General features: G+C 38.3%; 59 protein-coding genes and 1 pseudogene (1 of these 60 only partly in view). 41 read left to right on the top strand and 19 right to left on the bottom strand.

The genetic code is table 11. The features are described 5' to 3' along the window. The first annotated feature begins 123 nt into the window (after positions 1-123). The 5 genes from LQV35_RS05755 to LQV35_RS05735 are packed head-to-tail and all read left to right on the top strand — an operon-like array spanning position 124 to position 5156. On the top strand, positions 124-1146 hold the full coding sequence (locus tag LQV35_RS05755) for a ribonucleotide-diphosphate reductase subunit beta (protein ID WP_230056919.1): 1023 nt from the start codon (positions 124-126) through the stop codon (positions 1144-1146). Continuing rightward, positions 1133-1699 (top strand): gamma-glutamylcyclotransferase family protein, encoded by a 567-nt coding sequence (locus LQV35_RS05750; RefSeq protein ID WP_230056918.1) that lies wholly within the window; start codon positions 1133-1135, stop codon positions 1697-1699. Before LQV35_RS05755 ends, LQV35_RS05750 begins: the two co-directional genes overlap by 14 nt. Next, positions 1696-3771, top strand: coding sequence for a hypothetical protein (locus LQV35_RS05745; RefSeq protein WP_230056917.1), 2076 nt, complete (start codon positions 1696-1698; stop codon positions 3769-3771). The genes LQV35_RS05750 and LQV35_RS05745 overlap by 4 nt, the downstream gene beginning before the upstream one ends. Beyond that, positions 3768-4523, top strand: a complete 756-nt coding sequence (locus LQV35_RS05740) for a carbon-nitrogen hydrolase family protein (RefSeq protein WP_230056916.1) — start codon at positions 3768-3770, stop codon at positions 4521-4523. The genes LQV35_RS05745 and LQV35_RS05740 overlap by 4 nt, the downstream gene beginning before the upstream one ends. Further along, positions 4524-5156 (top strand): protein-L-isoaspartate(D-aspartate) O-methyltransferase, encoded by a 633-nt coding sequence (locus LQV35_RS05735; protein ID WP_230056915.1) that lies wholly within the window; start codon positions 4524-4526, stop codon positions 5154-5156. It abuts the gene before it with no gap. 4 nt (positions 5157-5160) lie between these two features. Here LQV35_RS05735 and LQV35_RS05730 read toward each other — a convergent pair whose 3' ends face one another. The 7 genes from LQV35_RS05730 to thrS all read right to left on the bottom strand — a co-directional run bounded on the left by LQV35_RS05730 (position 5161) and on the right by thrS (position 14902). Next, entirely contained in the window at positions 5161-5565 is a 405-nt protein-coding gene (locus tag LQV35_RS05730) for a hypothetical protein (protein ID WP_230056914.1), read from the bottom strand. 61 nt (positions 5566-5626) lie between these two features. Continuing rightward, on the bottom strand, positions 5627-8086 hold the full coding sequence (flgE, locus tag LQV35_RS05725) for a flagellar hook protein FlgE (RefSeq protein WP_230056913.1): 2460 nt from the start codon (positions 8084-8086) through the stop codon (positions 5627-5629). Positions 8087-8300: 214 nt separating this feature from the next. Further along, the gene (locus tag LQV35_RS05720; RefSeq protein ID WP_230056912.1) at positions 8301-9905 is read right to left on the bottom strand and encodes a flagellar hook-basal body complex protein; all 1605 of its coding nucleotides are present in this window, start codon (positions 9903-9905) and stop codon (positions 8301-8303) included. An 8-nt stretch (positions 9906-9913) separates the two neighbouring features. Next, a complete protein-coding gene (locus LQV35_RS05715) occupies positions 9914-10777 on the bottom strand; it encodes a flagellar basal body rod modification protein (protein ID WP_230056911.1) in 864 nt (287 codons plus the stop codon). An 18-nt stretch (positions 10778-10795) separates the two neighbouring features. Further along, entirely contained in the window at positions 10796-12187 is a 1392-nt protein-coding gene (locus tag LQV35_RS05710) for a flagellar hook-length control protein FliK (protein WP_230056910.1), read from the bottom strand. A gap of 202 nt (positions 12188-12389) precedes the next feature. Further along, on the bottom strand, positions 12390-12908 hold the full coding sequence (gene infC, locus LQV35_RS05705; RefSeq protein ID WP_230056909.1) for a translation initiation factor IF-3: 519 nt from the start codon (positions 12906-12908) through the stop codon (positions 12390-12392). Positions 12909-13081: 173 nt separating this feature from the next. After that, the gene (thrS, locus tag LQV35_RS05700; RefSeq protein WP_230056908.1) at positions 13082-14902 is read right to left on the bottom strand and encodes a threonine--tRNA ligase; all 1821 of its coding nucleotides are present in this window, start codon (positions 14900-14902) and stop codon (positions 13082-13084) included. Positions 14903-15277: 375 nt separating this feature from the next. Here thrS and LQV35_RS05695 point away from each other — a divergent pair, with 375 nt between their 5' ends. Next, positions 15278-16357 carry a hypothetical protein gene (locus LQV35_RS05695; RefSeq protein ID WP_230056907.1) on the top strand — a complete coding sequence of 360 codons (1080 nt, stop codon included), beginning with the start codon at positions 15278-15280 and terminating at the stop codon, positions 16355-16357. A gap of 24 nt (positions 16358-16381) precedes the next feature. Further along, the gene (locus LQV35_RS05690) at positions 16382-17617 is read left to right on the top strand and encodes a hypothetical protein (RefSeq protein WP_230056906.1); all 1236 of its coding nucleotides are present in this window, start codon (positions 16382-16384) and stop codon (positions 17615-17617) included. 75 nt (positions 17618-17692) lie between these two features. Here LQV35_RS05690 and LQV35_RS05685 read toward each other — a convergent pair whose 3' ends face one another. Together LQV35_RS05685 and purB are read right to left on the bottom strand one after the other, a co-directional pair. Beyond that, positions 17693-20065, bottom strand: a complete 2373-nt coding sequence (locus LQV35_RS05685; RefSeq protein WP_230056905.1) for a ribonucleoside-diphosphate reductase subunit alpha — start codon at positions 20063-20065, stop codon at positions 17693-17695. A gap of 208 nt (positions 20066-20273) precedes the next feature. Then, positions 20274-21605, bottom strand: coding sequence for an adenylosuccinate lyase (purB, locus tag LQV35_RS05680; protein WP_230056904.1), 1332 nt, complete (start codon positions 21603-21605; stop codon positions 20274-20276). A 99-nt stretch (positions 21606-21704) separates the two neighbouring features. On the opposite strand from purB, the gene LQV35_RS05675 reads away from it, so the two are divergent. Next, on the top strand, positions 21705-22832 hold the full coding sequence (locus LQV35_RS05675) for an RluA family pseudouridine synthase (RefSeq protein ID WP_230056903.1): 1128 nt from the start codon (positions 21705-21707) through the stop codon (positions 22830-22832). Between the two features lie 3 nt (positions 22833-22835). Here the strand turns inward: LQV35_RS05675 and LQV35_RS05670 are convergent, their stop codons facing one another. Further along, positions 22836-23039 (bottom strand): transcriptional regulator, encoded by a 204-nt coding sequence (locus tag LQV35_RS05670; RefSeq protein WP_229933218.1) that lies wholly within the window; start codon positions 23037-23039, stop codon positions 22836-22838. Positions 23040-23206: 167 nt separating this feature from the next. On the opposite strand from LQV35_RS05670, the gene LQV35_RS05665 reads away from it, so the two are divergent. From LQV35_RS05665 to LQV35_RS05655, 3 genes are all read left to right on the top strand, one after another. Next, on the top strand, positions 23207-23479 hold the full coding sequence (locus LQV35_RS05665) for a hypothetical protein (RefSeq protein WP_230056902.1): 273 nt from the start codon (positions 23207-23209) through the stop codon (positions 23477-23479). Positions 23480-23488: 9 nt separating this feature from the next. Then, a complete protein-coding gene (locus LQV35_RS05660) occupies positions 23489-23965 on the top strand; it encodes a hypothetical protein (protein ID WP_230056901.1) in 477 nt (158 codons plus the stop codon). Between the two features lie 271 nt (positions 23966-24236). Further along, complete coding sequence (locus LQV35_RS05655) at positions 24237-24929, top strand: ion transporter (protein ID WP_230056900.1); 693 nt, start codon at positions 24237-24239, stop codon at positions 24927-24929. 542 nt (positions 24930-25471) lie between these two features. Here LQV35_RS05655 and rlmN read toward each other — a convergent pair. The 4 genes and pseudogenes from rlmN to hisF form a co-directional block, all read right to left on the bottom strand. Further along, positions 25472-26584: pseudogene (gene rlmN, locus LQV35_RS05650) on the bottom strand (dual-specificity RNA methyltransferase RlmN); the annotation flags it as partial. Continuing rightward, positions 26581-27246, bottom strand: a complete 666-nt coding sequence (locus tag LQV35_RS05645) for a purine-nucleoside phosphorylase (RefSeq protein ID WP_230056899.1) — start codon at positions 27244-27246, stop codon at positions 26581-26583. The pseudogene rlmN and the gene LQV35_RS05645, both read right to left, overlap by 4 nt. A 711-nt stretch (positions 27247-27957) precedes the next feature. Beyond that, positions 27958-28644, bottom strand: a complete 687-nt coding sequence (locus tag LQV35_RS05640) for an aspartate/glutamate racemase family protein (RefSeq protein WP_230056898.1) — start codon at positions 28642-28644, stop codon at positions 27958-27960. A gap of 65 nt (positions 28645-28709) precedes the next feature. Beyond that, entirely contained in the window at positions 28710-29468 is a 759-nt protein-coding gene (gene hisF / locus LQV35_RS05635) for an imidazole glycerol phosphate synthase subunit HisF (RefSeq protein WP_230056897.1), read from the bottom strand. A 124-nt stretch (positions 29469-29592) separates the two neighbouring features. On the opposite strand from hisF, the gene rsmA reads away from it, so the two are divergent. Genes rsmA through LQV35_RS05615 form a run of 4 tightly spaced genes read left to right on the top strand, consistent with a single transcriptional unit; the run spans position 29593 to position 34259 of the window. After that, positions 29593-30435 (top strand): 16S rRNA (adenine(1518)-N(6)/adenine(1519)-N(6))-dimethyltransferase RsmA, encoded by an 843-nt coding sequence (rsmA, locus tag LQV35_RS05630; RefSeq protein WP_230056896.1) that lies wholly within the window; start codon positions 29593-29595, stop codon positions 30433-30435. Next, on the top strand, positions 30419-32515 hold the full coding sequence (locus tag LQV35_RS05625) for a ribonuclease J (protein ID WP_230056895.1): 2097 nt from the start codon (positions 30419-30421) through the stop codon (positions 32513-32515). Before rsmA ends, LQV35_RS05625 begins: the two co-directional genes overlap by 17 nt. Before the next feature lie 8 nt (positions 32516-32523). Next, positions 32524-33486, top strand: coding sequence for a KpsF/GutQ family sugar-phosphate isomerase (locus LQV35_RS05620; RefSeq protein WP_230056894.1), 963 nt, complete (start codon positions 32524-32526; stop codon positions 33484-33486). An 8-nt stretch (positions 33487-33494) separates the two neighbouring features. Continuing rightward, positions 33495-34259, top strand: coding sequence for a pseudouridine synthase (locus LQV35_RS05615; protein ID WP_230057011.1), 765 nt, complete (start codon positions 33495-33497; stop codon positions 34257-34259). A 53-nt stretch (positions 34260-34312) separates the two neighbouring features. Here the strand turns inward: LQV35_RS05615 and LQV35_RS05610 are convergent, their stop codons facing one another. Then, positions 34313-35659: an FAD-dependent oxidoreductase gene (locus LQV35_RS05610; protein ID WP_230056893.1), complete on the bottom strand. Its 1347-nt coding sequence runs from the start codon at positions 35657-35659 to the stop codon at positions 34313-34315. Positions 35660-36060: 401 nt separating this feature from the next. Between LQV35_RS05610 and metE the strand changes: the two genes are divergently transcribed. From metE to LQV35_RS05595, 3 genes are read left to right on the top strand one after another with little or no spacing between them, the layout of a single operon-like run. Beyond that, positions 36061-38331 (top strand): 5-methyltetrahydropteroyltriglutamate--homocysteine S-methyltransferase, encoded by a 2271-nt coding sequence (gene metE / locus LQV35_RS05605; protein WP_230056892.1) that lies wholly within the window; start codon positions 36061-36063, stop codon positions 38329-38331. A 60-nt stretch (positions 38332-38391) separates the two neighbouring features. Then, positions 38392-39273 carry a methylenetetrahydrofolate reductase gene (locus LQV35_RS05600; protein ID WP_230056891.1) on the top strand — a complete coding sequence of 294 codons (882 nt, stop codon included), beginning with the start codon at positions 38392-38394 and terminating at the stop codon, positions 39271-39273. Between the two features lie 44 nt (positions 39274-39317). Continuing rightward, positions 39318-39821, top strand: a complete 504-nt coding sequence (locus tag LQV35_RS05595) for a hypothetical protein (RefSeq protein ID WP_230056890.1) — start codon at positions 39318-39320, stop codon at positions 39819-39821. A gap of 85 nt (positions 39822-39906) precedes the next feature. Here LQV35_RS05595 and LQV35_RS09175 read toward each other — a convergent pair whose 3' ends face one another. After that, positions 39907-40122 carry a YnfA family protein gene (locus LQV35_RS09175; protein WP_230057010.1) on the bottom strand — a complete coding sequence of 72 codons (216 nt, stop codon included), beginning with the start codon at positions 40120-40122 and terminating at the stop codon, positions 39907-39909. Positions 40123-40238: 116 nt separating this feature from the next. After that, on the bottom strand, positions 40239-40937 hold the full coding sequence (gene ung, locus LQV35_RS05585; protein WP_230056889.1) for a uracil-DNA glycosylase: 699 nt from the start codon (positions 40935-40937) through the stop codon (positions 40239-40241). 204 nt (positions 40938-41141) lie between these two features. On the opposite strand from ung, the gene LQV35_RS05580 reads away from it, so the two are divergent. From LQV35_RS05580 to cuyB, 3 genes are all read left to right on the top strand, one after another. Beyond that, positions 41142-42542: an aspartate ammonia-lyase gene (locus LQV35_RS05580; RefSeq protein ID WP_230056888.1), complete on the top strand. Its 1401-nt coding sequence runs from the start codon at positions 41142-41144 to the stop codon at positions 42540-42542. Between the two features lie 84 nt (positions 42543-42626). After that, complete coding sequence (locus LQV35_RS05575; protein WP_230056887.1) at positions 42627-43970, top strand: anaerobic C4-dicarboxylate transporter; 1344 nt, start codon at positions 42627-42629, stop codon at positions 43968-43970. Positions 43971-44020: 50 nt separating this feature from the next. Beyond that, positions 44021-44701, top strand: a complete 681-nt coding sequence (gene cuyB, locus LQV35_RS05570) for a cysteate racemase (protein ID WP_230056886.1) — start codon at positions 44021-44023, stop codon at positions 44699-44701. Between the two features lie 40 nt (positions 44702-44741). Here the strand turns inward: cuyB and LQV35_RS05565 are convergent, their stop codons facing one another. Beyond that, positions 44742-45752 (bottom strand): AI-2E family transporter, encoded by a 1011-nt coding sequence (locus LQV35_RS05565; RefSeq protein ID WP_230056885.1) that lies wholly within the window; start codon positions 45750-45752, stop codon positions 44742-44744. A gap of 191 nt (positions 45753-45943) precedes the next feature. On the opposite strand from LQV35_RS05565, the gene LQV35_RS05560 reads away from it, so the two are divergent. Then, complete coding sequence (locus LQV35_RS05560) at positions 45944-46588, top strand: ferritin family protein (protein WP_230056884.1); 645 nt, start codon at positions 45944-45946, stop codon at positions 46586-46588. A 64-nt stretch (positions 46589-46652) separates the two neighbouring features. Beyond that, positions 46653-47207, top strand: coding sequence for a YbaK/EbsC family protein (locus LQV35_RS05555; RefSeq protein ID WP_230056883.1), 555 nt, complete (start codon positions 46653-46655; stop codon positions 47205-47207). Between the two features lie 45 nt (positions 47208-47252). On the opposite strand, the gene LQV35_RS05550 is transcribed toward LQV35_RS05555, so the two are convergent. Beyond that, positions 47253-48344, bottom strand: a complete 1092-nt coding sequence (locus LQV35_RS05550) for an ATP-binding protein (RefSeq protein ID WP_230056882.1) — start codon at positions 48342-48344, stop codon at positions 47253-47255. A 318-nt stretch (positions 48345-48662) separates the two neighbouring features. Here LQV35_RS05550 and LQV35_RS05545 point away from each other — a divergent pair, with 318 nt between their 5' ends. The 18 genes from LQV35_RS05545 to rplF form a co-directional block, all read left to right on the top strand. Beyond that, positions 48663-49040, top strand: coding sequence for a tetratricopeptide repeat protein (locus LQV35_RS05545; RefSeq protein WP_268250091.1), 378 nt, complete (start codon positions 48663-48665; stop codon positions 49038-49040). 301 nt (positions 49041-49341) lie between these two features. Then, positions 49342-49650, top strand: a complete 309-nt coding sequence (gene rpsJ / locus LQV35_RS05540) for a 30S ribosomal protein S10 (RefSeq protein WP_230056880.1) — start codon at positions 49342-49344, stop codon at positions 49648-49650. Between the two features lie 20 nt (positions 49651-49670). Next, entirely contained in the window at positions 49671-50249 is a 579-nt protein-coding gene (gene rplC / locus LQV35_RS05535; protein WP_230056879.1) for a 50S ribosomal protein L3, read from the top strand. Further along, complete coding sequence (gene rplD / locus LQV35_RS05530; protein ID WP_230056878.1) at positions 50246-50860, top strand: 50S ribosomal protein L4; 615 nt, start codon at positions 50246-50248, stop codon at positions 50858-50860. The genes rplC and rplD overlap by 4 nt, the downstream gene beginning before the upstream one ends. Position 50861: 1 nt before the next feature. Continuing rightward, positions 50862-51143, top strand: a complete 282-nt coding sequence (locus LQV35_RS05525; RefSeq protein ID WP_230056877.1) for a 50S ribosomal protein L23 — start codon at positions 50862-50864, stop codon at positions 51141-51143. 1 nt (position 51144) lies between these two features. Further along, complete coding sequence (rplB, locus tag LQV35_RS05520) at positions 51145-51978, top strand: 50S ribosomal protein L2 (RefSeq protein WP_230056876.1); 834 nt, start codon at positions 51145-51147, stop codon at positions 51976-51978. A gap of 2 nt (positions 51979-51980) precedes the next feature. Then, complete coding sequence (gene rpsS, locus LQV35_RS05515; protein WP_229932812.1) at positions 51981-52262, top strand: 30S ribosomal protein S19; 282 nt, start codon at positions 51981-51983, stop codon at positions 52260-52262. Between the two features lie 11 nt (positions 52263-52273). Further along, positions 52274-52606: a 50S ribosomal protein L22 gene (gene rplV, locus LQV35_RS05510; RefSeq protein WP_230056875.1), complete on the top strand. Its 333-nt coding sequence runs from the start codon at positions 52274-52276 to the stop codon at positions 52604-52606. 1 nt (position 52607) lies between these two features. Further along, positions 52608-53309, top strand: coding sequence for a 30S ribosomal protein S3 (rpsC, locus tag LQV35_RS05505; protein ID WP_230056874.1), 702 nt, complete (start codon positions 52608-52610; stop codon positions 53307-53309). 2 nt (positions 53310-53311) lie between these two features. Then, positions 53312-53737 carry a 50S ribosomal protein L16 gene (rplP, locus tag LQV35_RS05500; RefSeq protein ID WP_230056873.1) on the top strand — a complete coding sequence of 142 codons (426 nt, stop codon included), beginning with the start codon at positions 53312-53314 and terminating at the stop codon, positions 53735-53737. Further along, on the top strand, positions 53724-53909 hold the full coding sequence (gene rpmC / locus LQV35_RS05495; RefSeq protein ID WP_230056872.1) for a 50S ribosomal protein L29: 186 nt from the start codon (positions 53724-53726) through the stop codon (positions 53907-53909). The genes rplP and rpmC overlap by 14 nt, the downstream gene beginning before the upstream one ends. Before the next feature lie 10 nt (positions 53910-53919). Further along, positions 53920-54171 carry a 30S ribosomal protein S17 gene (gene rpsQ / locus LQV35_RS05490; RefSeq protein WP_230056871.1) on the top strand — a complete coding sequence of 84 codons (252 nt, stop codon included), beginning with the start codon at positions 53920-53922 and terminating at the stop codon, positions 54169-54171. Beyond that, positions 54171-54539, top strand: coding sequence for a 50S ribosomal protein L14 (gene rplN, locus LQV35_RS05485; protein WP_229932806.1), 369 nt, complete (start codon positions 54171-54173; stop codon positions 54537-54539). Before rpsQ ends, rplN begins: the two co-directional genes overlap by 1 nt. After that, positions 54539-54775: a 50S ribosomal protein L24 gene (gene rplX, locus LQV35_RS05480; RefSeq protein WP_230056870.1), complete on the top strand. Its 237-nt coding sequence runs from the start codon at positions 54539-54541 to the stop codon at positions 54773-54775. Before rplN ends, rplX begins: the two co-directional genes overlap by 1 nt. Before the next feature lie 4 nt (positions 54776-54779). Then, the gene (gene rplE / locus LQV35_RS05475; protein WP_230056869.1) at positions 54780-55325 is read left to right on the top strand and encodes a 50S ribosomal protein L5; all 546 of its coding nucleotides are present in this window, start codon (positions 54780-54782) and stop codon (positions 55323-55325) included. A gap of 1 nt (position 55326) precedes the next feature. Continuing rightward, a complete protein-coding gene (locus tag LQV35_RS05470) occupies positions 55327-55512 on the top strand; it encodes a type Z 30S ribosomal protein S14 (RefSeq protein WP_034970020.1) in 186 nt (61 codons plus the stop codon). Positions 55513-55521: 9 nt separating this feature from the next. Continuing rightward, on the top strand, positions 55522-55917 hold the full coding sequence (gene rpsH, locus LQV35_RS05465) for a 30S ribosomal protein S8 (RefSeq protein WP_230056868.1): 396 nt from the start codon (positions 55522-55524) through the stop codon (positions 55915-55917). 130 nt (positions 55918-56047) lie between these two features. Then, positions 56048-56561 carry the 5' portion of a 50S ribosomal protein L6 gene (rplF, locus tag LQV35_RS05460; RefSeq protein WP_230056867.1) on the top strand. It continues 23 nt past the right edge of the window, so the window shows 514 of its 537 coding nt (coding positions 1-514); it begins with the start codon at positions 56048-56050; its stop codon lies off the right edge, out of view.

Genomic DNA, 56561 nt, shown 5'->3' with positions numbered 1-56561 from the left:
AAAATATATACTTTCAGATTATATTTTGCTTTTTTAAAACAAAGGATCAAAACTTAAGCTGTGTCATTAAAATTTAACCATATTTTTGCTAAAATCGCTAAAATTTATTTTAAGGCAAAAAAGATGGATAGAAAAAGAATTTACAACCCTAGCTCAAACGAAAGTTTGACCGATCGACGAGTTTTTAACGGCAATCCACATGGGATTTTAAACTTTACAAAAGCAAAATATCAGTGGGCTTTGAAACTTTGGGATTTGATGGAGGCAAACACTTGGTTTCCAAAAGAGGTCGATACCACCGATGATGTTCGCTGTTATGCGCACGAGCTTACACAGGCTGAAAAACGCATGTATGATCTAGTTTGGAGCCAGCTTATTTCTATGGATAGCTTTCAGACAAACAACCTAGCCGATAACATAAACCCCTACATAACAGCCCCTGAGATAAATGCTGTGCTAAGCCGCCAAGCTTATGAGGAGGCAAATCACTCAAAGTCTTATGCGGTAATGGTTGAGGCGATCTGTGATAACACCGATCTTATCTATGAGATGGAAAAGCACGATGATGTTTTACGCGAGAAAAACGACTACATTTCAAGCGTTTATGCCGAGCTTGCGGGAGAGGTAACAGATGAGAAGTTGCTTCTTGCTATGGTTGCAAATCAAATTTTAGAAGGTGTTTATTTTTATAGCGGATTTACGGCGATTTACTCGCTTGCAAGGGCTGGGAAGATGCTTGGTTCAGCTCAGATGATACGCTTTATCCAGCGTGATGAGATAACACATTTATTGCTATTTCAAAACATGATAAACTCTGTTCGCACCGAGAGACCTGATTTATTTACGCCTGAAATGGAAGCAAAAATTTATGATATGTTTGAAAAGGCTGGGGCTTTGGAGATAAAATGGGGAAAATACATAACTCAAAACCAAATAATGGGCTTTACAGATGATATAATCGAACAATACATCCACTACCTTATCGACCAACGCCTTGTTGCCATCGGTCTAAAACGCCGATATAATGTCGCCCATCCGATAAAATGGGTCGATGACTTTTCTAAATTTAATGATCAAAAAAGCAACTTTTTTGAAGCCAAAGTTACAAACTACTCAAAAGGTAGCATAAGTTTTGATGACTTTTAAAATTTTCACTTATGGCTCGCTTTTAAATCTTGCGAGCCTTTCACGCACACTTGCTAGAAATATCGACAAAAGTGAGCTTATGCCAGTCAAGCTTAAAGGATATGCTGTTTCTTGGGGTTATCTTGCTGCGTTAAGTTTTGATGAGCAAAGCTTAAATGGAGTGTTTTTAACCCTAAGTCTAGATCAAGATAAAAGTGCTTTGGGTGCGATATTTTGCGTAAATGAAAGCGAGTTTGAAAATTTAAAAAAACGAGAGAGTGGATATGATATTTTAAAAATTTCTGCAAAAAATTTCACACCACTTGATACAAATCTAAACCTAAATCAAAACGATGAAGTTTTTGCGTTTGGCACGCTTACTCCGCGTGAAATCTCAGGCGTAATCCCACAAAAATACCTAGATATGCTAAAAACAGCCATACAAAGCTTTGATGAAAATTTTAAAACACAATACATTAAAAATGTGCTTTGCGATCTGCCATTTGAGGTAAAACAGGGCGAGTATAGCTTTCAAAACTCAACGCAAAACGCCTATGCAAAAGGCAAATTTTGATAACGCTTCATACTCATAGTTTAAGTAGCTACAAACGCGATAGTAACGAGGTTTTTGCCGAGTTTGATGATAGGTTTGAGATTGTATTTTTTAGTGCAGAAAGGCTTGAAAACTTAGAGGAAAGCCTTTATAAAAAACTCACTTTTTATCGCTCGCTTGGGCTTGTTTATGGTGTTCTTAGCGGACTTGGAGTGTTTTTAGTTTTATTTGCTATAGGTGCTATAAATATCTATGAAGGTTTTTTTGAAGATATTTTACTGAAACGAGAATTTTCACTTGATTACGAAGGTATGATAGGGCTTTTGGCAACCGCTTTTTTGCTTATCGTAGTTACGCTTTTGCCATCTTTAAGCGGGGGCGAAAGTAACGCTGTCGCAAATGTATTAAAATCTTGGTTTAACGCCGAGGCAAGGCGTAAAAACCGCCTAAAATACGCCCTTAGCAAACTTCACACAAAACCACTTCATATTTATAGCCCAGATACCTTATCCTATGAAGAGATGGGGCTACTTTTTGGGGCGTTAAACAGCCTAAAACAAACAAAATTTAATGTCATACTACACATTAGAAACGAAGGGCTGGGGGCGCTCAAGCAGATACTAAACTATAACGGCGAAGTTGTGCGTGAAAACAGCGAACTAAACGCAGAAAAAATAGTAAAACTACTTGATAAAAGCGAGCTTGCTATGCTTGAGCTAGCTAGTTTTGCAAGTGTAAAAAATGAAAAAACCAATATCCTAGCCATAGATTTGCTTGAAATTTTAGCTACAAATTTACTCTCTCATAGTGATCAGATCGGGGCATTTTTACATCGCGGCTTTAATGAGTATGCATTGCTAAAAAATAAATTTCAAGGTTACAGCGAGCTTGTTTTTAGTGTAAAAGTTGATGAGAGATTAAGGGGTAAGGCTGAGTTTTTTATCCGTGCAAATTTAGAAAATATCGTCTCAAAACTACATGAACCGCTTGGAATTTACTGGCTTTTAGAGCGTGCGATAGATTATGAAATGCTTCATAAACGCCAAATTTGGCTACTAAAAACTCTCATAAACACTGCTTTAAATGCAAATAGTTTTCGCGTTTTTGCATTGCCGATCTTAAAAGATGGACTAAAATTTGAGAGTCTAAATAGCGAGTTTTCAACAAGTATGCTAAAAAGTCTTGATATTTTGGCGTTACAATCTCTTTTAGAGTGTCTAAAAAGGGCTGGGCGGTTTGAGGACGCTTTGATAATAAACAAATATCTATCGCCGATAAATCCTTGCAAATACGCACTTTTAGAGGCTATCTTGCTTGAACGGATGGGGAAATTTGATAATGCTTTAAATACTATGAAAGGCATTGAGATTATAAAACTAAACGCGGCAGATGAGGCTTTGTTTTATGAGCGTTTTGCTTGGCTGTTCGTTTCTGCTAGGTTTGATTTAGAGCAAGAAAACGGACTAAAAGCACTTGAAAAACTAAAAGAAATTTTAGATAAAAATAATGAACTTGCCACGCCTTGTAGAATTTGGAACTTAAATAACATAATCGCAAACTATCACGAATGGATGAATGATCTTGAAAATGCACTAAAATTTCACGAAAAAGCGATGAAATTTCCGGCTATCAGCGAGAGTGAGTATGCGGCTAGTTTGCTTAACTACTCTATTGTTTTACGGCTTATATTTTTGCGTGATGGAGACGCTAAAAACTTACACAATGCCCTAAAATACGCCCAAAATGCCCAAAACTTTAAGCAAAATTTAGGCGATCTTGATGAAAGCCCTATCGTGCTACACAACATAGCCTTGCATATATTTTATGGCATAGTAAGTGGTGTATTTGAAACGCATATGGCAGAGCAAATGCAAAGCTACGCAAAAAGAGCTCTTGCCGTGATTGAGGCTACAAATTCTAGTAAAAAACTAGCTGTCATTTTGGCTGAAAATATAGCCGCTAAAAAGCTTTTAAATATAGATACCACAGAGCTTGAAAAACGCCTCAAAATGCTAGATACCACGAGTGATCTTGCTATAATAGATGATATGAAAATGCGTTTTAAGAAATTTGCTAAAAAGGAGCTTTTATGAATCTAATCCCAATAACACTAAGCTCGCCAACAACGCAAACCAGAAAAGCCGAGCTTTTGCAAAAAATTTCAGCCGCACCAAATGACTCGCTTATCTTAGCTAGTGAGCTTTGTGTTAGCGGATATGATTTTGATGGATTTTTTGCCAATCAAAATCAAGCAATGATGAGCGGTGCTATCGGGTCATTTGATGCAGTTATGATAGAAAATATCCAAGATGCGCTAAGCACGGATAAATTTTTAGGTTTTACTCACCTAAGCAGTCAAAATCCTGCAAACGGACTTGCAAATATCACAATACTGCAAAATAATAAGATAGAAATTTATAATGAATTTATATTGCTAAATAGCGAAAATATCGTTTATTCTCAAAAAAAATCAAAGCTTTTTACACCAAATTTTGAGCAAGATAAATTCCTAGCAGGAGAGAGTGCGGATATAAAAGCATTTGATTTTTTGGGCTTAAAAGTTGGAGTTTTGATTTGCTTTGAGATTAGATTTAGCGAGCTATGGGCAAGGCTAAAAGGCTGTGATGTCGTGCTAGTGCCTGCTATGTGGGGTGGTAGTAGAGCTGATGATTTTAAGGCACTTTGCAAGGCCTTAGCTATCATAAATAACTGCTATGTTGTTGCTTCAAGTTCGCTTGATTTGGAGTTTGCTGGGGTATTTTTGCCAGATGCAGAGTTTAAAAAAGAGACAAAGTTTGAGATAGAAAAGATAAAAGATATAAAGAAAAAGTTAGGATTAATATAAATGACACAATCAGAGCAGATAAAATGCCAAAATTTGGCTGATGAGATAGCTGATGAGGTTCAAATTTCACAGGCTTTGTATAATGCTATAGCCACAACGGAGCGTGAAATTTTTGTTCCCATAAGCGCGCACGCGTATTCAGTAAATGCCCATCCTATTGAGGGCGGACAGTGGATAAGCTCCCCTTTAAGCGTTGCAAAGATGACAAAGGCTTTGGAGTGTGAGGATGTTGATAATGTCCTTGAAGTTGGTTGCGGAAGCGGATATCAAGCGGCTATATTATCAAAGCTTGCGCACCGTGTTTTTAGTGTCGAGCGTATTCAAAAGCTAGCTACGGAGGCAAAAAAACGCTTTGAGAGTTTGGGTGTAAAAAATGTTCATGTGAGATTTGACGATGGAAATTTGGGCTGGGCTAAATATGCACCATACGAGCGTATTATCCTTAGTTGTGGGTGTGAAAGTGTGCCAGATAGACTTTTTTCACAGCTTAAGGTGGGCGGAATTTTGGTTGCTCCAGTAGGCAAGGCAAACCAGCAAAATATCGTAAAATTTACAAAGCTAGCAGACGGTGATATAAAAGAAGAGATCTTTGATGAGTGCCTTTTTGTGCCGTTATTGGCTGGGACTGAGTGAGCGGCTAAAGACCACTTTTGCACTCAGTAAAATCTATAGCTATTTTTGTAAAAAACCTACCATCTTCTAAATTATATCTAAAAACTATCCTATCTACATAATTTCTAAGCTCGGTTACTTCTGGGTCGGTACAGATAAAATTTCTCATTAACTGCCTTTGTTTGGCGTTAAATTCTGCTATCATTTCATCTGTAAATTTATGAAATGGCACCTCATCGTTTGTAAGTAGTGAGTATGCGTAAGTTAGCTCTTTATTAGTACAACTTGTGTTTGTTATCAGAGTGACTTTATCAACTTGCTGTGGGTAGTTTTTGTTTAGTTCATTTAGCATATTTTGTATATCAGGGTGTGAGCAGTCATTAGCGGCTGCAAAGCCTAAAAACAAACAAAGAAAGAGAAAATTTTTCATTTTAAACCTTTAAAATTTGGGCTAGCCCACATATTGCGGGCTAGAAAGAAGTAGCTAAATATTAGTTCTTTAGCTGAAGTAGAGTGTTTAGCATCTCATCACTTGTGGTGATGGTTTTTGAGTTTGCTTGATAACCACGCTGGATAACGATAAGCTGGGTTAGTGCACGGCTTAAGTCGACATTGCTTTGCTCAAGCTTTGCGGCTGCTATACTACCCTTGCTTCCCATGCTTGCCGCACCTACGACCGGTTCGCCTGAGTTTGCGCTTGCTGAGAACATATTACCACCTTCAGAAACAAGACCCTCATTGTTTGTAAATGTCGCAAGTGCAACCTTTGCTAAACCAAAGCTCTTGCCGTTACTAAATGCACCTATGATAGTACCCGTTTCATCTATTTTTACATCTTGTAAGATTCCACCTTCGTAGCCATCTTGTGTTACATATTCGGTAGATGAGTCTCTGTCAAAGCTTGTTAAGCCACCGTTTTCATTATTTAGGCCAAAGTCAAGACGCACGCTTTGTCCTGATGCTGAACCATTGTTTGCAGTAAATGTAAAGCTTGCGGGATTATAACTAGATAGCGTACCTTTTGAATCAAATCGTAGTGAACCAGTGATAACATTTGCTGGACCCTCACCTGAGAAATTTATCTCTGCTGGCTCTGGTACTTGAATAACCATATTCCACTCAGTTCCACCATCTAAAGTAGTCCCTATTTTTGCCCATTTTACGCTTACGGTATGTTTTGAGCCAAGAGAGTCAAAAATTTCTATCGTAGAGCCATGACTTGACATAACCATTTCCGCACTAGTACGGATCGCATTGCTCGGGCTTAAAGAGCCTTCAAGAGGCGCCATTAAAGTTGTTAAGCGAACATTTTCATTTACAGCTTGATCGGTTCCAGTAGCTTGGCTGGTAAGACCTGTAATGCTCATATAAAGTGCTTTATCTGCTACTCCATCAGCTGGATTTTCTAGTTGAAACTGACCTTGCTTATTAACTGTAAAAGTTGCACCGTCGTTTGCATCGACAGAAAGTGCGTTAAGAGCTTTTACGCCAGCTAAGTGCCGTTGGGTCTCTGTTAGTACTATGCCAGCTGCTGTTGCTGCATTATTTGCCGCGGTTATAGCGTTATCATATGTAGTTTGTAGAGCAGGATTTGCTGCTGCTAAGACTGCTCTTGCTGCGGCCAAGCCACCAGTAGCAAGCGCTTCAGTTGCATTCGAAGCTGCTATAGCAGCTGAGTTATCGATAGTGCCATTACCATCATAATCAACATAGTATCTGGCATCTTTTTGCATAGCTGCACGAAGATCTTCTGTTGTATTTACTTTTCTTGCAACGCTATCGTTAGTGTCATGAATAGGTGTTGTTGATGTAGATGTGTAGACATATTGATATGCTGTTATAACATCAATGTTGCTTAATCCTGTACCATCGCCAGCATTTACAACCATATGTATATTTTTTGATTGGGCCGTTGTGCCTGAATTGTTGCGGTTTATTAGCGTTAGCTGATTTCCAGCTGAAATTTCAGCTTTAACGCCAGTTGTATTATATTGTGCATTTATTAGATTTGCTACATCGCTTATTGAGGTTATAGCATTACTTTTTATTGATACACCATTTAGTGTTATATCAAGTGCCGTTCCTGCTGGAAGCTTACCTATATCTGCTGCATTTGGGCTACCAATAGAGTAAGGCTGAGTAGTTGCATTTGCGTAACTTACCCAGAGACCTTGACCCTCGCGAAGTGATACCGCATTTCCATCTTTGTTAAACAGCACAGCTAGATCTACGCCACGCTCTGTTAAAATTTGCTCATTTCTGGCATTTGTATAAAATTGATTTGAATTTAGATCATTTTCGTTATGAACTTCGGTTCCAAAAATCGCTCCATCTCCGTTTGAGTCTCGACCTAATCCATAAGAATCTAGCGAGTAGATAGGTATCGAGCGTGCGCCTATGGAGTTGCCACTGTCAAGATTTGCCTTGATATTCATCGTGGTTGTTGCTCTTGCTGGTGTTGTAAGTCCTTGCTTGATTACGATATTGCTAATAGGTCCAGTCGAGTCTATTGCACCAGTTTCTTCGTCTCTTGTCCAGCCTTGAACGATGTAGCCACTGCTATTTACATAGTTACCAGCCCTATCAAATAAAAACTCACCATTTCTTGTATACATATCTGTTTTGCCGCCATCTGGGCTTACTATGAAAAAGCCATTACCTTGTATAGCTAGGTCCTTGTTGTTATCAGTAGTTTTTAATGTGCCTTGTGAAAAAATTCTAGTTGTTGAGTCTATCGTAGTTCCAAGACCAATTTGTGTAGCATTTTGACCGCCTAACTCACCTTGTGGAGCCGTGGCAATGCTTGGAGTTTGGCTTAGCATATCAGCAAAATTTGCACGAGAGTATTTAAAGCCAGTTGTATTGACATTGGCAATGTTATTACCTTCGACATCCATAGCTATCTGGTGGGCTTGCATGCCAGAAACACCAGACCAAAGTGATCTCATCATAGTTTTATCCTTTTAAAATGTTATTTTATCTTTTGGTAAGCAATAAGTGTTCCAAATTTTACTTTTAAAAATGTAAAATTTTGTAGTTGTTTGAGTGATAAAATTTAAAATTTGTATTATAAATCCTGTAAAAAGCTAATACTAAGTAAAAACCAGCCCTTTGGTTAAAGGCTGGTAAAATATCTATAAAATTTCAGACTATCAGTCAAGATGTTTATTTTTTCATCTGGATAGCTGTTTGGATCATCTCATCGCTTGTTGTGATACTTTTTGAACTTGCGTCATAGGCTTTTTGTGTTACGATGACTTCAGTTAGTGCGGTACCTAAATCGACATTGCTCATCTCAAGCATACTTGAGCGAAGTTTTACGCCATATACATACTCGCCAGCGGCATTGGTATGAAAGTAGGGATTGCCAGAATTTACCGTTCTTGTAAATGTGTTGTCGCCTATTTTTGCTAGACCTTGATCGTTGATGAAGTGATAAATCCCAAGCTTTGCAACCTCAAAGGTGTTACCATTACTCATTTGTGCTACGATGGTTGAGTTGGCATCCATCGCATACTCTTTCAAAATTCCCTCCAGATACCCATCTGTTTTTACATTTGTCATGCCAGATGAGACCGAGCTTCTAAGACCATCATAAACACTGCCGTCGCCAGTTCCGCCAAAGTCAAGCGCTACGCCACCAATACTTGATAGTGTGGTCGAGACTAGATGTGAATTTTCATCAAATACCAGCGTGCCAGCTTGAGTTGCTATGACGCTACCGCTTTGATCGGTTATCGTAGCTATAGCATCCCAAGATGTTGCGTTTGATACTTGTGGAAGTTGCTTGGTGAAATTTATATTTAGCATATTTCGTTCGCCATTTGCTCCTACAAGCTCAGCTGAAATTTTTTGCTTATTTGCAACTTCCTGAGATGTTGCCAGAGTTGCAGAAGCGACCTTAACGCTTGCCATATCCATATAGTCCAAAGAGTAGTCGTTTATGCTCCAGTCGCCATTTTCATCTGGCCATGCGGTAATATCTATAAATTTGCCATTAGCATCTCCTACCTTAACAGCTACAGCATCGCCTTTTTTAAAATTTAGGACATTTGGACTGTTTTTGGCATTTCCACTTATGCTGATAGTCTTTTTTGTGTCATCTGTTGTGGCTGTGTAGCTTACTGGATCAAGCGTAAGGCTTAAATTTTCACTTTTTCTTTGAGAATTTAAATTTCCTTGTATGATAGCTTTTGTTGTTGGGCTCGCTGCTTGGTATAAAAAACTTGGTAGCTTTATGTTTGTTTGTGCATCGGTGCCAGCCATCTTAAGCGGAGATAGGTCAGTTACAGTATAAGCTGGAGTGGTTGCACCTGTTGAGCCGTATTGTTTCATAGCAGCAGCACTTGGGGTTATAGGAGCTAAAGTGTTCATAGTGCCTTGAACAAAATTTCCATAGTTATCCACCAAATTTCCAGCCGCATCTACATCAAAATTTCCAGCCCTTGTATAATAGGTGTCTCCATGTCGGTCATTAACACCAAAAAAGCCGTCCCCTTGTATGGCAAAGTCAAATTTGTTTTCAGTAGCTTGAAAGCTACCTGTGTTCATATTTAACGCTGTTGTTTGTACTGTTGCACCAAGACCTACTTGGTCTGTTGTTGGGTTGTTACCAGCCGCATAGACCGTTTGGTCAAAAACTGTTTTATATTCCGGCCTTGAGGCACGAAAGCCTGCGTTGTTGATGTTTGATATATTATTTGACCAAACATCCATACCAACGCTTTGGGTTTTTATACCCAAGACACCGTTATAAAATCCCCGCATCATGGCTTTTGTTATCCTCTATTTAGTAGCGAGTTATAGGCGGCTTCAGCAGCATCGGCAAGTGCATTTTCAGCATCACTAGCTAGGGTTGCTGGTGAAGGCGTTGTAGATGGTGCTGGCTGTGGCTGGTTTGGAGTGCTAGAGCTTGCCTTGCTTTCTATGCTCGGCGCGTTGTAATACTCAGCTATAGCATCCGTTGAGATGTATTCGCCTGCTATCTTAACTTGCGCCTTGCCATCAACAAATTTTACAGACTCAACTGGGTATGTGCCGTAGTTTGCACTTTGAGCCCTACCCTCAGTGTCTGTGTATCGAATTCTAGCCCTATAGCTACCAGGTGCAGCCGTAGTGCCATCATTTTTAGAAATATTCCAGTCAAAGGTATTTGTACCAGCTCTTAGATCTTCTACTTTTATACTTTTTATGACATTGCCACTTGCGCTATTATCCATGATCTCAACTACGCCAGACTTCAGGTCGTTTGGTATATAAATAGGCACTTTTATGTTTGTTTCGCCCTCTTTTACGCTAATAGAATCACTTCCAAGTGTAGCCATCTTACCAAGCGAACTTAGCGCATACATGCTTGAGTTTGATTTTAGCTGACTTACAAGCTCTTTCATCGTTGAGTTTGTATTTTCTTGCATTTCTAGCGTGGCTAGCTGACTGGTTTGTGTTAGCATCTTTTCAGTATCCATGGGTGCTGTTGGGTCTTGATATTTTAACTCGGTAAGTAAAAGCGTCATAAACGCATCTTTATCAAGCTGTGCTGACGGGTTTGTGCCGTCCGCTTTAGCTAGCTTTTCAGCATCCTTTTTTGCTTTTAGTTTTTCAGATGTAAACTGTCCTGATATATCAGAAATGCTTGTTGACATGGTTTCTCCTTTTATTTTTTATACATATCTTGGTATGACAAGCTCTAGCGAAGCTACATTTTGCTCATCTTCACCATCAAATTCGCTATTGTCTAAATTTTTATAAGTTCTTTTGCCCTGCTCTTGTTGCTTTTGGTTTTGATCACTAAAGTTCATCTGTAGCTCTGTAAAGCCCATATTTACCATATTTGCCTTAAATTCCGCTTGGTGCTGCAAAAAGAGATTCATGGTTGCGGTAGTTGAGTTAAAATTTACATGTAGATTATTACCGCGATTTACCATTAATACCTCTACTTCACCTAAATTTAGCGGATTAAGAGTGATATTTACCCTAGTAAAAGGCGACTTGTAGTTTTCTATCTGCTCGGCTAAATTTTGACTAAAGTTGCTAAGTGTTTGTGATGTTAGTCTGCCTTGTATTTGTGACTGCGCGTTTTTGGCTATGTCGCGCACCATGGCATTTAGCTCACTGTTATCGCTCGTTTGTTCAAAGGCTCCCTCGCTGGCTTGCTCTTCTGTGCCACTTTGTCGCTCAGGGAAAAGCAGGCTTTGTAAATTTACCTTTTGCTCTTTTGCACCATCTTTTGGTATAGATTTTAAAGCTTCGTTTAGTGTGTCAGTTGCCACTGTTTTTGGGGCTTCTTTAACTAGCTCATCGCTTGTCTCATCTAGTTGAACTTCAGGTGTTGGAGCTTGTGTTTTAGCGGGTTCAGCGACTTTAGTAACTTGCGTTAAAAGCTCGTTTAGTTTTGGTGCTTGCTCTGGCTTACTCTTTTGTATCGTATGCTCAACTTGGTTTTTAAGCTCGGTATTTATTGTATTTGCAGGCATGGCAGGTGTAAAAAAGTCATTTTTGCCAAGATTTTTGAACATCTCACCAAGTTTGGTTACATCCTCTTTTGTTATCTTGATATTTTCAAGTCCAAGGTCAAATTTCTTAGCCAGATCAAGAAGCTCGTTGATACTTTTAACATTGCTAAGCTCTTCAACATTTTCAGGAACACTAAGAAAGCTCGCTATCTTTGAGCTAAAGTCTGGAAATTTGCTTATCTTTTCATTGCCATTTAGTATCTCTAAAACTTGTAAAAGCTGCATAAAATTTGCATTTTCATAAAGCTCTGTTTTTGTAGCATCATCAAGCTTGTTTGTGATCTCTTCGCTGATTTTGCTCATAGCTTCAGCTGTTGCTTGCTCTTGCTGCTGAGTTTGCATGGCAACGGATTTGACAATCTCTTTAACATCTTTTTCGCTAAGTGCCGCACCTTTGTTTGTCTTGTTGGCTGCTGCATCCATAACCATCGATAAAAACTCGCCACTACCACCACTTTTTTTGTTAGTAGGAGAGCTTTTTTTACTGTTGCTTGTAGCTAGCAGATCGATAGCATTTTTTGCACCACTAAAAGCTTGCATATTTATCCTTTAAATTTTTCTAAGCTTATACAAGCAATATCTGTTCCAAAAATATTAAATCTTTGCCAAAGTAGTTTTTATTGGGTAAATCTTAGCTTTTAAAAGGTTATGTTATATTTAGTTAAATTTGACACTAATAGCTTTATGTGTGCAGGTTTATTTTGGAGAAATTTGATGAGCAAAAGGGGCAAAGCCCCTAAATTTACGCCTTTTTAGGCACTACTAGCATATTTACATATCTGCCTTCGATATTTGGCTCTTTATCTCTTTCGGCATGATCTTTTACCATTTCCCAGACTTTGTTTAGCATGACTACGCCAGCTTCTGGCTGTGCCATCTCGCGACCTTTTAAAAATACACGAAATTTAACATGCTTACCTTCGCTTAGAAATTCAAGTGCGTGTTTGACTTTAAAATTTATATCATTTTGTGCGATTTTGACTGAGAGTTTAAGCTCTTTGACCTCGATAACTTTTTGTTTTTTCTTGGCCTCTTTTTGCTTTTTTTCTTGCTGATAGCGGAATTTGCCGTAGTCCATTATTTTACAAACTGGTGGCTTTGCATCAGGTGCGATAAGCACCAAGTCAAGCCCCATTTTCTCGGCTATCTTTAAAGCTTCATTTCTTGATATGACACCATAAGCTGTGCCATCATCGCCCACACACCTAACCTCGCTCGCTCTTATGTCTTCGTTGAGCAACACTTCTTGTTCTTTACTCAATTAATATTTTCCTTTAAAATGAAATTTCTTGATTATATCCTAATTTTGTTTTAAATTTGTTGTTATTTGCGTAAAATTTTATTTTATTATAAGTTCTTTGCATTTTTTGTAGCAAAACTAGGTCTAGCATGCAGCCAAACCTAGTTTAAATTTCATAGCTTTTAGCCAAAATATCAAAATTTAACCTCAGCCACTTTTGCTTCAAGCTCTTTTACAAACTCCGTTAAGCCAAGCTCTCTTTGCTCTCTTGCATGACGGTCTCTTAGTGCGATGCTTTCATTTGCCACTTCGCTATCACCAAGCACAACTATCATAGGCACCCTTTGCTTTTCAGCCGTTCGTATTCTTTTATTTAAGCTTTCATTTTTACTTGCTATTTCGCTATCTACATTTATCTTTCTTAGCTCTTTTGCTACCTTTTTAGCGTAGTCTAAGTGGGCATCAGAGATAGGCACGATCACAACTTGTGTAGGTGCGATGAAAAATGGAAGTTCGCCAGCAGTGTGTTCTAGTAAAATTCCTATAAATCGCTCAAAGCTTCCAAGAAGTGCGCGGTGCAACATAACTGGGCGTTGGCGCTCGTTGTTGCTATCTATATATCCTAGGTCAAATCTTTCTGGCAGGTTAAAATCAACCTGTATAGTTCCGCACTGCCACTTTCGCTTTAAAGCGTCAGTTATCTTAATGTCTATCTTTGGCCCATAAAATGCACCACCACCTTCGTCTATGCCGTATTTAAAGCCATTTTCATCGAGTGCTTCTTTGAGTGCTTTTGTAGCTGTTTCCCAAATTTCATCATCTCCGATGGCTTTTTCTGGCTTGGTTGAAATTTCCATCTCATACTCAAAGCCAAAATTCTCCATAATCTTTCCAGCAAAACTTAAAATTTCAAGGATATTTTCCTTGATCTGATGTGGCATACAAAAGATATGTGAGTCATCTTGTGCAAATTCTCTTACACGAAAAAGTCCGTGTAAGGCACCGCTTTTTTCATGACGATGAACAACGCCATACTCAAAAAATTTAAGCGGTAAATCACGATAACTACGAATATCTGTTTGATAAACCTTAATATGCCCTACGCAGTTCATAGGCTTGATACCATACTCGGTCTCATCTATCGTTGTAAAATACATATTTTCTTTGTAGTTTGCATAGTGCCCTGATTTTTTCCAGACATCAGCCTTTAAAAGCTCAGGCCCTCGCACGGGCTCATAGCCTCTGTCTCTATGTGCCTTGTAAAGAAGTTGTTCTAGTTTTGAGCGAAGTCGTCCGCCATTTGGCAGCCAAAATGCAAGACCTCCTCCGACCTCTTCATCAAAACTAAATAGCTTCATCTCTACACCAAGCTTTCGGTGGTCGCGCTTTTTAGCCTCTTCAATGATACGCATATGCTCTTTTAGGCTCTCTTTGTCCGCATAGGCTGTGCCGTAAATTCTATTTAGCATTTCGCGGCTCTCATCTCCGCCAAGATACGCACCCGCCACACGAGTTAGCTTAAAAAATCGTAAAAATTTTGTATTTGGAAGGTGCGGACCTCTACAAAGATCTTCAAAATCTCCTTGGCTATAGCTTGAAACTTCGCCATCTGGTATGCGTTTTAACACCTCTTGTTTTAAGTCATCATTTTTAAATTTCTCTACCATAGTGGCTTTTGTTGAGCAGGTTTTAACAAGGTCATTTTTAAGCTCAGCCAGCTCTTTCATCTTTTTTTCTATCGCCTCTAAGTCGCTCTCGCCAAGCTTTGTGCCATCTTCATCAACGCGAAAATCATAATAAAATCCATCTTCGACATTTGGTCCGACAAAGAATTTTGCTTTTGGATATAGGCTCAAAATCGCCTGTGCCATAAGATGTGCACAGGAGTGGCGAATGACATGAAGTGCGTCTTTTGAGTTATCAAAATATATAGGCTCTGCCATACTTTCGCGACCCGCGATACTTTGAGTATCGATGATCTCACCGTTTAGTTTATACGCGATAATCTCGCTCATGTGTGTTTCCTTTTTACTGAATTATCTCTCATACTCCGAAAGAATAAGCTAAGATTTTATCCAAATCGTCTTTAAGTGATACTTAATAATCATTTGATATGTTAAATTTCATTAAGTTATATTATTATATTTAAAATATAATAATACGTTTTTAGGTTATTTTATTTATATAATTAAATATATTTTAAGTAAAATAACGATACTATTTCTCCACAAAATGAATTTCGTCTTTGCATTACATCGGATTCATTTTCTCCCGACAATCAGTGCGAGGAAGTGGTTATCCTCGCACACTCTGCTACATCTTTATATATAGTCTAAAAAAATTTTCAAATTTGCCGATATAGCTTTGAAGTATTATAAAAAGGATGCAGTATGATGATAAACAGCTTGAATGTGAATTTACACACAAATAACGCCAAAATGGACTATACCGAGGTAAATACAAGCGAACAGCTCATGCTTAATCCAAGCGAAAATGTTCTAACAAACGAGACCAAAACAAACTCAATGTTTGAGACTCAAGATGAGAGCTCAAAGCTTACTCAAGCTGACGCACAGGCTATAGCAAAGCTTGTTTATAAGGGGTTAAGCTCGATGAAAGACTTGCGAGATGATACACTCATTGGTGCTGCTCGGGGTCAAAATTTCACACAAAACTTATCTCAAAATGTAGATATAAACGACGAGGCGTTATTTTTAATAAATGAAGCCCGCGCAAACCATGAAAATTTACTCCAAACTCCACCCACTCAAAGTGTGCATACGCTTACAACACAGGGTATTTTAAAAAATGAAACAGACGAGCTTAGTGTGCAGCTAAGTTTTAATCTTTCAAAAAGCTTTACTGATGCCGCTGGTATCGGGCGTGATGCTCAGCTTCCAAAAAGTATAGAAGTGCGCTTAAACGGTGAAATACCAGCGATCTCAAAAGATAAATTTAACTTTTTTGTAGATGCAGATGGCGAGAGCGATCAAGTCTCGCGACTTGATAAAGGCGAGGAAATTTTGCGTGTTAGCAAAGAGAAGATTGCTAAAAAAAATGAGATTAAAGATGAGCTAAAAAAAGAGGCTTTAAAAGAGCTTGCGGCAGAGAAAAAAGCGCAGCAGCTTGATGAAAATGATGAAATTTTTAACCGTTTGAGAGTTTGGGAGGGAGATGTGAATGAACGCCGTCTCATAGGGCTTGGCGAAGTTGGTGAGGGAGCCGTATTTTTAGCAGATCCAAATGGAAATTTTGATGGGTTAAATAGCTATCAAGGTGGCGCAAATTTTGGCTTTAATACGCCTACTCATAGCACATCAGCGGCTATACTAAACGACACTAGAGGCACTTTTGATAGGCTAAAACAAAATCTTGACCGTCTAAATACCCAGCTTCAAACAGCTAGCGAGAGAGAGGCAAAAGAGATCTATGTCCAGATAAGTAATATAGAGGCAAAAATCTACCAATAAACAAATTTCGTAAGGAGGCAAGCGATGAGGATACAAGAGTATAGTATCGGCATGCAGGCAAATAGCTTTGCATTTAAGGAGAATTTTTTAGGAACACAAGCTTCACTAAACACGAGCGAAAATACTTTTACAAACTCAAAAGCAACTGTTATTACAATGCCAAAAAAGCTAGGAGCGCAAAAAACACAGACAGATCCAGTCGTAGTAGGCAAGATAGCCGATGAGGCACTAAAGCTGATAGCCAAAATCCGTGAAAATAAAAGCGTAGATGCAAGTGAGCTTTTGGTAAATTCACAAAATCTTACAGCGCTTTCTGATGATGTAAATGAGAGGGTAAATTTTGTTATAAACTCTGCTCGCACACAGCTTTCAAATTTTGTGCAAGTAGAGCGAGAACATGAGGCGCTCAGTTTTAGCACTCAGGGAATTGTAAAAGCAGATGGCAAAGAGATAAAACTCGATCTAAATTTCAACCTTTCTCGAAGCTTTACACAAGTTGTTCGCATGAGCCATGAAGTGACATTTTTTGACCCGTTAGTCATAAGTTTTGATGGTAAGATGCCTACTATTAGTGATAGTTCGTTTAGTTTTGATATAGATGCTGATGGTGAAGTAGATCAAATTTCACGACTTGGTGCTGGCTCTGGTTTTTTGGCACTGGATAAAAATGGAAACGGCAAGGTAGATGATGGAAGCGAGCTTTTTGGGACAAAAAGTGGAGATGGCTTTGCTGATCTAGCTAAATACGACGATGATAAAAATGGCTGGATAGATGAAAATGATCAAATTTTCAAAAAGCTTAGAATTTGGCAAAATTTTAATGACGGGCAGCGACTTGTTGGGCTTGGAGAGGTTGGTATAGGAGCGATATTTTTAGGTAGCGCAAAGGGTGAGTTTAGTTTTAATACCCTTGAGACAAATGAGTCGCTTGCTAAGCTAAAAAGTAGTGGCTTTTTCTTATATGAAAATGGCAAAAGCGGTTTTATAACTCAGATAGATATGGCAAAGCGGACTATAACAAGTGAACAAGATACATCAATTAAGCTGCCCAACATCACATCATCGCCAAGTTTTGAAAATGGGTCTGTTAAGCTTAAAGAAAAAGATGATGAAAATTTGTTAGATAAGCTTAGAAAACGCCTATCCGCACTCATCTCAAAGCTTGCTAGTGCTGATAAAAAGCAAGCAAAAACGATACAAATGCAGATAAATCAGATAAGTATGCAAATTTTTTCTTTGATGACGACAAAAATATATTAAAAAAGCTAAAGGAGAAAATACTCTGCAAATTTTAGCTTTGCAGAGTATGAAATTTGGGTTTTTAATGCCCTAAATTTACTGACATCCCTCGCACTCTATCGAGCGGTCGGCGATGTTATTTACCTTTTCGCTATCTGGGCTTTCAGAGCGTAGGTAGTAGGTTGATTTTAATCCGAGTTGCCACGCAAGGGTGTAAATTTCGCTTAGATAGCCACCACTTGCCTTATCAAGGCTCATAAATATATTTAGGCTTTGTCCTTGATCTATCCATTTTTGGCGGATCGCACCAGCCTTGATAAGCACGCGCTGATCTAGCTCGTAGGCTGGCGTGTAGTACTGCCATGTGTCAGGGCTTAGGTTTGGTACGACGTTTGGTATCATGCCGCTTAGGTTATGCTCGAACCATTTGCGTTTATACACAGGCTCGATAGTTTGCGTGGTGCCTACAAGGATACTTATAGAGCTGGTCGGTGCGATAGCCATAAGATAACCGTTTCGCATACCATCTGCTTTTACTTTAACACGCAACTTCTCCCAGTCACAACCATCTTCGTCAAATAGCCCGCCACGAGTTACCAGTGCTTTTGCGTTTTCATTTGCACTATCTATAGGGAAAATTCCCCTGCTCCACTTTGAGCCCTCATAAGTTGGATATATACCCTTTTCTACGGCTAGGTTTGAGCTTGCATAGATGGCTTGATAGCTTATGTTTTCCATTATGCTATCGATGAGTGATAGGTGATCGTAGCTTCCCCATTTGACTTGCTTTGTAGCCAACATCTCAGCTTCGCCCATTACGCCAAGCCCGATAGCACGGGTGTCTAGGTTTGTATCTTTTACTTTTTTGTGCGGGTAGAAATTTAGATCTATGACATTATCTAGCATACGCACAGCTATTGGCACGACACGAGCTATGTCGGCTTTGGTGTTGATTTTGCTTAAATTTATGCTTGCTAGGTTGCATACCGCTGTTTTGCCAGCTTCGGCCTCTTTTTCTACTATGAAAATTTCAACCCCATCAATGCTATCAAGTGCGGATAGTTTTTTTGCTTTTTTTACTATGCCACTATCAACTTTGACATCCTCTTCCTCATCATATAGTCTAACTTCTGCATTTGCAAATGTGATCTTGATTTTATAATAATTTGGTTCTGTATTTTGGAAAATTTCTGTGCAAAGGTTTGAGCTTCTGATGATACCTGTATGGTCATTTGGATTTACTTTATTTGCGCTATCTTTAAAACCAAGAAATGGCATACCGGTCTCAAAATAGCTAGTTAAAATTTTCTTCCAGAGCTCTTTTGCCATAACGACATTTTTTTGTATGTCATCGTTATTTTCATACTCTACATATCGTTTTTCAAACTCTTCGCCGTATAAATCGCAAAGATCGGCAGTTTGAGCTGGGTCAAAAAGCGTCCATTTGTCATTTGCCCCAACCCTTTTCATAAACAAATCATTTATCCAAAGTGCCGGGAAAAGCTCGTGTGCTCTGCGGCGCTCTTCGCCTGAGTTCTTGCGAAGGTCGATAAAGTCACCCACATCCATATGCCACGGCTCGATATATACAGCTATAGCACCCTTTCTAGTGCCCAGCTGATCGACAGCGACTGCGATATCGTTTGTGACTTTTAGAAATGGTATTATCCCGCCAGCTGCATTTTTATGTCCGTCGATGCTGCCACCCATTGCACGCACTTTGCTCCAATCCCAGCCGATCCCTCCGCCAAATTTTGAGAGTAAAGCCATCTCTTTGTAGCTGTCAAAAATGCCTTCGATGTTATCAGGTGTTGAGCCTATGTAGCATGAGCTTAGCTGATGGCGCGGGGTTCTTGCGTTTGAAAGTGTTGGAGTGGCTAACATGACCTCAAATTTGCTGATAAGATCATAAAATTTCTTCGCCCAGCCTTGTGAGTCAAGCTCGTTTTGAGCTAAAAACATCGCAATCGCCATAAACATCTGCTGCGGAAGCTCGATCGGCGCTCCCTTTTGATCTTTGATGAGGTAGCGATCGTAAAGCGTTTTAATGCCAAGGTATGCAAACTGTAAGTCACGCTCTGGGCGAATATAGGCGTTTAGATCGTCAAGGTCGTATTTTTCTTTTAATCCCGGCACGATGCGACCCGCTTTTTCTCCCTTTTCTAGGTATTCTCGAAGGTGGTTATAGCCGCTAAATCCAGTCACTTTATGATACAAATCATACAAAAATAGCCTTGCTGCGACAAATGTCCAGTTTGGACGATCGATATCGATCTTTTCAACTGCCGTTTTTATGAGAGTTTGCTGAATTTCTTCGGTGGTTATCATGTCGCGAAACTGGATCTTTGCATCAACTTCAAGCTCGCTTAGACTGACATTTTCTAGTCCAGCCACCGCTTCTGTTGTGTATTTTTTGATCTTACTGATATCTAGCTCTTCTGTTCTTCCATTGCGTTTTAATACTTTCAAAACTTGCCCTTTATGCTTTTGTTAAAATATCAAAAAATCATAATTTTAATTAAAATTTTTTGATATTTTGTTTTGGAAATTTATTTATAAAAAATATAGATTTTAGCAAAATTTGGCTTTAAAAACACTGACTAAAAAATTGTAAAATATATGAAAAACAAAAGGACTAACTAGTCGGGTTTTGACTACCGACTAGTAAAATTGATACTCAGTCCCCAAACACCCTAGCAAAAATTCTATCTACATTTTTTGTGTAGTATTCATACTCAAAGCACTCTTTTATCTCGTCTGCCGAGAGTGAGCGTGCTAGATCTTCATCGGCTAGTAAATTTTGTAAAAACAAGCTTTCGCCATTTGCATTTAGCGCTGGTTTGCCGCCTTGCAGATCTGCCCAGACCTTCATCGCGTTTCGCTGCACGATCTTATATGCATCTTCGCGAGAGATCCCACGCTGTGGAAGTTGCAAAAGCACACGCTGAGAGAATACAAGACCGCCAGTTAGATTTAAATTTTTCATCATATTTTCAGGATAGACGACTAGGTTTTTAACTAAATTTGTAAGGCGTGCGAGCATAAAATCAGCCGTTATAAACGCATCTGGCAGTATAAATCTCTCGACCGAGCTGTGGCTGATGTCGCGCTCATGCCATAGGGCGACATTCTCCATCGCTGGAAGTGCGTATGAACGTAGCATTCTGCAAAGTCCAGTTACATTTTCGCTTAGGACTGGGTTTCGTTTGTGTGGCATCGCAGAGCTGCCCTTTTGCCCTGGGCTAAAATACTCCTCCGCCTCATAAACTTCGGTGCGTTGATAGTGGCGAATGGCAACCGCGATCTTCTCGCAACTTGACGCGAGTATGGCGATTGCGTTCATCACCTGTGCGTAGCGGTCGCGTTGTATGACTTGATTTGACGCGGGTGCGACGCCAAGTCCTAGCTCTTCGCATGTAAGCTCTTCAAGCTCGAGCGGTGCGTGTGCGAAATTTCCCATCGCTCCGCTTATCATGCCTACGCTGATGACCTTTTTTGCGTGTGAGATGAGTTCTTTGGCGCGTTTTATCTCATCAAACCAGATCACCAAAACCAGCCCAAAAGTTATCGGTTCGCCGTGAATTCCATGGCTTCTGCCTACCATTAGCGTATTTTTATGCTCGTTCGCGCGCTGTTTTAGTGCGTCAAGTAGCTCATCGATATCGGCTTCGATTAGCTCGATACTATCGCGAATTTGAAGGGCTACAGCAGTATCGATACAATCGCTTGAAGTCATACCATAATGCACAAATCTACTCTCATCGCCCAAACTCTCGCTCACACTTGTTAAAAACGCGATCACATCGTGCTTTGTAACTTTTTCTATCTCATCGATTCTATCGACATTAAAACTAGCATTTTTACAAATTTTATCACAATCATCATCGCTGATAAAGCCCAGTTTATTCCACGCTTTTACAGCCGCCTTTTCGACTTTTAGCCATGCACTATATTTTGCCTCAATGCTCCAATTTTTTGCCATTATCTCGCGAGAGTAGCGTTGTACCATAATATGCCCTTTATTTGAAATGTTGTATAATTTTGGAGTGTTGATTATACAAAAATAGCTCTGAAAAGCTGGTTAAAATCTACAAATAGAAGGAAAAAATTGCCCTATATAAATAAAAAAGTAGCCATTGCAGACGGCAAAAAAGCGTATGAAATTTTAATCTCGCTCGGATATGATATGAGAACGGCACAACGCCTTATAGATAGGGCTAGACTTGCGTGTAACGGCGAGGTTGTGCGTAAGAAAAACGCTATCTTACGTGGCGAAGTAACGCTGGTTGAGTATGAGTGTGAGCCACGGGGGCTAAAGCCAGTCTTTGAAAGAGCAGAGTTTGCGGTGTTTGACAAGCCAAGCGGGGTGCTAAGCCATCCAAACGGCAGACACTGCCAATATTCGCTTAATGATGAAATTTACTCGCTTTTTGGGCGAGAGGCAGCCGTGGCTCATCGGCTGGATAAAGAAACTAGCGGACTCATCGTCGTGGCAAAAAATAAGGCTTCGCAAGTGGAGTTAAAGGGGCTATTTGAGAGTAGGGCTGTGAGCAAGAGCTATCTGGCAATGGTGCGTGGCAAGGTGTGCGTGAGCGAGCTTGTAAGGCGTGGTTTGGCGATGAAATTTAATGCTTTAAGTGATGAGAAATTTTACTCCGATGAGTTTGGGCGTGTGAAAAATGGCGATGTGTTTGCTTTGACGATCGGTGAAAAATCAGCAGAAAAAAATGGCAAAAATTTGGAGCAAGAATTTTTAAAGAGTGGTTTTGGCTCGTTGCTACGCGATAGGATAAATTTAGAAAATGAAATTTTTGTCGTAAATGCAAGTATGGTACTTGCGAAAAACTACGATGATGTGAAAACTAGAATGCAAATTTGTAGCAAGGCTCAAGATGGCAAAAGTACCGTGACGGTGTTTGAAGTACTGTGCTATGATGAAAGGGTGGACGCGAGTTTGCTTCGGTGTTATCCGCTAACTGGACGGCAACATCAGATAAGGTTGCATTTGTTTCACGTGCAACATTGCATTTTAGGTGAGCCACTTTATGGGCTTGGACAAGATGATGTGGTGAGAATTTTAGACGGCGAGATGAGCGAAGATGAGCGGGTAAAACTCACCGGTGCAAGTCGGCTTTTGCTTCATGCGGATAAAATTTCATTTGAGTTTAAGGGCGAGAAATTTCAGATAAAAAGTGCGGTTGATGTGAGAACGGAATTTTATAAAAATTTAAAGTAGTTTTTATTTTAGCCTAAAATTTTTATTTTCTTCTGCTATTATTTCTAGTTCTGCTAGATTTTTACGATTTTGATTTAAAAGCTCGTCAAATTTAAATCCTAACATCACAATACGATAAAGTTCCGGTTTATTTTTTCGCCAATTATAGATAGTTTTTGTATCAATTTTCAAAATTCCAGCCATATCTCGTTGTGATAAATTTACCATTTTACTTACCTTGTTTTTGTATGATTTTAGACTAAGAATTTATAACTCTCAACAAAGTAAATATTTCTTTACTTATATAATATATAAGTAATAATTACTTATATTTATTAATTATTAAGGATATAGAATGTAATATTTCCTTATAAAACTTTTTAAAGGAGCAAGTTATGCCAAAAATAAATTGGAATGGTAGAGAGTGTGACGGCTGGGTGTGGGATGGTAGAGAATTGAAACCAAAAAATGGTGCAACCTCGAGCAATACTTGGATTTATGAAAGAAATGAGCTAAAACCAAAAAATGGAGCAACCTTAAGTAACACATGGATAGTCCAGGGAGATAAGGTTAAGCCAAAAAATGGTGCCAACTCATCAAATACCTATGATGCAAATGGGGCTCCGCTACCTATAATCGCTGGTAAAGTTGCATTAAGATTGTTTTAGGTGAGCTTTATGGAGGATTTTTGGGGAGCCAAATATATCCTAGATGATAGATATTTTGCATCTGATTTATTAAATAAGGGGCGAAGTTTTAAGAAATTTTTTACTATTTTTACTGAAAAAATTTTCAAAATAAACCTAAAATCCGCCATAATATCTCATAAAATGAATGAAGAAAGTATAGTTTTTCCACTTATATATCCTAGTGAAAAATACAATTATAGTGCTATTTCATATGCGTTATACGAGCAATTTGACTGCGTGATTAGTGAGTTTGCATATAAATCAGACTGTAAATTTAATCAAAGATTTATCGATTTTGTCGCTTTTAATGAAAATCTTAGTATTGCCATGGAAGTTAAACGCATCGATTTAGAATATGATAAAAATTTACGCAATAACACTTTAAATATTATATCTAATGACTTTTTACAACTTTATGATATGCAAAAAACCGTTTTAGCTATGACTTTAAAATTCTTTTTGTAATTTGTCCCATATGGGTCAAAAAATCTAAAAAATCACTGGATAAATTAAAAACTGATAATGCAAATTTGCCTAAAAAATTATTGGATAATATTGCTACTTGGCTCGATGGTCGGAGAAATTCTAGTGTATTGTGTGCTACGCTTGATATGGGTGAGTGTATATATGGCGATAAAATTTTACCTTTTGAAGGTGAAAATATACCATATATTATGCTTTTTGCTATTGTTTTGGGAAATAAAAATATTAAAAATAAATATTAAAATGAGATCATATGCAAAATATTAAAACAATCATATCATCAAATTTATGGAATAGTTTTATTTTTGGTGTAATTATGCTAAATGCTGTTGTTTTTGGGCTTGAAACCATACCTAGTCTTGGAAAGTATGAGTTTTTATTTGCCATGATAGATAATGTTTGTTTAACTATTTTTACGATTGAAATTTTTATACGTTTTTATGTTTATAGGCTTGAGTTTTTTACAGATAAAGTAGAGCGTGGTTGGAATATTTTTGATTTAATTGTTATCGGTGTTAGTATTTTTTCTATAAGTTATATAATACTGCGAAGTTTTCGTGTTTTACGGCTCTTGCAAGTCTTTTCTCATTTTACTTCTATGCGACTTGTTACTAGTGCTATTTTACACACTATACTAGCTATGTTTTCGGTTATTATTGTATTGATGGTATTTTATTACGTGTACGCATTATTGTGCGTAAATTTATTTGGAGCTGAGTTTCCAGAGTATTTTGGGGATTTAGGCAGTAGTTTTTTTACACTTTTTCAAATTATGACTTTTGAAAGTTGGTCTGAGAGCGTTGTCAGACCTATAATGAAGCTTTATCCATATGCATGGATATTATTTGTTGGTTATATTTTTATAGTTTCTTTTGTCGTATTAAATTTAATTGTGGCTGTTATTGTAAATAGTTTAGATGAGATAAAACAAAAAGGTAACGTTTAGTTTTGTGTAAAACACCATCATAATGTATCTTGTTATTGGTTATTGTTTGGTGTAGATTTTTTGATACTATTATAAATTTAGTTCATTTGTATCGGTTTTGTTGGTATTTTTTGTTTGGTAAAATAATTTTATGTCTCATGAAAATGTTAGTAGATTTGATTTATAGCCATTTTATTTTATGGCTATAAAATTGTATTTAACTAGCAACGATTATTTTGCAGATAATTAAACTCACTTCTTCTCATCGCGCACGACTTTGATGACAAAGCCAACTCCCACTAACGCCACAACTGCTAAAAATACAATCTGTGCTATATCCAAAACACTCACGCCTTACTCCTTTTGTTAGTGTTAGTTTTGTTTGAGATTTTATTTTTTGCTGTTTTTAAACTGCTATCGTTAGTGGCTTTGTTAGACTTTTTGTTAGCGCTAGTTTTTAGCGTTGATTTAGCTATTTTGATTAAGTTTTTACTAACGGCATTAGCTCTTTGTGAGTTTTGTTTTTGGCTTGTCTTGTTAGCAATTTTTTGTGATGAAATTTCACTCACATTTTTACTAACGTTAGTTTGATTTTCACTAATAGCATTTGGAGTGATCTGCTCCTTGCTTCGCTCTTTTAGCTGACCACAAGCTGCTGATATGTCAAGTCCTTTGCTTTGGCGGATCGTGCAACTAACGCCGTGAGCCGATAGGTAGTCTTGAAATTTTATCATCGTTTCGGTATCTGGACGCGTGTATGGACTGCCTTCGTGCGGATTAAAGTAGATGAGATTTACCTTAGCTTTGATACCGTGCAGTAGTTTTACGAGCGTTTTGGCGTCTTTTATGCTGTCATTTAGCCCCTTTATCACGAGATACTCAAACAGCACTCGCTTACGCATATCGACTGGAAACTCACGCACCGCTTGCATAACGGCCTCGATGTTATATGCTTTATTTACCGGCATTAGCTTCGTTCGTAGCTCATCGGTAGTGGCGTGAAGCGAGATGGCAAGTAGCACCCCAAGATTTAGCTCACCTAGCTTTTTTATCTGCGTTGCAAGTCCGCTTGTGGAGATGGTTTGACGGCGAGGAGCGATAGCAAGTCCGTCATTTTCTTTTAAAATTTCAACCGCTTTTGCGACATTTGCTAGGTTGTCAAGCGGTTCGCCCATACCCATATAGACGATGTTTATACGGCGCTCATATGGTATGTTGTTTGCCCTTTTTATCCATAAAATTTGCCCCACGATCTCGCCGGCACTGAGGTTTCTAGTAAGTCCGCCCTTTGCCGTCAGACAAAAGCTACAGCCCATGCGACAGCCTACTTGTGAGCTAACGCATATGGTGTAGCGGGCGTGGCGTTTTATGCCCCCATCTTCGTGCGTCATCTCCTCTTTCATCGGTAGCAAGACGCTCTCTATGCGTGAGCCATCGGTCGCTTCAAAGAGGTATTTTATGCTTTTATCTTGGCTGGTTTCGCTTCTGGCGTATTTTAATGGCTCGAAGTGAAAGCTTTGTTTTAAATTTTCGCGGAGTTCTTTTGGGAGATTTGTCATCTCATCAAAGCTGTCTGCGTACTTTTTGTATATCCACTCATAAATTTGCTTTGCACGAAATTTTGGTGTGACGAGCGTTTCAAGCTCGGCGAGTGTGAGGTCTAGTATATTTTTCAAATTATTCCTTCGATTTCTAAGTAATGCGTGAGCATATCTTTGGCTAGGGCGTGATTTTTGATAAACTGTGCGTGTGCGTTTGGCTCACAAAAATTTGTCGCGATGAGTATGCCGCGAGCTGGGATATGAAAATTTTCGGCTGTTTTTAGCACGGAAAATAGCTCCATATTCTCCGCTTTTGCACCCAGATTGTGAAGCTTTTTTGCACTCTCTTTGTCTTTTGTGATGAAATTTGATGAGTTTATAAATGTTTCTCGTGAAACATCGCTAAAAATTTCTTGTGGAACTGGCACATAAGACTTATCATCAAGTAGTGAAATTTCGATGTTTGCAGCGTTTTTATACTCAAAAATTTCAAACAACTCTCCGCTATCATAAAGCCCAGCCGTACCTATAAACACAACCTCGCTTGGCAAAAATTTCTTACCATTTTTGCTTTGTCTATCAAGGAATTTAGCCAAAATTTCACACTTGATATACTCGGTGGCCAAAATTTCTTGAAAGATTTCGCTTGAAATTTTCGCACATTTTAGCTCATCAAAAAGGGTGAGTTTGGTTAAAATTTTACTTAGCCGTATCGCACTATCCACTAGTCCGATACCGATTGGCACGGCAAACTCAAAACTCTCACTCTTCCCAGCACACACTATCAATCTACTCATTTTTTCTCTCATTTTAAAATAGTTAAAATAATAGCAAAATAGTGATAAATTTTAGCTATCGTGGCGTACAAAATGATATAAAATCAGTCTAAATTTTAATAAATTTGCAACCAAAAAAGCACTTTATAAGCATATGTAAAATGTAGGATAATTTTTAAAGGACAAAAAATGAAAAAGCACAAGAAACAAAGCAAAATTTAGATAAGGCAATACAATTTTATATAAAAATCTTGCGATGGTGGAGATGATTTAGGTTGTCAAAATTTAAGTAGTTTAAATCTTAATACTAAGGGTGATCAAGCAGATGTTGAGCGTATAATAAGCTCATGTCAAAATAATGACATGCTAAGTTGTGCAAATATTGGAATATATTTTTTCTATCTCGGATTATGATAAAGCTACATATTTTCTCACAAAGGCTTGTTTGCTTAGCAAAAAGACGCAAATACTCGTTTAAATCAAGATTTTAAAGAAATTTGGGAAAATAGTTGTGACATAGCAAATAATTTAATCCAAATTTTAGATAAATAAAATTTTTATGTTTTTGACTAAGTTGGTCTTTAAGACTAAATTTATATGCTTAAAAACACTTGCGTTAAGGTGGCAGTAGTCCATATACAATTTAAAAATATTGTATCATCATTTTGTAAAAGAACACGTTTGGTAAAATTTAATAAAAATGGATTATATAAAAAAATCATAAAATCAAACTTACGACAACGCCAAATTTACAGCTTGTTCTATGTGGATTTGTGTAGTATCAAAAAGCAAAATTTCGCTGTCTTTTTGCTCTATCAAAAGTCCGATTTCAGTACAGCCCAAAATCACTCCGCTAATCTCATTAGAGTGAGATTTTATGATTTGCAAAAAGCGATTTTTGGTGACTTGCGTGATCTCGCCCTTACAAAGCTCATTAAAAATTGTATCATTTATAAATTTCATATCATTTTCATTTGGAACTACTACATTTACACCGCCATTTACAAGCACTTCTTTATAAAAATTTTCACGCATAGTATAGCTTGTGCCAAGTAGCAAAACGCTTTTTACTTTGGCATTTTGTAGGGTTGTTAATGTGGCTGTGGCGATATGTAAGATAGGGATTTTTACGCTATTTTGGACCATGTCATAGACTTTGTGCATGGTGTTTGTGCATATTAAAATAAAATCCGCTCCGCCAAGTTCTAAAATTTTTGCGTGACCTGCCAAAATTTCACCTGCTTTTTGCCACTCATTTTGCCTTTGGGCTTTTTCGATCGGTTCAAAATTTAGACTACTCAGTAAAATTTCAGCACTATTTAAACCGCCCAAACGCTCGTTTATAAGCTTGTTTATGCCTATATAATAGCTCACACTTGATTCGTAACTCATTCCGGCTATTAGTCCGATTTTTCTCATATTTTTCCTTGCTGAAGTTTTTAATTGAGCGTTTAGCGTCTAAAATTTAAGCTTAAAACTTAAATTTACACTCTTACACTAACGCCGTTTTCGCTAAGATAGCGTTTTAAGGCTAAAATTTCTATCTCTTTAAAGTGAAAAATGCTTGCCGCCAGTGCCGCGTCAGCTCCCGCTAAAAATGCGTCCTTAAAATGCTCCATACTCCCAGCTCCGCCACTTGCGATGACTGGGATATTTAGCTCACGGCTCATTTGCCCTGTAAGCTCTAGCTCAAATCCTGCCTTCGTGCCGTCCGCATCCATCGAAGTTAGCAAAATTTCTCCAGCTCCGCGACTCTCAACTTCTTTCGCCCACTCAAAGGCGTCAAGCCCAGTATCCACGCATCCACCGTTTATAAATACATGATAGCCTTGCTCTGTTTTTTTAGCGTCAATCGCCACGACCACACACTGAGAGCCAAATTTTTTCGCGGCTTCATCGATGAGAGTGGGGTTGTGAATGGCGGCTGAGTTTAGGCTCACCTTATCACAGCCTACGTTTAAGAGTGCCGAGATGTCATCTACGCTTCTTATGCCACCGCCCACGGTTAGCGGGATAAAAAGCTCACGAGCGACCTGTGCTACGACATCTACGATGGTTTTGTTACCGCGGTGCGTGGCCGTGATATCAAGAAAACACAGCTCATCAGCGCCCTCTTCGTTGTAGCGTTTGGCTATCTCCACGGGATCGCCCGCGTCGATAAGTCCTACGAAATTTACGCCCTTTACAACGCGACCGTCTTTGACATCAAGGCAAGGGATAATGCGTTTTGCAAAGTAGTTCATTTTTATCCTTTTTTGGATATTGTAGCAAAAGTAGGCTTATTTTGTTTGTAAAAACTTTATATTTTTAACTAATTTACTTTTAATAAAACTTTTGTAAGTATTTTTTGGATACAATCGGCGGATTATGTTAAAAGCGAAGAAAAAATTTGGTCAAAATTTCTTAAAAGATGAGAGCATTTTAACGCAGATCATCCAAGCGATACCCAAGCAAACGACGCCTGATTTTGGCGGGCGAGTTGTGGAGATTGGGCCTGGCTTAGGTGATTTAACTTCTTGGCTATTAAAGAGCGGATATAGCGTGAGTAGCTACGAGATAGATGATGATCTCGTGCCACATTTAGAGCAAAAATTCGCAGATTTTGCCAAAGATGGACGATTTAAACTGATACATAAAGATGCAAATTTAGCATGGGATGAGCAGGGTAGCTTGCTTGATAGACCTTATATAATGGTCGCAAATTTACCTTATTATGTCGCGACAAAAATGGTGCTAAACGCACTTAAAGACGGCTTTTGTGCTGGTGTGATAGCCATGGTGCAAAAAGAGGTCGCGATAAAATTTACCTGTAAGGGCAGGGAGAGCGAGTTTAGCTCACTTGGTGTTTTGGCAAACATTAACGCTAAGACGGAGTTGCTTTTTGATGTGGCTCCTGAGTGCTTTGAACCAGCCCCAAAGGTAATGTCATCAGTTTTTAAGATAAGCAAAGAGCAAAAGCTAATCGCGCCTGATGGGGTGTTTGCAAGCTTTAGCGAGTATGAAAAATTTCAGAGCTTTTTAAAGAGCTCTTTTAGCTCGCCAAGAAAGACTTTGCTTAAAAATTTAAGCCAAATTTGCGATAAAGCTTTTTTAAATGAAGCTTTTGCGAGTTTAGAGCTTAGTCAAAACATTCGTCCGCATGAGTTAAATGCCTTATTATATTTAAAAATTTACAACATAATAAAGGCAAAAAATGAGCGAAAACAATAACGAGGTAACTGGAACGAGCAAGGCAAATAAAAAACGCCGCTTTCGTCCAAAAAACAAAAACAAACAAACTAACGCGACTAACACAAGCACAGCGTTAGTTAGCACACAAGCACAAAGTGTTGTGGATAACTTCTTTGCAGCACCTTTTGATGATAGCAAAAAGCCTGAAAAAACAACTCAAGATAACACTAACAAACAAAATAACAAAAGGCATAACACTAACAAAAATACTAACCAAAAAGAGCAAAATTTTAACAAACCAGAACAAAAACAAAACGAAAAAAAGAAAAAAATTCGTAAAAATTTACCAGCTAAACTAAATGGTAATGAGCCTTGGCAACAAGATATAGCTTCAGCTATGCAGGCAAATGAGGCTGCTCACCAGCTAATACTCGAGCCATTAAAATACCTAAACTCAAGTGATCATAAGGTTCGTGTGATACCGCTTGGAGGTCTTGGTGAGATAGGTGGCAATATGACTATCTTTGAGACTGATACAAGTGCGATAATAGTTGATATAGGCATGAGTTTTCCAAGTGAGAGTATGCATGGTGTCGATATACTTATACCCGATTTTGATTATGTAAGAAAGATAAAGGATAAGATAGCAGGCATCATCATAACTCACGCACATGAAGACCATATCGGTGCAGTGCCTTACTTCTTTAAAGAGTTTAAATTCCCTATCTATGCCACGCCACTGCCGCTTGGCATGATAAATAATAAATTTGAAGAGCACGGACTTAAGAGTGAACGCTCGCTATTTCGCTCAGTAGAAAAACGCAAACCTTATCTTATCGGTGACTTTGAAGTTGAGTGGATACATATAACTCACTCTATTATCGATGCTTCAGCACTAGCCATAACAACAAAAGCGGGCACGATAATTCATACTGGAGACTTTAAGATAGACCATACTCCAATAGATGGTTACCCAACCGATCTTGGTAGGCTTGCTTACTATGGTGAGCGTGGGGTGCTATGTTTAATGAGTGATAGCACAAATAGCTACCGAGATGGCTTTACAAAGAGTGAAAGTAGCGTTGGAAAGACATTTGATTCGATATTTTCAAAATCAAAAGGTCGCGTTATAATGAGCACATTTAGCTCAAACATACACCGAGTATATCAAGCTATTGAGTGGGGACTTAAATACAACCGCAAAGTTTGTGTTATCGGCAGAAGTATGGAGCGAAATTTATTTACGGCTATGGAGCTTGGATATATAAAGCTAGATAAAAAAATCTTTATCGATGCAAATGAGGTTAGTAAATTTAAAGATAACGAAGTCCTTATTGTAACTACAGGCTCACAAGGCGAGACGATGTCAGCACTTTATCGCATGGCAACTGATGAACATAAGTATATAAAGATAAAGCCAACCGATCAGATAATAATAAGCTCAAAAGCTATTCCTGGTAATGAAAGTAGCGTTTCAACCGTTCTAAACTTTTTAATAAAATCAGGCGCAAAGGTCGCGTATCAAGACTTTAGCGAAATTCATGTTAGCGGACACGCTGCACAAGAGGAGCAAAAGCTCATGGTAAGACTTGTAAAACCTAAGTTTTTCTTGCCAGTTCATGGGGAGTACAACCACATAGCAAAACACAAAGAGACAGCTATAAGCTGTGGTGTTGATGAGAGAAATGTGTATTTAATGAGCGATGGTGATGTTGTTGAGATATGCCAAAAATATATGAAGCGCGTTCGTACTGTAAAAACAGGCAAGGTATTTATAGATAATCAAATCAACAAACAAATATCTGACGATGTTGTGATCGACCGTCAAAATCTCGCCGAAGCAGGCGTTGTAATGATTATCGCGCAAATTTCTAGTCACGAGCAAAAGCTCATCGGAAAGTCGCGTGTTATTAGCTACGGACTTGTTGCAAACAAACAAGATGCTGAGTTTAGTCGCGAGATGCAAGAAATTTTGGTTCAATTTTTAAGCAATGTCAAAGAGGAACTTTTAAAAGATAATAGAATGCTTGAAAGCCAGATTAGGCAAGTTATACGCAAGCATATCTTTAGAAAAGTTAAAAAGTATCCAACTATCGTTCCGATAATATATGTGATGTAAGGATAATAATGAGCGAGCTTATAAAAATCGCACAAGAAGTTTTGAAGCTAGAGGCTAGTGAGCTAACAAGAGCAGCGCAAAATTTAGAAGCTGGATTTGCACAGGCGGTAGAGCTACTTTATGCTTCAAAAGGCAAAGTAGTAGTAACTGGAGTGGGCAAGAGTGGGCATATAGGCGCAAAGATAGCCGCAACACTGGCAAGCACTGGAACGCCAAGCTTTTTCTTACATCCGACAGAGGCTATGCACGGCGACCTTGGCATGATAGGCAAAGATGATATCGTGCTTGCTATCAGTTTTAGCGGAGAGAGCGATGAGTTAGTTAAAATTTTGCCTCACATTAAGCGTTTTGGTGTTAGTATCGTTGGTATGGCAAAAAGTCATCAAAGCTCGCTTGGTCAATTTTGTGATGCATTTGTTAGCATAGATGTTAGTAAAGAAGCTTGCCCTTTAAATGCCGCACCTACAACATCTACAACACTAACACTGGCACTAGGAGATGCATTAGCTGTTTGTTTAATGCAAAAACGAAATTTTAAAGCCGAAGACTTTGCTAATTTTCATCCCGGAGGCAGCCTAGGCAAGCGACTTTTTGTAAAGGTAAAAGATATAATGCTAACACAAAATTTACCTATCGTTAGTGATGATGTTAGTTTAAAACTTGCTATAGATACGATGACTCACGGTAAAATGGGCAATGTTTTATTAACTAACAAAGATGGCTTGTTAGTTGCGGTTTTAAGTGATGGCGATCTTAGACGAGCCTTGATGAGTGAAAATTTTAATATCAACGAAAAAGCTATAAACTATGCCACTAAAAATCCAAAAGTACTAGATGATGAAAATATGCTTGCTATTGATGCGCTTGCCTTGATAGAAAGGTTTAAAATTCAGCTTCTTATCATTGCTAGCGAAGGTAAAGTAAAAGGCGTGATTCATATTCATGATTTAACAAGTTTAGGATTAAAATAATGCAAAAAATGCGTCTAAATAAATTTATATCTCATAACACAAACTACTCACGCCGCGAGGCTGACGAGCTTATTAGACAGGGCAAAGTTAGTGTTAATAACAGAGTTGTTAGTGAGCTTGGTGTTAGTGTTAGTGATGATGATAAAGTAAAAATAAATGGGCGTCTCGTAAGACTCAAAAAGGATTTTACGATGATTGTCTATCATAAACAAAAGGGTGAGTTAGTAACTAAAAAAGATGATCGTGGACGAAAAACGATATATGATAACTTACCTAACGGTTTATCAAAATTTGTTAGTATTGGGCGACTTGACTTTGCAAGTGAGGGTTTGCTGTTACTAACGGACGCCCCAGCTATCGCAACGGCACTTATGGCAAGCGATATAGAACGCGAATATTATCTTAAGGTAAAAGGTGAGATAACTGAAGAGGTAAAAACCGCTATGAGAGAAGGATTTTTTGCAGCTGATGCAACTAAAGGCGCACATGCCAAAACTGCCATAAAATCAATGGAATTTAAGCCATTTGTGGCATTTGATATCTTTGGTAGTAGTGGTGGTTATACCAAACTTCGAGTTATGATAAATGAGGGTAAAAATCGTGAGCTAAGGCGGTTTTTTGGCTATTTTGATCTTGAGGTTGTAGAGCTAAAGCGTGTTGCATTTGGCAGGGTTGATCTTGGGACTTTAAAAGAGGGTAAGTGGCGATATTTTAATAACAGCGAATATGACGACTTAAGAGATTTTATAAAAGTAAATAAAATTTACTACTAACAAAAAACTAACTAACACTTATAAACTTAGTGTTAGTTAGTGCTCTTAAAGATTTAGCTTAAAAGCTCTTCGTTAAATTTTTGCTCATCAAAATTTTTATCAAGATATTTGCAAATTTCTAAAAGGTCACGGCGTGCTGTGTCAAAACAGCTAGTAGCTCCTGGGCTTGGCGTCATATTAAAGACTATACCGTCGTTTGTACTAATGCGCCCTTCGCCAAGCTCAAGCTGCTTTGTATGCCTGTTTATGACCTGTGGTCTTACTCCGCCAAACCCACTAGCATAGTATATATCCTCCTCTTTTAGGCTAGGCACTATCTTTCTAGCATCTTTTATAAATTCCTTTTTATTTACTAGTGGAATTTCAAATAAGAAATTTCTTAAAACATATCGCCTAATGTCAGCATCTTTTATCAAATTTATAAAGACTTCAAGTACATTTTTATCAAGTTTTAAAGAGCTTAAAAACTCCAAAAAGCTAGAGTTTCCGTGATAGCGCTCAAGTTTTGGCATGACAAGCGCTGTTGGTCCAAAGCGAGTGTTACCGCTAGCTAATATATCTGGATCGCCATGAAGCGCTGCAAAGGGTAATTTATTGTTTTGTACCATATAAACTTTACCATTTAAAAGTCGTTTTTTTGTTAGGTAAAAGCTACCCGCCACAGGCAGCGTACTAAGGTCTAGCCCATAGCCCATTTTGTGTGCTAGATAAAGAGAGTGACAGCCAGCATCTACGACTACATAGCTAGCGCTTATGGCTTGCTTATCGCTTGTTTTTAGGTAAAATGTATCGCCTATTTTTTTAATCTCTTCAACATTGCAATTTAGCTTAAGCTTAAAGCCTTCTCCGCCTAAAATTTGGGCATTTTTTACAAGTGAGTTACACATCGCACCAAAGTCCATTGTGGTATAAGTACCATTGTGAGTGCCCATGGCTACGATATTCTCTTTACGCTCTGAGCCATCTAGCTCAAAGACTACGCTAGGTTCTATCCGTTTTAGATCCTCTCTTTCATAAAGCTCAAGATATGGGTAAATTTCTTTAAATTTTTCATATCTAGCTCTAATACTTGAGACCTCTTTGTCTCCAACGGCTAAGACCATCTTTTGATGTGCAAACATAAATTTCCCATCATAGCCGTGCTTTAGGGCGTAATTTACTGGCATTTTAGCTATTTGTGCGACACTCTTAGCCTTTTCAAAGCTATAATTTGTCTCTATATCTCCGCAGTGTATTGTCTGTGAGTTACATCTACCATTTGAGTTTAGGGTTGCAACTCCCTCATATTTCTCCAAAAGTGCAACATTTTTTATATTTGTAAAAGCTGCCAGCTCATAAAATAGCGCGGTTCCGCTTGTGCCAGCTCCTATGATAACTACATCAAAATGCCTATTTTGCATATTTGCCCCCAAGTTTTATTGTGGGCAAATTGTAGTCATAAAAAGCTTTAAAATAGCCTAAGTTTTTGTTTTAATTTTAACACTTTTTTGAAAAAATTTCACAAAATTTTAAAATTTACTTTACAAAAAAGGCAAAAAATATTATAATTACGCAAAACTTACATAATGAGGAAAAACTATGCGTCGTCCCATGTCAAAACAGAGTAAAGAGAGCTAAACTCCGCGCGAATTCATACTTTTGTAAGGTTAAAAATTTACTCAAGCTAACCTCTCATTTAATCGGCAAAGAATACTATAAATTTCACTTTTCACTACGAAAATCTGGCTGTCATCCACCTTTGAATTTACTTTTTTAACACTTTAAAACATAATTAAAAAATATAAAATAAAAAGGAATAAAAATGATAAAATCTTACGTTACAGGTTTTCCAAGAATTGGCGAAAAAAGAGAGCTTAAGCGCGCGCTTGAAGGGCTTTGGAGCAAAAAAGAGGGCTTTGATGAAGCAAAGCTTGAAGACACAGCAAAGACGCTAAAAGCACGCCACTGGGCCTATCAAAAAGAGGTCGGCATAGATCTCATCTCAAGCAACGACTTCTCACTTTACGATCTTATGCTTGATACGATTTACGCGCTTGGGTGCATTCCGTTTAGATTTCGCGGACTTAGCGGACGCGAACTATACTTTGCTATGGCAAGAGGCGAAAAGTCAGCCGTGGCTATGGAGATGACAAAGTGGTTTAACACAAACTACCACTACATCGTGCCAGAGCTAAACAAAGACACGAAATTTAGTCTAAATAGCGAAAAAATCATCGCCGAATACAACGAAGCAAAGCAAAACGGCATAAACACAAAGATAAACCTAATCGGCCCTATCACATTTTTAGCGCTATCAAAGACCACAGATGATAGCTGTGCGTTTTGCCATTTAGACGCTGTAGTAGGCGAGTATGCAAAGCTTTTAGAGCAAATTTCAAAGCTTGATGATGAGGTGTTTGTGCAGTTTGATGAGCCAATATTTGTAACGGATAAGGGCGACGCGCTAAGCGATAAGATCACGCCAGTTTATGAAAAACTCACAGGCGTTTCAAGCAACATTAAAATCATATTTATGACATATTTCGAGCACGCGCTAAACGCTGTAAATGAAGTGTTAAAGACTAAAATTTATGGTCTTGGACTTGACTTTATACACGGCGCAAAAAACACACAAGCCCTACCAGCTCTTGCAAACTCAGATGTAAAGCTATTTGCCGGTGTTGTAGATGGTAGAAATGTTTGGAAGGCAAACATCGATGAGAAGGTAAAATTTGTCAAAGAGCTTGAGAGTAAGCTTGGTGGAAAGGACTTTTACATCGGCTCATCTTGCTCACTACTTCACGTGCCATTTACCCTAAAATACGAAAAAAAACTAAACGATGAAGTAAAAAGCTGGCTAAGCTTTGCGGTTGAAAAACTAAGTGAAATTTCTATCATCACTAGCCTAGCAAACAACAAAGAGCTATGCGAAGTCGCAAGTAAAATTTACGCTCAAAATAAAGCAAGCGCAAACTCTCGCGCAAGCTCGGCTCTTATACACGATAAAGCAGTCAAAGATCGCGTGTCAAATTTAAGTAAATTTGAGCGAGATATGAGCTTTGATGAGCGTATCAAGATACAGCAAAAAGCCCTAAACTACGGCGTTTTACCTACGACTACGATAGGAAGCTTCCCGCAAACCGTAGAGCTTCGCGTAGCGCGTCAAAATTTCAAAAAAGGCGAGATAAACAAACTAGCTTATGAAAACCACATCAAAGCCTACATTGATGAGTGCGTGAAATTTCAAGAGGAGTGCGGGTTAGATGTGCTAGTGCATGGCGAGCCTGAGAGAAACGACATGGTGGAGTACTTTGGCGAGCAGATAAAGGGCTATGCGTTTAGTGAAAATGGCTGGGTGCAAAGCTACGGTAGCCGCTGCGTCAAGCCACCGCTTTTGTTTGGCGATGTGAGCCGCCCAGAGCCGATGACTGTGGAGTGGATACGCTACGCACAAAGCAAGACAAGCAAGATAATGAAAGGTATGCTAACAGGCCCTGTGACTATGCTAAACTGGTCATTCGTGCGCGATGACATAAGCCGTGCCGAGGTGGCAAAACAGCTCGCACTTTGTATCTATGATGAGATAGCAGACCTTCAAGACGCTGGCATTAAGGTCATTCAAGTAGATGAAGCGGCGTTTAAAGAGGGCTATCCGCTAAGGGCTGAAAATATCGGTGCGTATGAGAAATTTTCAGTAGATTGCTTTAAGCTTTCAGTCGCTTCTGCGCGTCCTGAAACGCAAATCCACACACATATGTGCTACTCTGAGTTTAACGACATTATAAAAACTATAGAAGCTATGGATGCTGATGTCATCTCGATAGAAACGGCAAGATCAGGCAACGAACTGCTTAAAATTTTTAAAGCAGTAGGCTATAAGCAAGAGGTTGGTCCAGGTGTTTATGACATCCACAGCCCAAGAATTCCAAGCGTAGATGAGATGGTCGCACAGATAAAAGCACTGCTTGAAGTGCTTCCAAAAGAGCAACTTTGGATAAATCCAGACTGCGGACTAAAAACTAGAAAATGGGAAGAGGTTGAGCCAAGCCTTAAAAATATGGTCGAAGCGGTTAAGATCGCTAGAGCACTTTAATATATTTTACTTATAGTTGCCCGAGCTTGGGCAACTTTACCTTCTTTTTAAAGAAAATCCTTGCTAAAAAACAGAATTTTAAACAAAGAAAAAGAGCTAGTTTTATACGCTCTAACCCCACCAAAAGCTGAGTTTGATGAGCAAAAACTGTGCGAAATTTCAGATCGATGGAGCGGTCGCATAAACGACATAAACGCCGACGGACTCGTGCTTTACGAGGTGCAAGATGAGAGTGGGCGAAGTGATAGTGAGCGGACATTTGAGTTTAGCGGGACATTAAGCCCGCAAAGATATTACTCAAACTACCTAAATGTCAGCACAAATCCCGTCTTTTATAGGGTCGCTGGGGCGTATGATGAGAGCAGTTTTCGCAAATCTTTAAAACAACAAAGCGCAAATTTGAATGTCTTGGTTGGCGCCACACACTCGCACCAAAGTGTGAGCTTAAGCCTACAAAGGGCGTATGAGATAGCGTGTGAGTTTGATGAGCTTGTGGTTGGTGGGGTTTGCATAAGTGAGCGCCACGCTAAAAAGGGGGATGAGCCTAAGAGAATGCGCCAAAAGCTAGAAATGGGGGCAAAATTTTTCATCTCGCAGGCGATTTTTGATGCACAGCTTGCGAGGCAGTTTTTGGCTGATTGCGCTAAGGCTAGTATAGATGTGCCTATTTTTCTTACATTTAGCACGGCAGGTAATGCAAAGACGCTTGATTTTATAAAATGGCTTGGTGTTAGCGTGCCAACAAGCGTTGAGGATAGGCTAAATAAATCAAGTGATTATCTAAATGAAAGCGTGCAAATCATCAAAGAAATTTGGGGCGAGCTTAAAGAATTTGGCGATAAAAATGGGCTAAATTTGAGCCTAAATATCGAAAGCGTGATGGCAAAACGAGCCGAGATAGAGGCTAGTTTGGTTCTTTGCAAGCAGTTAAAAAATATATGAAAATATGATATAATTAAGATATAAAAAGTATAAGGAGAAATGAGATGAAAAGATTGGGTTTAATTGGGATAATGGTATTAGGATTAATAAATTTTGCAGTTGCAAATCAGGCTAATAAAATAGATGATATTTTATCAAAAATTGACACAACCCCTAAAGTTGAGTTTAGTGAAGAAGAATGCACTCCTGAAATGAGAGCATTGACTAATTGTAAAATTACTAAACCCTCTTATGATATGCCAGGTGGAAAGGGTAGCCTTGATAGAATATTGGGTAGAGACCCTAAAACTGGTAAAGTAGAATCATTTAGGGATGTAAGTTATGATGAGGGAATGCTAAAAAGAGCTAAAGATAGATATAATAAGTCTCTTGAAGATTTAGACAAAGCCAAAAAAGAGCTAGAGATAGCAACTCAAAATAAAAACACTCAAAAAATAGAAAATGCGAAAGAAAATTTACAAGATAAAGAAAGAGATGTGGAACTTTACAAGGTTAAAGTAGTTGATTTAGAAGCTAGAAAAAAAGAAGCAGAGAAAAAGGAAGAGTAAGAAAACAATAAAATTTCTTATACTCAGATAGCTGTGCTATAAAGTTTTGGCGTAGGCAATAAGCTAGGATATAAGTCCTAGCTTCTTAAGTTTTTAGTAAATTTGGATAGATGATGATTATAGCGCCTATGAGTGCGATGAGTGAGCCAAGTAGGTCATATCTTGTAAAGGCTTGTTTTTCAACAAAATTTAGCCACAAAAGCGAGCAGATGATATAAATCCCGCCATAAGCTGCATAAGCACGCCCAGCAAACTCGCTCTCAACACGAGTAAGAACAGAGGCAAAAAGTACAAGCGATATTATGCCAACGCCTAGATACCAAGCTGGTTTGTCGTTTTTAAAATACTCTCAAAACATAAAGCAGCCCAAAATTTCAAAAAAACCAGCTGCTATGTAAAATAAAATCTCACTCAACATCATATATCCTTTGCGTTATTTAAGTCCCAGTCTATGGGTGTTATGCCGTGATTTTGTAAGTAGGTATTAGCCTTTGAAAAGTGTCTACATCCAAAAAATGCTCCACGCGCTAGCGGGCTAGGGTGAGCGGCGGTAAGGACTAGATGGCGGTCTTGATCTATCAAATTTGCCTTTGCTTTTGCGTAGTTGCCCCAGAGTAAAAAGACTAGGTTGTTCCGCTTTTGACTTAAAATTTTTATCACCGCATCACTAAAAGTTTGCCAGCCAAAATTTGAGTGAGAATTTGGCTCATTTGCCTTCACGCTTAGTGTGGCATTTAAGAGCAAGACGCCTTGAGCTGCCCAATGAGTGAGATCACCTGAGTTTGGCTCAGATATGCCAAGATCTGAGTAAATTTCTTTGTAGATATTTATAAGGCTAGGCGGCACACGCACACCTTTTGGTACAGAAAAGCTAAGCCCCATCGCTTGTCCTGTGCCGTGATATGGGTCTTGACCTAAGATGACAACTTTAACCGTATTAAATGGCGTGAGATTAAAGGCGTTAAAGATAAGTTTACTTGGCGGATAGACTGTGCCGTTTGCCTTTGCATCTAGTAAGTTTTGTTTGATTTTTGCAAAATAGGGGCTTAAAAACTCATCTTTTAACATCTCTTTCCAGCCAGGTTCTATTTTTACATCATCTAAATTTATCTTCATTTTGTACCTTTTTGTTTAGAATTTTGAAATTATATCAAAAATAAAACACGAATAAAAATTTCTTTAAATGTTCACAAAAAGCCAAAAATAGGCATTTTAGTAATAATAAAAAATGACTTAAAATTTAAAATTATTTATTTAATTTAAAATTAAACTTTATCGTCATATAATTTCATTAACCAATTTATTAGAAGGAGAGCTAAAATGGCAACTAGAAAAGAACATGACTTTATCGGCGAACTTGAGATAGACGACAGCGTGTATTATGGTGTGCAAACATTTAGAGCACTTGAAAATTTCCAAATGACTGGCAGAAGATTAAAAGATTATCCTTTTTTTGTGAAGGCTTTTGCTCAGATAAAAAAAGCAGCTGCACTTGCGAATAAAGAGGTCGGTGTGCTTGAGCCAAGTATCGCTGATGCGTTGGCTAAGGCTTGCGACAAGGTAATGGCTGGCGAATATGCCGATCAGTTTGTTGTGGATATGATACAAGGTGGAGCTGGTACATCTACAAACATGAACCTAAATGAAGTTTTGACAAATATTGCGCTTGAGAGCATAGGTCATAAAAAGGGTGATTACAGTGCTATACATCCAAATGACCATACAAATTTAGGGCAAAGCACAAACGACACCTATCCAAGCTCTATCAAAGTGGCTACTTATGCAAAGCTCACCGACCTACTAAAAGCTATGGAGGGACTAAAATCTGAGCTTGAGAAAAAAGCCCAGCTTTGGAAAGATGTCATAAAAATGGGACGAACAGAGCTTGAAGATGCTGTTCCTACAACACTTGGCAACACATTTAACGCATTTGCAAGCTATATTAAGAGCGACATCGAAAAGATAAAAGCTGCAAGAGAGGCTATGAGCTGCCTAAATATGGGAGCAACAGCTATAGGCACAGGCATAAACTGCCACCCAGACTACAAGGTAGCGGTGCATAAAATTTTAAGTGATATAACAGGTATAAATTTCAAACCAGCCGAAGATTTTATCGCTGCTACGCAAGATACAGCAGACTTTGTGCATGTTAGTGGTGCACTAAAAACTGCAGCCGTTCGCCTAAGCAAGATAGCAAACGACTTGCGCCTTATGAACTCAGGTCCAAGATGCGGGCTTGGAGAGATAAATTTACCACAAATGCAACCAGGTAGCTCTATCATGCCAGGTAAGGTAAACCCAGTAATATGCGAAGTAGTCGGCGAGGCTTGCTATGAAGTTATCGGCAACGATGTCACTATTATGCTTTGCTCTGAGCGTGGAGAATTTGAGCTAAATGCGTTTGAGCCAGGCATAGCGTATGGACTATTTAACTCTATCGTTATCCTTGAAAATGCGATGAAAACGCTAAGTGAGAAAGCTATTAAAAACTTGACTGCAAACCCAGAAGCTTGCTTGAAGTCAGTTCTTGGCTCAGTTGGTATCGTAACAGCATTTAACCCACATATCGGTTATGAAAAATCAGCTTCAATAGCAAAAGAGGCACTTCAAACAGGTAAAGCGGTCGGAGATATTTGCTTAGAGCGTGGATATCTAAGCAAAGAGGAGATCGATAAAATTCTAGAACCTAAAAATATGCTTAACCCAAGTATGGTAAAGTAAATTTTTAGTGAATTTAAAGAAAACATAATGATAAAAGTATTATCATTATGTTTGTATTAATTATTTTAAAACAAGGAGCTTGAAATGGATCTAATGTTGATACTGCAACTTATAGTTCTGTTTGGTGGCATCTATCTTGGCGTTCGCCTTGGTGGTATGGGGGTTGGTTACGCTGGTGGTCTTGGCGTTATCGTTTTGGCAATGCTTGGCATGAAGGTAGATATGAAGGATATCCCAATGGATGTTATTCTTATCATCGCTTCTGTTATCTCTGCTATTACAGCGTTACAAGTGGCTGGCGGACTTGATTATTTAGTGCAAGTAGCATCTAAAATTTTACGCAAAAATCCAAAGCAGATAAATATCCTAGCGCCAGTAGTTACATATTTTCTTACGATACTTGCTGGTACTGGACACACTGCGTTTTCTATGCTTCCAGTTATTACAGAGGTTGCAAAGGGTCAAAACATTAAGCCATCTGCACCGCTAGCACTTTCTGTCGTATCAAGCCAAGTGGCTATCACAGCTAGCCCTATCTCAGCGGCTTTCGTTGCGATGACTGGTGTTTGTGAAAAGCTAGGTGTTAGTTATCCGATGTTGCTATTTATATGCATTTCTACGACATTTGTAGCTATGATACTAACTTCACTTTTTGTGAATAAATTTTACGATCTTGACCTTTCAAAAGATCCTATCTATCAAGAAAGATTGGCAAAGGGTCTCGTTGCAGAAGTTAAAGAAGCTGAATATACTGAGCTAAAACCTTATGCTAAAAAATCAGTTGCTATCTTTGCTATCGGCGTTTTTGTGGTAGTTTGCTATGCTCTTGCTATCTCAAAAAGTATCGGCTTGGTTGAAAAGCCTATCCTTTCACGCGACCTAGCTATTATCAGCTTTATGCTAACTATCGGCTTTTTGATAACAGTTTTATGTAAGGTAGATACTGGTAAGTTGCTTTCAACTAGTACTTTCCAAAGTGGCATGCAAGCGTGCATCTGCGTCCTTGGTATTGCATGGCTAGGAACTACATTTGTTAATGGTCACCTTGATGGCATTAAAGAGGTTGCAAAAGATGTGGTTACTCAGTATCCATTTGTTCTAGCAATCGCACTTTACTTCCTAAGCTGCTTACTATACTCACAAGCAGCTACAACTCGTGTTATGATGCCAGCAGTTGCGGCAGCACTTGGTATGACTGGTCCTGAAAATGCACAAGATGTTTGGATATTAGTTGCTTCATTTGCAGCTGTTTCTGGACTTTTCGTGCTTCCTACATACCCAACTACACTTGGTGCTATCGCTATGGATGATACTGGAACAACTAAGGTTGGTAAATTTATCATCAACCACTCGTTCTTTATCCCTGGTACCATTATGGTTACTATTTCAGTCGTTTTAGGCTTTATAATCGCACCAGTTCTTTTATAAAATTTATAGCCAAGAGATTTTTCTCTTGGCTCTTTTTTAAGGAGTAAAATTTGAAAAGAATAGGTATTTTAGGCGGTATGGGACCGCTTGCTACTATTGATATTTATTCAAAAATGGTAGAGCTTACAAATGCTAAAAAAGATCAAGATAATATACCTATCATTATAGACAACTACCCGCAAATTCCAGATCGTACGGCTTATATTTTACATGGTGGGGCTGATCCATATCCGTTTATGAAAGAGGCGGCATTAAGGCTTAAGGGTGCTGGCTGTGAGGCTATTTGCATAGCTTGTAATACTGCTCACTATTTTGCGGATAGATTAGTTAGTGAATGCGGTGTTAATGTTTTACATATTGCAGATATTGCCGTTGCTGCTATCAGGAAAAATTTTCCAAATGCTAAAAAAATCGCCGTTATAGCAACAACTGGCACAACTCAGGCTGGAATTTATTCAAAGCGCCTTGAAGCTCAAGGGTTTGAGATAGCAGATATTAGTAAAAACCAGCTAGATGACATAATGGACTGCATTTATAAAGGTGTTAAGGCAAATAATACCGCCGCATACACAGAACTTTTTAATAAAACTATAAATGACATCCAAGCAGATGTGTATATAGCCGCTTGCACGGAAATTCCTATCCTTATGCCATTTGCAGACAAAAAGGATAAATTTATCGACGCTACACTTGAGCTTGCAAAAGCTGGCGTTGAGTTTAGTTTAAAATAACCAATCTTTATGTAATTTTAGCCCCTATTTTGGGGGCTTATCAGCTTTGCACCTTATCGCTTAATAAGACAGCTATAAATTTTGTGTTTGGATTTGTATCAAATGCTATTTTAAGACTCATAGTAAGTGGTATGGCAAGAAACATACCTCCTATACCAAATAAAAATCCCCAAAAAAGCAAGCTAAGCAACACGACTAATGTGCTAATCCCAAGCCCGCGACCAAGAAATTTTGGCTCTATGAAATTGCCTATTATTATATTTGTTGCTAGATAAAGTAAAATGACCCAAAATATAGTTGCAAAATCATTTAAAAGTAGTGTAACTAAGATAGCTGGCAAGGCTGCGACTATAGAGCCGATAGTTGGTATAAAGTTAAGCACAAATGCTACGACACCCCAAAGCGGGGCATAGGCAACCCCAAGCACATTTAGACCTATCCAAACTATAATCCCCGTAGCAAATGAAGCTAAAAATTTTATCGCAAGGTATCGTTTTAGGTTTGATATAAAGGTATCAACTATATGTTGTGCGCTTGCATTTTTACTTGCAAAATACTCCACTTTTTGAACAAAAATATGCTTTTCAAATAGCATAAATGTAATGAGTAAAAATATAAAAAAGCTCTTTGTAAGGATCTCGGTGCTACTTCGTAAAAGCTGGGTTAGTGTATTAAAAATTTTATTTGGATCAAAGTCATTTTGCAAGATGTTGCTCATTTCAAGTCCGTATTTTGAGGCAAAAAGTGCCATACTTTGGCTAAATGCATTAAATTTTACTTGCAGTTCTGGTAAGTGTCCGACAAGCCCATTTATCGTCTTTATCACAACATTGCCTATAAAGCCAAGTGCTGAGAATATAACAGCTACAACGATCACAAACGCAACTATGCGAGGTAGTTGAAATTTCATCAAAAAATCAATCGCAGGCGATATGACGATAGCTATAAACACAGCTATTAAAAACGGCAAAACAACGACATTGGCTGCCTTTAATCCAGCCGCAACAACAACAAAACTCGCGATATATACTATGATGAGGTTATTTCTCAACTTTGTCCTTTAAATTTTGATATGATTGTACCAAAAATTTTTTAAATTTTTTAGAAGTGAGTAAAAATTTAAGTGTCAAATAAAATATAGTTTGGAGCCAAAATTGAGTATATTTTTTAATTATTCTCAAATTTTATACTATTTTGATAAATATTGAGCTAAAATAAATTAAATTCTTAAAAGGAGCAGACATGAGACAGTATGAAACATATAAGTGCCAAAAATGCGGAAACGAAGTAGAGGTTCAAAAAGTTGGTGGTGGCAAGCTTGTTTGTTGCGGTGAAGAGATGGTTTGCACGACAAAAGACCTAACGGCTGTAAATTTGATGAAAGCCTTTGCTGGCGAATCACAAGCCAGAAACAAGTATGAGCTTTATGGTGATCTTGCACGAGAAGCTGGTTATCATGCCATAGCAAAGCATTTTTATGAGGCTGCTGAAAATGAAAAATGGCACGCAAGAGCCGAGTTTAAAGCCTATCATGAGCTTATAGATGATCCTATTGACAAGCTTGATAAAAATTTACTTGACGCTGCGGCTGGAGAAAACTATGAACATACAACAATGTACCCAGACTTTGCAAAGATAGCAACTGATGAAGATAAAAAAGCCATAGCAAGGCTATTTACAGCTATAGGTAAAGTTGAGGTTGAGCATGAAAGAGAGTATTTAGAGCTTAAAAAGATGCTTGATGAAGAGGGATTTTTTGCTAGTGATGAAGAGGAGACTTGGGTTTGTGAAGTGTGCGGACATGTTCATCGTGGCAAAAAAGCACCTGGAGCCTGTCCATTGTGTAAGGCTGAGCGAGAATACTTTAAACGAGAATTTCTGGGCTAAAGCACTCACTCAAAAGCAAAATTTAGCCTAGAAATGTTATGATACTAGGCTAAAAAGGATAAATATGAGTGAGAAAATTTTTAAAAATTTACAAACTTTTTTAACGCAAAGCAGTACAAAATTTAGAGTGCTAGAGCATGAAAATGCTGGGACTAGTGAGCTTGTGGCTAAGGCTAGGGGAACTCACTTGGGGCAAGGCGCAAAAGCTTTGGTGTGCTGTGTTAAAGGTGTAAATGAGATAGACACGCCTTGTGTGGTACCTCAAAATTTACGCCTTGATGCCACGCAGCCTAGCGGACGAAATGGTAGAGTTTATGTTTTAGCTGTCTTGCCTGCTGATCATAAGGCGGATTTGGATGCTTTGGCAACTGAACTTGGTGGCAAAAAAGCGTCTTTGGCAAGCACCCAGGAGATAGCGAGTCTAACTGACTGTGTCATTGGCTCGATACCGCCATTTAGCTTTCATGAAAAGTTAATGCTTGTTGTTGATGAAAATTTATTCAAAAGATTTGATGAGATAGCTTTTAATGCAGGCTTGCTTGATAGATCTATCGTGCTTGATGTAAAAGACTATGCAAGAATTTGCGGTGCTAAAGTTATAAAATTTGCAAACTTATAGGCATTAAAAACAGGTTTTTCTTTTTATTTCTGTTTTTTAAAAATCTTAAAAGTCTATACTCAAAGCCCATTGACTAAACGGTACTATCTCACACTTTATCCCTTCTATCGCCATTTCGCCTTGATTTGCAACGCTAATGATTTGCAGTTTTTTGACACCTAATTTTTTTAAAGTAGCGTGAAGTTTTTTAAATTTTAATATAAGCAAGTCGTGCTCACTAAAGGGATTACATATGATGGCAAGCTTCCTTTTATTAAGGAAAAAATCAAGCTCTTTTGTATAAAAAATTTGCTCATTAAATTTATCTAGTTCACAAAAAACCACATTTAAGAAATTTTTATTAAAATCTTTTTTAAAACTTAGTGCATTTCTCATTGCAAAGTCGCTAAAAAATAGCCGCTTTGCTGCATTAGGTTCATTAAATTTTTCAATTAAATTTATCATGCCAATATTTTGAAGCTCTGCAAATGACGCATATACACTATCTTTTGAGACTTTTATTCTTTCTTTTAGCTCTTTAAAAATTTCATACACGCTTATATTTTCACTTGTGTGTTTGGCACACTCTCTTAAGACATTTAAAGTGGTTTTATCAAGTGCTTTTTGGATTAAATTTTGTATATTTTCGCTTACTTCGGTTGTGTCAGTAAAGGTATTTTTGGGTATTCTGCCATGTGCCAGATAGTGGCTAAAAAGCATGTCGGCATCTAGGTTTTTTCGGAAAAAAGCTATAAATTCTTCGTAGTCAAGATATGGCAAATTTAGTTTTGTAAAATTTGAAAGCTGAGCTGTTTTGTCGGCTGTTGTTATGAGTAAAATTTCGGTGTTTAGATTAGTTAATATGTGAAAGTCAGCCATACTTGCATTATCTATACAAACAGCTTTTATATTAGGCTTTTGCGACAAAAACTCAGATAAATTTAAAAGAATTTCATCACTTTTAGCTCGTAAATCAGATAAATTTATGTAAAGTCTCTCATCTTGCTTAAAATTTGCTAGATATTCACAAACAAGTGTTGTTTTACCACTGCCAAAACCGCCGATTATTAGCGTTTTTGGTGAAGTTATTTGCATTTTTCGGTTTATAAATTTCACACTTCTTAAGGGCTGATTATAAAAATATTCTAAAATTTTCATTTTTATCCTTTTAAAAAGGAAATTATAACAAATTTTAGGTCAAAAATGTATTTTAAATTAAATTTAATTTTTATTGATTTTTAAGTGGGGGGTAGAATACAAAAACATAAATCAGTAGCTAAAAAGGATACGATATGATACGAATTTTAATCAATTGTGTTTAGTTTTGTATTTTCAAATGCCTTGCTTGATGATATCAACACAAAATGCCAGGCTAGAGATCCGTATGCTTGTTGCACAATGGGCGGAATTTATCAATTTGCATTCGATACCTATGGTGTAAAGTAAGACTTTAAAAAGGCGAAAGAATTTTATGAAATGGGTTGCAGTAATGGCAATTATAGATCCTGCAATAATCTCGGGTTTATGTATGAAAAAGCTCAAGGCGTAAAACAAGATTTTAAAAAAGCACTCGAACTATATGAGAAATCTTGTAGAGGTGGCGATCAGTTGGGTTGCAATAATCTAGGTGCATTAAAAGCTCATATCAGCAAAGACTCAAAAGATAGACAATCAGTAGTAGAAGGCGTATTTCAAGCGTGTTTTGCTGGAGAATTTTTGAGTTGTGGTAATTTGGGTATGGCATTTTTTGAGCAAAACGATATAGATAGCGCTATAAAATATCTATCAAAAGCTTGTATACTGGGTGAAAAAGATAAAAATGTAAAGCTAAATCCAGAATTGGAAGAGCTATGAAATGGTTATTGTAATTTAGCGTTTATGCTAATTAAGAGAATAGAAAACAAATAAAACAAAGCAAGAACACAGCAATATAAAAACTTTCCTTTCTAAAAGGAAATAAATTCATAAAATTTGATACAAAAACATATTAATTCTTGATTTCTTAAGTAAATTTTAGTATAATCGCGTTCTCTTTACGAAAGATTTCATATCTGTTTGCACGATTTCAAGCCCTAAAAAGCCAAAATAATCCTCTGTAAATTTATCTATGTAAAGAGGTCGCGAGTTGCGACAAGTTCTTTTTAAAGGAAAAATCATGGAAAGAATCAGGCTTAAGCTAAAAGCTTATGACCACAGAGTTCTAGACCGCACAGTTGCAGCAATAGTAGAAGCTGTCAAACGAACTGGTGCTGATGTCCGCGGACCAGTGCCTATGCCTACGAAGATCAAACGCTACACAGTCTTGCGTTCTCCACATGTGAACAAAGACTCAAGAGAGCAGTTTGAGATGAGAATTCATGCGCGTATTCTTGACATCGTCGCAGCTACTCCAGAAACCGTAGATAGCCTAACAAAACTCGACCTAGCTCCAGAAGTAAATGTCGAAGTTCGTGCTATGAAGTAAGCGGATAAAAGGATAATAGTATGGAATATATCGTAGAAAAAATCGGCATGAGTAGAACAGTCTCTGCTCAAAGCACACCAGTTACACTACTAAGACTTGTTGAAGCTAAGGTATGTGAAGTTGATGCAAACAAGCGCGCTATCGTTGCTTACGCAGATACAAAAACAAACAACAAAGCCATAGCTGGTCAGCAAAAAAAATACAACCTAACTGCCGAGTTTAACAAATTTGCAACCTTAACAGTAGCAAACACAGAAGCAGGCGCTCTTGATGTTGCTCCATTAAGTGAAGCTAAGGTTTTAAAAGTTAGCTTTAACTCAAAAGGTAGAGGCTTTCAGGGTGTTGTAAAAAGACACGGATTTGCTGGCGGTCCAAAGAGCCACGGTTCGCGTTTTCACAGACGCCACGGTTCAATCGGTAACTGCGAATGGCCAGGTCGCGTTCAGCCAGGTATGAAGATGGCGGGACATATGGGCAACGAAAAAGTTACTGTTAAAAATGAGCTAGTAAGCTTTGATGCAGAAAATGGCATAGTTGTTGTCAAGGGTTGTGTGCCAGGACATAATGGCGCAATGGGCAGAATAAGGATTGTAAAATGAGTAAAGTTTTAGTATTAAATGAAAAATTTGAAAAGTCAGGCGAGCTAGCGCTTCCTGCAGACTTTGCAGAAGTAAACCCACACAATCTTTATCTCTATGTTAAGTCTTACTTAGCTAGCATGAGAGCAAACACAGCTCATACGAAAACTCGTGCTTTTGTAAGTGGTGGCGGTAAAAAACCTTGGAGACAAAAGGGTCGTGGCGGTGCAAGAGCTGGTTCAACTAGAACAAATGTATGGGTTGGCGGTGCAGTAGCTTTTGGTCCTTCAAATAATAAAAATTACTTCCAAAAGGTAAATAAAAAGCAAAAAAGACTTGCTCTTGAGTTTGCACTTAACGAAAAAGCTACAGCTGGTAAGCTATTTGCCGTTGATAGCATTGCAGTTGAAAGTGGTAAAACAAAAGATGCAGCTAAGATTATCAAAGCTCTAAATTTAAGAGATGCGCTAATCGTTAAAGATTTGCTTGATGATAAGACGCTTTTAGCATTTAGAAACTTAGCAAACTGCTATGTTGTAGATGCGAGCGAGGTAAATGCCTATTTGGTAGCAACATATAGTGCCGTTATCGCTGAGAAAGCAGCACTACAAACTATAACAAAAGAGAGCTAAAATGGCAGATATAACTGATATCAAAACAATTATTTATACAGAAAAAACTCTTGGCCTTCAAGAACAAGGCGTTGTAGTTATCCAAACTTCACCAAAAGTTACAAAAAATGGCTTGAAAGAAGTTTTAAGAGAGTATTTCGGTGTAACGCCACTTCGCATAAATTCACTTAGAATGGACGGCAAAGTTAAGCGTTTTAGAGGTAGAGTTGGCGTAAGAGATGACTTCAAGAAATTTTACGTAAAACTACCAGAGGGCGTAAGCCTAGAGAACACGGAGGCATAAGATGGCAATAAAATCATATAAACCATATACCCCTAGCCGTAGATATATGACTGGACTAAGTTCAGAAGATATCACAGCTAAGCCAAGCGTAAGAAGCCTTCTTGTTAAACTTCCAGCAACTGGCGGTAGAAATAACAACGGTCGTATCACATCTCGCCATAAAGAGGCAGGTGCAAAAAAACTATATCGTATCATCGACTTCAAGCGTAGAAAATTTGGCATCGAAGGTAAAGTTGAAGCGATCGAGTACGATCCAAACAGAAACTGCCGTATCGCACTTATCGCTTATAAAGATGGCGAAAAGCGCTATATCATCAGACCAAGCGGCTTAAATGTAGGTGATGTTATCGGCTCAATAGATGAAGGAGCACTTGACATTAAACCAGGTAACGCTATGAAGCTACGCTTTATCCCAGTTGGTACTATCGTACATAACATAGAGCTTAAGCCTGGCAAAGGTGCTCAGATAGCTCGTTCAGCTGGTGGTTATGCTCAGCTAATGGGTAAAGAGGAAAAATATGTCATCGTTCGTATGCCAAGTGGCGAGATGAGACAAATTTTAGCTGAGTGTATGGCAACTGTTGGCGTTGTTGGCAATGAAGACTGGGCAAACGTAACTATCGGTAAAGCTGGTCGTAACCGTCACCGCGGTATCCGCCCACAAACACGTGGTTCTGCAATGAACCCAGTAGATCACCCACACGGTGGTGGTGAGGGCAAGAAAAACTCAGGCCGTCATCCAGTTACACCATGGGGCAAACCAACTAAGGGTGCTAAAACTCGCCGTAAAAAAGCAAGCGATAAGCTTATAATTTCAAGAAGGAAAGGAAAATAGAGATGGCTAGATCACTCAAAAAAGGTCCTTTCGTAGATGATCATGTAATGAAAAAAGTTGATGCTGCTAAAAAGGCAAATGACAACAAACCTATCAAAACTTGGTCAAGACGAAGCACAATCGTGCCTGAGATGATAGGACTAACATTTAATGTTCATAATGGCAAGAGCTTTATACCTGTGTATGTTACAGAAAACCACATCGGCTATAAACTTGGCGAATTCGCTCCAACACGCACATTTAAGGGTCACAAAGGCTCAGTGCAGAAGAAAATCGGTAAGTAAGGAGCGGTAAAATGAGTAAATCAACAATAAAATTTGTAAGACTTTCGCCTACAAAAACTAGACTTATCGCTCGTGAAGTTCAGGGTATGAATGCTGAGCTCGCACTTGCTAGTCTTAGCTTTATGCCAAATCGCGGTGCAAAATTTATCGCTAATGCTATCAGCACAGCTGTGGCAAACGGCGGTTTTGAACCAGAAGAGGTTATAGTGAGTAGCTGCCGCGTGGATGCTGGTCCGGTATTAAAGAGATTTCGCCCTAGAGCAAGAGGAACTGCGAGTAGAATTCGCAAACCAACTTCTCATATAATGGTAGAAGTATCTAAAGCTGAAAAGAAGGAAGCATAATATGGGACAAAAAGTAAATCCAATAGGTCTTAGACTAGGTATCAACCGCAACTGGGAGTCACGCTGGTTTCCTTCTAAGCAAAACCTTGCAGAGAATATCGGTGAAGACTATAAAATTCGTGCATTTTTAAAGAAAAAACTTTACTATGCAGGTGTTAGCCAAATTCTAATAGAAAGAACGGCTAAGAAGCTTCGTGTAACAGTAGTAGCTGCTCGCCCTGGTATCATCATTGGTAAAAAGGGTTCAGATGTTGAAATTCTTAAAAATGATGTTGCAAAGCTAATTGGCAAAGATGTAAATATCAACATCAAAGAAGAGAGAAAGGCACAAGCTTCAGCTCAGCTAGCGGCTGAAAATGTTGCTATGCAGCTTGAGCGTCGTGTTGCTTTCCGCCGTGCAATGAAAAAAGTTATCCAAGGTGCACAAAAATCAGGCGCTAAAGGTATTAAAATTTCAGTAGCAGGTCGTTTGGGCGGTGCTGAAATGGCAAGAACTGAGTGGTATCTAGAGGGTCGCGTGCCACTTCATACACTTAGAGCAAAGATTGATTACGGTGTAGCAGAAGCACATACGACTTATGGAAACATAGGCATAAAAGTATGGATATTTAAAGGCGAAGTACTTCAAAAAGGTGTTCAACCAGAGCGCAATGAAGAGGAAAAAGCCGACAGAAAACCACGTAGAGCAAGAAGAGGTAAATAATCATGTTGTTACCAAAAAGAACGAAATTTCGTAAACAAATGAAAGGCCGTAACCGCGGCTATGCAACTCGTGGCACCAATTTATCAACAGGCGAATTTGCACTAAAAGCAACTGAAGCAGGTCGTGTTAATTCACGCCAGATAGAGGCTGCTCGTCAGGCACTTACTCGTCATGTTAAAAGACAGGCTAAAATTTGGATCAGAGTTTTCCCTGATAAACCATTAACTAAAAAGCCACTTCAAACTCGTATGGGTAAAGGTAAAGCAGGTGTTGAAGAGTGGGTAATGAATATTAAACCAGGTCGCATCATTTATGAACTAGCTGGCGTTAGCGAGGAACTAGCTCGCGAAGCACTAACTCTAGCGATGCATAAACTGCCTTTTAAAACAAAATTTGTAACGCGAGAGAGTGAAAATGAAATATACTGAGATTAAAGACAAGAGCGTTGCAGAACTAAACGCGATGTTGAAAGAGAAGAAGGTGCTTTTATTTACACTAAAGCAAAAGTTAAAAACTATGCAGTTAAGTAACCCTAACGAGATTCGTGCTATTAAAAAAGAGATAGCTCAGATCAATACTGCAATTAGTGCTACGAAGTAAGGGGCTAAAGATGGCATTAAAAAGAGAAATTCAAGGCGTAGTTTTGCAAAAAGCTGGCGACAAAACAGCTACTATTTTGGTAGAAAGACGCGTTATGCATCCAAGATACCATAAATTTGTAAAACGATTTAAAAAATATATGGTTCATGATGAGAAAAACGAGCTAAATGCAGGCGATACTATCGTAGCTATCAAGTGCAGACCACTTTCTGCTCGTAAAAATTTCCGCCTAAAAGCTGTTCTTGCAAAGGGAGTTGAGTAATGATTCAAAGTTTTACAAGACTTGCAGTTGCTGATAACAGTGGCGCAAAAGAGCTAATGTGTATTAAGGTTTTAGGTGGTAGCAAGAGAAGATACGCAACACTTGGCGATATCATCGTTTGCTCTGTAAAAAAGGCTTTACCAAACGGCAAGATCAAAAAAGGTCAAGTTGTTAAAGCAGTTGTTGTTAGAACTAAAAAAGAAGTTCAAAGAGAAAACGGCTCACTTATTAGATTTGATGAGAACGCAGCTGTTATCCTAGACAACAAAAGAGAGCCAGTAGGAACTCGTATCTTTGGACCAGTTGGTCGTGAGGTTAGATATGCTAACTTTATGAAGATTGTTTCACTTGCTCCGGAGGTGTTATAATGGCAAATGTAAAATTTAAAATCAAAAAAGGCGATAATGTAAAAATCATCGCTGGAGATGATAAGGGCAAAACAGGCAAAGTTCTTGCGGTTTTGGCTAAAAAAGGTCAAGTTCTAGTTGAGGGTTGTAAGCTAGCTAAGAAAGCTATTAAGCCAAGTGACAAGACTCCAAACGGCGGTCACATCAACAAAGAAATGCCAATAGACATCTCAAATGTTGCAAAAGTTGAGGAGTAAGAGGATGAGTAGATTAAAAGATAAATTTAACGAGAGCATAAAGCCTGCACTTGTTAAAGAATTTGATATTAAAAACCCTATGCTTATCCCAGCTCTTGAGAAGATCGTTATTAGTGTTGGAGCAAATGAGTCTGCAAAAGATCAAAAAGTGCTTCAAAATATGGCTGATACTATCTCGCTTATCGCTGGTCAAAAAGCAGTTATCACAAATGCTAAGAAATCAGTAGCGGGCTTTAAAGTTCGTGAGAATTTCCCAGTTGGCATCAAGGTAACGCTAAGAAAAGAAAATATGTTTGCATTTTTAGATAAGCTTATAAGCGTTGCGCTTCCGCGTGTTAAAGACTTCCGTGGTTTACCAAAAAATGGCTTTGACGGCAGGGGCAACTATAACTTTGGTCTTAGCGAACAGCTAATGTTCCCTGAGGTTGAGTATGATAAAATTTTACGCACTCACGGTATGAACATAACTATCGCTACAACAGCTAACAACGATAAAGAGGCATTCAAATTGCTAGAGCTATTTGGCTTGCCGTTTGCAAAAGGAAAGTAATATGGCTAAAAAATCAATGATAGCAAAAGCTGCTCGCAAGCCAAAATTTGCGGTTCGTGGCTATACAAGATGCCAAATTTGTGGACGACCGCACTCTGTTTATCAAGACTTTGGAATTTGCCGTGTTTGTCTAAGAAAAATGGCTAATGAGGGTCTTATCCCAGGTCTTAAAAAAGCAAGCTGGTAAGGAGCGAAAATGTTAAATGATCTTATTTCAGACGGACTAACCCGTATCAGAAACGCTTCTATGAGAAAGCTAGAGACAACAAAGCTTCTTTACTCTAAAGTTGTTGAAGCAACTCTTTCGATCCTAGTAACAAAAGGCTACATCGAGAGCTTTAATGTCGTAGAAGAGGGCAACAAAAAATTTATCAATGTTGTCTTAAAGTATGATGATCACGGCAGAAGTGTTATAAACGAACTAAAGAGAGTTTCAAAGCCAGGTCGCCGCGTTTATCAAGGCAAAGATGAAATTAAGCGTTTTAAAAATGGCTACGGAACTATTATCGTGAGCACAAGCAAGGGCGTTTTAAGTAACGAAGATGCTCATAAAGCTGGTGTTGGTGGTGAAATTCTCTGCACAGTTTGGTAAGAAATTTTGGCATTAAACGCCAAAATTTAGTTTTTACATTGCCTATACTTTAGGCGATGTATTTAGTTTTACGGCATTGTGGTGTTGATTCAAGATAGTAGCAACACACTAGACAAGTAAAAGGAAAAAAATGTCACGTATAGGAAAACAGCCGATAGCTATTCCAGCTGGAGTAGATATTAGCGTAGATAATGGTGTCCTGAAATTTAAAAAGGGCAACCTTACAAAAGAACTAGATACAAAAAATAATGTTGATGTGAAGGTAGAAAACGGTACTTTAACTTTCTTAGCAAAAGGTGAAGACCGTCAAAGCCGTGCGTTTTGGGGAACATACCGTGCACTTGCAAACAACATCGTTGTAGGTCTCACAACAGGCTTTACTCGCCAACTTGAGATTAACGGTGTTGGTTATAAAGCAGCAGTTAAGGGTAAAATTCTTGAGCTAACGCTTGGTTTTTCACACCTTATCAACTATGAACTTCCTGAGGGCATCGAAGCAAGCGTTGAAAAAAATGTCATCACGCTAAAAGGTAGTGATAAGCAGGTTATAGGTCAAGTTGCAGCTCAAGTTAGAGGCTTCCGCCCACCAGAGCCATACAAAGGCAAGGGTGTTAAGTATGTAGAAGAGCGCATCATCCGCAAAG

The sequence above is a fragment of the Campylobacter suis genome (genome assembly GCF_905120475.1).
Lineage (GTDB): Bacteria > Campylobacterota > Campylobacteria > Campylobacterales > Campylobacteraceae > Campylobacter_A > Campylobacter_A suis.
The sequence above is the reverse complement of the archived record's forward strand: the minus strand, read 5'-3'. Positions and strand labels throughout refer to the sequence as shown.

What these genes read in the sequence shown, in the direction of transcription:
- LQV35_RS05755 (WP_230056919.1), top strand. Translation starts at nt 124, where the DNA reads ATGGATAGAAAAAGAATTTACAACCCTAGCTCAAACGAAAGTTTGACC.
- LQV35_RS05740 (WP_230056916.1), top strand. Translation starts at nt 3,768, where the DNA reads ATGAATCTAATCCCAATAACACTAAGCTCGCCAACAACGCAAACCAGA.
- LQV35_RS05735 (WP_230056915.1), top strand. Translation starts at nt 4,524, where the DNA reads ATGACACAATCAGAGCAGATAAAATGCCAAAATTTGGCTGATGAGATA.
- LQV35_RS05730 (WP_230056914.1), bottom strand. Translation starts at nt 5,565, where the DNA reads ATGAAAAATTTTCTCTTTCTTTGTTTGTTTTTAGGCTTTGCAGCCGCT.
- flgE (WP_230056913.1), bottom strand. Translation starts at nt 8,086, where the DNA reads ATGATGAGATCACTTTGGTCTGGTGTTTCTGGCATGCAAGCCCACCAG.
- LQV35_RS05720 (WP_230056912.1), bottom strand. Translation starts at nt 9,905, where the DNA reads ATGATGCGGGGATTTTATAACGGTGTCTTGGGTATAAAAACCCAAAGC.
- LQV35_RS05715 (WP_230056911.1), bottom strand. Translation starts at nt 10,777, where the DNA reads ATGTCAACAAGCATTTCTGATATATCAGGACAGTTTACATCTGAAAAA.
- LQV35_RS05710 (WP_230056910.1), bottom strand. Translation starts at nt 12,187, where the DNA reads ATGCAAGCTTTTAGTGGTGCAAAAAATGCTATCGATCTGCTAGCTACA.
- thrS (WP_230056908.1), bottom strand. Translation starts at nt 14,902, where the DNA reads ATGAGCGAGATTATCGCGTATAAACTAAACGGTGAGATCATCGATACT.
- LQV35_RS05695 (WP_230056907.1), top strand. Translation starts at nt 15,278, where the DNA reads ATGATGATAAACAGCTTGAATGTGAATTTACACACAAATAACGCCAAA.
- LQV35_RS05690 (WP_230056906.1), top strand. Translation starts at nt 16,382, where the DNA reads ATGAGGATACAAGAGTATAGTATCGGCATGCAGGCAAATAGCTTTGCA.
- purB (WP_230056904.1), bottom strand. Translation starts at nt 21,605, where the DNA reads ATGGTACAACGCTACTCTCGCGAGATAATGGCAAAAAATTGGAGCATT.
- LQV35_RS05670 (WP_229933218.1), bottom strand. Translation starts at nt 23,039, where the DNA reads ATGGTAAATTTATCACAACGAGATATGGCTGGAATTTTGAAAATTGAT.
- LQV35_RS05665 (WP_230056902.1), top strand. Translation starts at nt 23,207, where the DNA reads ATGCCAAAAATAAATTGGAATGGTAGAGAGTGTGACGGCTGGGTGTGG.
- LQV35_RS05660 (WP_230056901.1), top strand. Translation starts at nt 23,489, where the DNA reads ATGGAGGATTTTTGGGGAGCCAAATATATCCTAGATGATAGATATTTT.
- LQV35_RS05655 (WP_230056900.1), top strand. Translation starts at nt 24,237, where the DNA reads ATGCAAAATATTAAAACAATCATATCATCAAATTTATGGAATAGTTTT.
- LQV35_RS05645 (WP_230056899.1), bottom strand. Translation starts at nt 27,246, where the DNA reads ATGAGTAGATTGATAGTGTGTGCTGGGAAGAGTGAGAGTTTTGAGTTT.
- LQV35_RS05640 (WP_230056898.1), bottom strand. Translation starts at nt 28,644, where the DNA reads ATGAGAAAAATCGGACTAATAGCCGGAATGAGTTACGAATCAAGTGTG.
- hisF (WP_230056897.1), bottom strand. Translation starts at nt 29,468, where the DNA reads ATGAACTACTTTGCAAAACGCATTATCCCTTGCCTTGATGTCAAAGAC.
- rsmA (WP_230056896.1), top strand. Translation starts at nt 29,593, where the DNA reads ATGTTAAAAGCGAAGAAAAAATTTGGTCAAAATTTCTTAAAAGATGAG.
- LQV35_RS05625 (WP_230056895.1), top strand. Translation starts at nt 30,419, where the DNA reads ATGAGCGAAAACAATAACGAGGTAACTGGAACGAGCAAGGCAAATAAA.
- LQV35_RS05620 (WP_230056894.1), top strand. Translation starts at nt 32,524, where the DNA reads ATGAGCGAGCTTATAAAAATCGCACAAGAAGTTTTGAAGCTAGAGGCT.
- LQV35_RS05615 (WP_230057011.1), top strand. Translation starts at nt 33,495, where the DNA reads ATGCGTCTAAATAAATTTATATCTCATAACACAAACTACTCACGCCGC.
- LQV35_RS05610 (WP_230056893.1), bottom strand. Translation starts at nt 35,659, where the DNA reads ATGCAAAATAGGCATTTTGATGTAGTTATCATAGGAGCTGGCACAAGC.
- metE (WP_230056892.1), top strand. Translation starts at nt 36,061, where the DNA reads ATGATAAAATCTTACGTTACAGGTTTTCCAAGAATTGGCGAAAAAAGA.
- LQV35_RS05595 (WP_230056890.1), top strand. Translation starts at nt 39,318, where the DNA reads ATGAAAAGATTGGGTTTAATTGGGATAATGGTATTAGGATTAATAAAT.
- ung (WP_230056889.1), bottom strand. Translation starts at nt 40,937, where the DNA reads ATGAAGATAAATTTAGATGATGTAAAAATAGAACCTGGCTGGAAAGAG.
- LQV35_RS05580 (WP_230056888.1), top strand. Translation starts at nt 41,142, where the DNA reads ATGGCAACTAGAAAAGAACATGACTTTATCGGCGAACTTGAGATAGAC.
- LQV35_RS05575 (WP_230056887.1), top strand. Translation starts at nt 42,627, where the DNA reads ATGGATCTAATGTTGATACTGCAACTTATAGTTCTGTTTGGTGGCATC.
- LQV35_RS05560 (WP_230056884.1), top strand. Translation starts at nt 45,944, where the DNA reads ATGAGACAGTATGAAACATATAAGTGCCAAAAATGCGGAAACGAAGTA.
- LQV35_RS05555 (WP_230056883.1), top strand. Translation starts at nt 46,653, where the DNA reads ATGAGTGAGAAAATTTTTAAAAATTTACAAACTTTTTTAACGCAAAGC.
- LQV35_RS05550 (WP_230056882.1), bottom strand. Translation starts at nt 48,344, where the DNA reads ATGAAAATTTTAGAATATTTTTATAATCAGCCCTTAAGAAGTGTGAAA.
- LQV35_RS05545 (WP_268250091.1), top strand. Translation starts at nt 48,663, where the DNA reads ATGGGTTGCAGTAATGGCAATTATAGATCCTGCAATAATCTCGGGTTT.
- rpsJ (WP_230056880.1), top strand. Translation starts at nt 49,342, where the DNA reads ATGGAAAGAATCAGGCTTAAGCTAAAAGCTTATGACCACAGAGTTCTA.
- rplC (WP_230056879.1), top strand. Translation starts at nt 49,671, where the DNA reads ATGGAATATATCGTAGAAAAAATCGGCATGAGTAGAACAGTCTCTGCT.
- rplD (WP_230056878.1), top strand. Translation starts at nt 50,246, where the DNA reads ATGAGTAAAGTTTTAGTATTAAATGAAAAATTTGAAAAGTCAGGCGAG.
- LQV35_RS05525 (WP_230056877.1), top strand. Translation starts at nt 50,862, where the DNA reads ATGGCAGATATAACTGATATCAAAACAATTATTTATACAGAAAAAACT.
- rplB (WP_230056876.1), top strand. Translation starts at nt 51,145, where the DNA reads ATGGCAATAAAATCATATAAACCATATACCCCTAGCCGTAGATATATG.
- rpsS (WP_229932812.1), top strand. Translation starts at nt 51,981, where the DNA reads ATGGCTAGATCACTCAAAAAAGGTCCTTTCGTAGATGATCATGTAATG.
- rplV (WP_230056875.1), top strand. Translation starts at nt 52,274, where the DNA reads ATGAGTAAATCAACAATAAAATTTGTAAGACTTTCGCCTACAAAAACT.
- rpsC (WP_230056874.1), top strand. Translation starts at nt 52,608, where the DNA reads ATGGGACAAAAAGTAAATCCAATAGGTCTTAGACTAGGTATCAACCGC.
- rplP (WP_230056873.1), top strand. Translation starts at nt 53,312, where the DNA reads ATGTTGTTACCAAAAAGAACGAAATTTCGTAAACAAATGAAAGGCCGT.
- rpmC (WP_230056872.1), top strand. Translation starts at nt 53,724, where the DNA reads ATGAAATATACTGAGATTAAAGACAAGAGCGTTGCAGAACTAAACGCG.
- rpsQ (WP_230056871.1), top strand. Translation starts at nt 53,920, where the DNA reads ATGGCATTAAAAAGAGAAATTCAAGGCGTAGTTTTGCAAAAAGCTGGC.
- rplN (WP_229932806.1), top strand. Translation starts at nt 54,171, where the DNA reads ATGATTCAAAGTTTTACAAGACTTGCAGTTGCTGATAACAGTGGCGCA.
- rplX (WP_230056870.1), top strand. Translation starts at nt 54,539, where the DNA reads ATGGCAAATGTAAAATTTAAAATCAAAAAAGGCGATAATGTAAAAATC.
- rplE (WP_230056869.1), top strand. Translation starts at nt 54,780, where the DNA reads ATGAGTAGATTAAAAGATAAATTTAACGAGAGCATAAAGCCTGCACTT.
- LQV35_RS05470 (WP_034970020.1), top strand. Translation starts at nt 55,327, where the DNA reads ATGGCTAAAAAATCAATGATAGCAAAAGCTGCTCGCAAGCCAAAATTT.
- rpsH (WP_230056868.1), top strand. Translation starts at nt 55,522, where the DNA reads ATGTTAAATGATCTTATTTCAGACGGACTAACCCGTATCAGAAACGCT.